Here is a 55,942-nt window from a genome sequence, read left to right on the forward strand (position 1 = left end):
CTAGCCCTCAACCCCACAGCCCTGGCCGCCGCAATCACCCGAGAACTCCCCGCAGCCACCCCAAACCACCAAACCGTAGAACTGCCGACCCCACCCGCTCCCCAACCCCCAGCCCGTCCTCGAACCAAGGCGCAGCAACTCGCCGCTACCCAACAACCCACCGCCGAGCCAGCGCAACCGCGGTCGCGCCCTCGGACGAAGGCGCAGCACCGCGCCGCGACTCAACAGCCTGCGGCCGAGCCGGCTCCGCCTCAGCCCGTCGCTCGTCCTCGGACGAAGGCGCAGCAACTCGCCGCCACCCAACAACCCGCCGCCACCCAACCCACGACCGAGTCGACGCAACCGCAGTCGCGGCCTCGGACGAAGGCGCAGCGGGTGGCGGCGGCGGATGAGTTTCAGGCTCGGTTGCGGCGGGCTCGGGAGAGGGCTCGTGAGCAGGCGGAGCGGGATCGGCGGGACGGAACGGGTGTCGGTTAGTCGACGGCTGGTTGTGTGACGGGGATGAGTTCGCCGCGGAGCCAGAGGGGGAGTTGGTCGTGGTGGTGGGGGTGGCCTTGGCGGCCGGAGGTGCCTAGGGGGACTACCCAGGCGCTGGCTGAGCGGTCGGCTAGGTCCCAGGCGTAGCGCGCGGCTGAGGCTCGGAGGGTGATGTCGGTGAAGCCGGGGAGGCTGGAGGTGGACCAGACGCAGTGGTGGTCGCCGGAGAGGGCCAGGTCGATGGGGGCTTCGCTGGGGGTGAAGAGCGGGGTGCGGAGGGGGTGCAGGGGGGATAGTTGATGGGTTTCGCCCCAGGGTGGGCGGGGTTTGGCGGCGGCTACGTCTTCCAGGGCGGCTTGGATGATCGGGGTGATGTCGAGGTCCGCGGACTCTAGGAGGTTCTCCAGTGCGAAGGAGACGTGGGCGAGGGTGTCCAGGTACGGCGCGAAGATCTCGGGGCAGTCGGGGTTCTCGAGGATGGAGAAGCGGTCGGTGAGGCGGGCGATGACGGCCTTGCGGAGGGCCGCGTACGTCGACGCGGTGGTACTCGTCGCGTCCATCCGACGGTCCCAGCTGAGGAGTTCATTGCGCAGGGCAACGGCTTCGGTGGAGAGGTCGACCGAAGGCAGTCGGTCGAGGATGCCGGCGGCGGAACCGAGGTAGGTGTCGGTGTGGATGGTCGGCATGTCGCCGACCGACCAGTCGGAGCGTGAGAGCAGCAGTTCGTGGATGCGGTGATGTCGATGGGGTGCGGCGAACTCGACGCCTAGTGGGGCTGCGATTTCGCGGGCGTTCGCCATCGCGATCGGGCCGGTGACATCTCGCCGCGGCATCGGGTGCCAGCCGTCCCAGGCGAAGGACGCGTCCCAAGCCGGTACGACGCGCAGGAGGTTGGCGGCGTGGCGTTGCGGGACGACGCCCGCGACGCGGTGCAGCAGACCGCCGGACACGTCGGCAGCCATCACCACGTTGACCGGCTCGACCCAATCTTCCAGCGCAGCGTCTAGTTCGTCGACCGTGGCTGCCTTCAGCAACCTTGGCATCACTTCGAAGCCGAGTCGTTTGAGGACGCGCGGCGGATAGCGGAGGCTGAGTGTCTGGCCGGCGTGGTCGACGATGATCGGGCCGCGCTCGGTCTCGATGACGTCGATGGTCACCGGATCCGCGTCCGCGACCTCGATGACCTCGGTGTGCAGCGACGCCGGCGCCCACCCCGACGGGCCGAGTGCCTCGACCGACGATCCGGTACGGCGGAGTTGTTCGTCGTACAGGTCCTGGTAGTCGGCGGTGGCGTTGGTGATCGCCCAGGCAACCTTGCCGGAGTGGCCGAAGTGCGCGAGCCCGGGGATTCCGGGCACGGCCAGCCCTAGGACGTCGTACTCGGGGCAGGCGAGGCGGATCTGCTGGTAGACGCCGGGGTGCTCGATGTAGCGGTGCGGATCGCCGGCGACGATCGCCTGACCGGTGGTCGTGGACGAGCCCGGGATCAGCCAGCCGTTGCTGCCGGATGAGACTGGGCCTTCGGCCGTGAACAGCTGGAGGTACTCGTCGCCGAGCCGTTGCGCGACATGCGTCCGCCACAGCTTCCCCGGGAACCCGGCGAACAGGATGTGGACCGCGAGCCAGATCCCGAGCGGCGTCCACGGCTCCCACACACCAGGCGTCAGCCCGGTCTCCACGAACTCCGCTGCCTCGGCTGACGGCAGTGCGGAGTTCACACCATCGACGTACGCCGTCACCCACTCGGCAGTCGAGGAGTCGAGCGCGTCGAAGCACTGACGAGCGGTGTCCGCGAGCCTGGATTGGCGGGCGAAGGTGTCCCACGGGACCGCGTCCGGGCCGAGGAAGGCGGCGGTCGTCCCGTTGAACCGGTGCCGGGCGTACTCGAGTTGCCAGGCGCGGTCGTGGGCGGCGTTCGCGCCTTGGAGGTGAACGAGGGTGAGCGGATCACCGGCCTGCAGGTGGGGAACGCCATACGCGTCGCGGGTCACCTGAGGATTCACGCCGTGCCTCGCTTAAGTTAGGGTAGCCTTAGTTATGCAGTTTACTTAGAGAATCGGGTCGCGCAGCAAACCTATGGACCGAACGCGACCGGCCGCAACGACAATTGCAGGAGGTACGGCGTGGGGCACGGCTGGGAAGGTGCGGTCCTCAAGCTCTTCCGCGGGAAGGACTTCGTCTTCACCGTGACGGGTGCCGAGGATGTCACCGAGCGATATCGCCGGGTGCACTTCACCGATGGCGGGTTGCTCGAGGCGATCGGGGTGCATCCGACCATGTGGGTGCGGCTGTGGTTCGACAAGTCCGGCAAGCCGCATCAACGTGCGTACACGCTGGTCGATCCGGATGTCGAGAATGGCACGTTCAGCATGGAGTTCGCGCTGCACGAGGGCTGTGCGAGCGACTGGTCGCTGAAGGCTCAACCTGGCGACACGATCGAGGCGACTGTTCAGGGGACGGGTTTTGAGATCCCGGATCCGCTGCCGGCGCGGATGCTGGTGATCGGCGCGCCGGCGTCGTTGCCCGCGATCAACTCGCTGCTCGCGGTGGCGCCGAAGCTGCCGGCCACGATCTGGTTCGAGACCACGCATGAGGATGATCTCGAGCTGCCGTTCCGAACTGACCCTGAGCGGCACGAGGTGCGCAACCTGTCGAGCCAGGAACTGCTTGCCGGGGTCAAGAGCGAGCTGCCGGAACTCATCGGCGACCCGGCCGGCGCGTATGTGTGGATCGCCTGCGACACCCGGATGGCGCGCGCACTCACGTCGTACGTGGTCAAGGAGCTCGAGGTGCCCAAGCATCGCGTGAAAGCCCTTGGCTATTGGCGTGCCGCCTGAACTACCGTGACCCGGGTGATCACCGCACTCGACCTCACGGACCGTGCCCTTGCTGAGCGGGTGCTGACGATCCAGCATGCCGCGTACGCCGTCGAGGCCGAGCTGATCGGCTTCGACGGGATCCCGCCGTTGCAGGAGGACCTGGCCGGGCTGATGGCGTCCACCGAACACTGGCTCGGCCGGTACGACGAGGAAACCCTGGTCGGCGCGGTCGCCTACGAACTCGAGCCCGGCGTGGTCGAGATCAGCCGCCTGATCATCGACCCGGCCCACGCCCGTCGCGGTCACGGCCGGGCCCTGCTCGACCATCTCGATGAGCTGGAACCACGACCGATCAGCCGGGTGTCGACCGGCAGCCTCAACACCCCGGCCGTCAACCTGTACGTCGGCCGCGGCTACCGCGAGCGGTCCCGCATTGAAGTTGCCCCAGGCATCGAGATCACGCAGTTCGAACGGCCTTAGTAGGACTGGAGCTCGAGGAGCGTTCCGTTCGGTGCGCGCAGGTGGGCGGTCCGGAGGTTCGGTCCCCACTGCGGGCGATCCTGCGGAGCGCTCAGGACGGTCGCGCCGAGCTTCTCGAGAATCCCGGTCGCGTCGTCGACCGACTCCACCTTGAACACCAACATCGAGCCGTCCTGCGCATCGGCCTCGGCCGGAAGCGCCGTCGTACCGATCGTCTCGGCGATCTGGTCGCGACCGAACAGGACGAGCCCGGTCTGGCCGTCCAGATCCCAGTTCGCGTACTGCGCCTCGTGAATGACCTTCACCGGCTCCACGCCGAACAGTTCGCGCAGCGCAGTCGTGTAGAAGTCGGCCGCCGCCGCGAAGTCGCGCACCAGCAACCGAGGGTAGAGCGCATCCATCCCGAATCCTCAATTAGTGGGAACCTACCAACGATTGGTTCGAGCCTACAATAGCTCGATGGAGACACTGGCCGGTACGACGACTTTCGTGCTGCACAAGGTGGCGGTCGCGAGCCGGCGGGCGATCGCGGCCCGGCTGGCCGAGCGTCCGGGGCTGACGCTGTGGGAGTACGCGGCTCTCGCCGAGCTGACTGATCAAGGGGCGGTGGCGCAGCATGTGCTCGCGGCTGGTCTCGGGATCGACGCCAGTGACATGGTTCGGCTGATGGATGAGCTGATCGGCAAGAAGTTGGTGAGCCGGGATCGGGATCCGGAGGACCGGCGGCGGTACCGAATCGACCTGACCGCGAAGGGGCGGCGGGCGATGGCGACCGCGCGGGCGGTGATCCAGGAGGTTGAGCAGGTCACGCTGCAGCCGCTCTCGGCCGTCGAGCGGGTGACCTTGCTGAAATTGGCCGCGAAAATCCGCTCTGTTAATAACTAACCACTGTCTGTATCCTCCTCGGTGAAAACCTTCATTTCCGGTACCGCCCCACTGGAGGATGAGATGGTCAGACGTGTTGTCGTCGGGTTCGTGGCCTTGGCAGTTGCCGGTTTGGTGCTGCTGGCGCCGGCCCGGGAATCGCAAGCGGATGAGTTCGCCGGGCCGACTGCGGCCCAGTTGAAGGCCCGCGCCGGCGGGTGTGAAACGCAGTTGTCGAACGGGAAGTATGCGCACGACTCCGGCGGAACGCGTTCGGTCGCGGTCTGTCGGTCCGGCGATGCCGTGCACTGGACGGCCGACTTCGACATCGACTGCGATGGTCAGCGCACCACGCAGTGCAACGAGAACACCGATCCCTCCTTCCAGCCGAACACCTCGTGGAACCAGTCCGACGGTCGCCCGCTCAATTCGGCCGGGTTGCCGTTCATCGTCGTACCGCTGTCGAGTTCGATCTGGAACTACGCCTCGGCCGGGATCGGCGGTGCGACCGTGGCCGCGGTCGTGTACGGCGACAAGGTCGCGTACGCCGTCGTGGGTGACCAAGGCCCGACCGGGATCATCGGCGAGGGGTCGTACAAGCTGGCCCAGCAACTGGGGATCAACCCGAACCCGTCGTCAGGTGGAGTCTCCGGCGCGGTCGTCACGTACATCCTGTTCCCCGGGGTGTCCGCGGTGCCGATCGAGAACCAGACCGATGCGATCTCGAAGGGTGAGGCGGCCGCATCCGCGTTCGTGAACAGCACCCAGACCTGCGCATCCACCAACCTCGACTTCACGGCGTACCCGGCTCTGCAAGCGGGCTCGACCGGCGGTGCGGTCCGAGCTGCGCAGTGCTTGCTCGGTGGTACGAACGAGCCGAGCGGAACCTTCGACGCCGCGACAACCGATGCTGTGAAGGCCTTCCAGACCCGCGTCGGTCTCCCCGCCGACGGCCTGATCGGCGCCAAGACCTGGACCGCGCTGCTGTCCGCCGGCGACCAGCCGACCATCCGCAACGGCTCCACCGGTACGGCGGTCCGCCGCCTGCAACGGTCCTTGACCGCAGCCCTCGGCCGAACCGTCATCATCGACAGCCAGTTCGGACCAGTCACCGAAACCGCCGCCAAGGACTACCAACGAACCCGAGCCCTGATCGTCGACGGCGTGGTCGGCCCAGTCACCTGGTCAGCGCTGCAGGCGGGTAAGTAGATCTCCCGAAGGACAGGTCGTATACGCCGATCGGGCACCGGATCCGCTCGCGCTGAGCGTGGCGAGGGCGCCTACCAGGCCTATACGTCCTGTCCTTGCGCAGATGGATCAGCGGTCGCCAACCGGGCGGCGGAGGGCGGCTGGGGTTAGGGCGGGGGATTGCCAGGCGCCGTTGGAGTCGTAGATGTCCTTGCCGGGTGGGACGATCTCGTCGATGCGGTCGAGGGTGGCGTCGTCGAGGGTTAGGTCGGCGGCCTTGAGGAGGCCGTCGAGTTGTTCCATCGTGCGTGGGCCGTTGATGACCGCGGTGACGGCTGGGTGGGTGGTGACGAAGGCCAGGGCGAGTTCCGGGAGCGAGAGGCCGGAGTCGGCGGCGACCTCGATCAGTTGCTCGACGGCGTCGTACTTGGCGGCGTTCTCGGGGAGCGACGGGTCGAAGCGGTGTGGGGCCAGGGCAGCGCGGCCGGTGGTCAGGTCGATCGGCTGGTCCTTGCGGAGTTTGCCGGTCAGGAAGCCCCAGGCGAGCGGGCTCCACGTCAGCACGCCCATGCCGAGGCGGAGAGCGGTCGGCAGGACCGAGCGTTCGACTCCGCGGCTCAGCATCGAGTACGGCGGCTGTTCGGTCCGGAACTTCCCGTACCCGCGACGCTCGGACACGTGGTAGGCCTCGACGATCTCCTCGGCCGGGAAGGTCGACGTACCGAAGGCGCGGATCTTGCCCTGGCTGACCAGGTCGGTGAGCGCCCAGAGCGTCTCCTCGATATCGGTCGTGTGGTCCGGCCGGTGGATCTGGTAGACGTCGATCCAGTCGGTACCGAGCCGGCGCAGGCTGTGCTCGACCTCCTGGATGATCCAGCGGCGCGAGTTGCCGCGCCGGTTGCGGGGGTTCTCGTCGTCCAGCGGGAAGTGCACCTTGGTTGCCAGTACGACGTCGTCGCGGCGGCCCTTCAGTGCCTTGCCGACGATCTCCTCGGACTCACCCGCGGAGTACATGTCCGCGGTGTCGACGAAGTTGATGCCCTGGTCCAGGGCAGCGTGGATGATCCGGATGCAGTCCTCGTGGTCGGGGTTCCCGACCGCACCGAACATCATCGTGCCGAGAGCCTGGGTACTGACCTCGATACCGGTCTTGCCAAGTGGTCGATAGCGCATGGGAGCGAGGCTAGAAGCTAGAGCGTTGTCTAGGTCAAGTCCTCCGTAAGGTGGAAGCGTGGACTACAAAGAGCTGTGGAACCCCGAGCCCGGCTGGCTGAATACCGCTTCGTACGGACTGCCGCCGCGGCCGGCGTGGGAGGCCTTGCAGGCCGCGCTGTCGGACTGGAGGGTGGGTGCGACCAGTTGGGAGCCGTGGGACGAATCGACCAGCCGATCCCGCGAGTCGTTCGCTCGGCTGGTCGGTGCTGACGCGGCCGACGTGTTCGTCGGGAGCACGGTGTCGGCAGCGCTCGCGCCGGTCGCGGCTGCACTGCCCGATGGTGCGAAGGTGCTGACTGATGACGTCGAGTTCACCTCGAATGTCTTTCCCTGGAAGGTGCACGAGGATCGCGGTGTCGAGGTGATCGGCGTACCGGGATCGGAGCTGGTCGCCGCGATCCGGCCGGGGATCGACGTGGTCGCGGTCAGCGCGGTGCAGTCGTCGACCGGCGTCGTACTGGACCTTCCCGCAGTGGTTGCCGCCAGCAAGGAGATCGACGCGCTGGTGGTGATCGACGCCAGCCAGGGCATGGGTTGGCTGCCGCTCACTGTCGACGGCATCGACGCACTTGTGGTGCACACCTACAAGTGGCTGATGTCGCCGCGCGGGGCCACGCTCGGTTACCTGTCGCGAAGGTTGCAGGAGCGCTGCCGCCCGTCGGCCGCCGGTTGGTACGCCGCCGCTGACATGCACGGGTCGTATTACGGCGACCGGATGGTGCTGGCCGAGGGTGCCCGCCGATTCGACCAGTCGCCGGCGTGGTTCTGCTTCGTCGGGGCGGCTCCGGCGCTCGAGTTGGTCGAGCAGATCGGTGTCGAGACGATCTACCGGCACAACCTCGAGCTGGCCAACGAGTTCCGCGACGGTCTCGGGCTGCCGCCGTCGAACTCGGCGATCGTCAGCACGAGTCTCCCGGGCGCGGACGCGGCCTTCAAGGCGGCCGGCATCCGGGCAGCGGTCCGCGACGGGAAGCTGCGCGCGTCATTCCACATCTACTCGACACGGGACGACGTACATCAGGCTTTGGACGCTCTGAAGCCGTTGACCTAGAGCGCGATCTAGGATTGGCGGTATGGGGTTGAGCATCGGGCAGGTGGCGGAGCGGACCGGGTTGAGCGTGCACGCGCTGCGGTTCTACGAGCGCGAAGGGCTGCTGGCCGACCCGGTACGCCGGGAGTCGAACGGGCGACGGGTTTACAGCGAGGACGACGTCGACTGGTTGGCGATGTGCATCAAGTTCCGCTCGTCGGGGATGCCGCTGGACACGATTCGCCGGTACACCGAACTCGTTCGCCAAGGCTCGGGCAACGAGCAGGACCGCCTGGACCTGCTCCGCAGCCACCAGGACTCCATCACCGCGCAGCTCGAGGACCTGCAGGAGTCGCTGCGGGTCATCACCCACAAGGTGTCGATCTACGAAGAGCATGTCGCCGCCGGCACGGCCAGCTGCCTGTGGGTGCCCCCAGAAGAGACCGCCGCCTCCTAGCCCGCGCGGAGCACGCGGAGGAGCGTCGACGGCGTCAGCAGGGACGGCGGCGTCGCGAGCAGATTGGCCACCTCCAGGAAGCGGCGGCCGACGACGGGGTCCGTCTGGGCTGCCTTGTTCAGTCGGCTCAGGTAGCGGACGAGCAGGCGGGAGGCCAGCGGCTGCTTGCCTACCGTGGCGTCGAAGCGCAGGTCGTTGGAGACCGACATGACCCAGGCGGTGTCGACGATCTTCGCCATGCCGGTGAAGTAGCGGCGGGTGAGCTGGTCGTCGCCGCTCTCAAGAATCTCGGCCAGGTGCTCGGCGGCGAGTGCCGCGATCGTCATGCCTTGGCCGTAGGCTGGGTTGAAGCAGACAAGCGAATCACCGGCCGCGACGAAGCCCTCGGGCAGGCGACTGGCCTTCTCGTACCGGCGCCGGACGCTCGGGCCGATCCGGTAGCGAACCGGCTCGGTGAGCGGTTCGGCGCGAGTGATCAGCCGATGCAGTTCGGGACCGTCGAGCTGGGCCGCGAAGTCCTCGAAGGCACCGGGCTGGTCCGGCGGTGGGTTGTCCGCCATCCCGACCAGCGTCACGAGCCAGCGGTCGCCGTCGTTCGCGCCGACTCCGCAGCCGATCGGGTTGTCCGGGTAGTGCCCGGAGATCACGCCGGTGAAGTCGACATCGCCCGGCACCCGGCGGTACTCGCGGGTCGTGTAGACGATGCCGGCGCGGACCTCGTCCTCCGGCGCGGCGTCGTACCCGAGCTCGCGCAACCAGGTCGGACCGCGGTTGCTCCGGCCGGTGGCGTCGACCACGAGCTCCGCATCGAGACGCTCACCATTGACCCGTACGCCGGTCACTCGGCCGTTCTCGGCGGTCAGTCCGTCAACCGTCGTACCGGGTTTGGTGATGATGTTCGGGACCTCGGTCACCTTCGCCCGCAGTACCGACTCGATCAGCGGTCGGCCGGCGAGGAGGCCGGTCAGGTTGGAGGGGGCGCGTTTGAGCAGGCGGCCCTCGTTGTACCAGAGGACGTCGTTGTGCAGGTCGTTCTGCACCGCACCCCGGCGGACCATCTCGTCGCGGAACCCGGGCACGAGTCGCTCGATCGTCTGGTGCCCGCGGGCGAGCAGCCCGTGCGCGTGCCGGCTCTGCGGAACTCCCTTGCGGTGCACCGCGTCCAGCGGCAGCTGATCTCGGTCCAGGACGACAACTTCGTCGTACCAGCGGCTGAGCACCTTCGCCGCCAGTAGCCCAGCCATACTCCCGCCCGCGATCACAGCCCTCGTACCCATGCTCCCAGCTTCGGTTGTGCGCGTGCGGATCACCCGCGCCATCGGGCAGACCTCGGGGCAGGCGGGTGCGCGTTGATAGACGGCGTCTATCAGGTGATAGGCAGCATTGCTTTGACCCCGCTCCCGGAGCACGGGATGTTGTATACATGACGAGTGAGGTAGTGGCCGCTTCCTCCGTTCCGGTCCCTGGACGTGCTCAGCGCGTGCGGGAGATAGCGACTGAGCTGCGCGGGCTTCGAGGTGCGCTGATACCGATCCTCCATGCGGTGCAGGAGGAGCTCGGGTACGTCGACCAACCGGACGTGCCGGTGATCGCCGACGTACTGAATCTGTCGGTGGCCGAGGTGCATGGGGTGGTCACCTTCTACAAGGACTTCCGCCGTACGCCGGCTGGGCGGACTGTCGTGGCGATCTGCCAAGCGGAGGCGTGCCGATCCGTTGGTGCGGTCGAGTTGGCTGAGCATGCGAAGCGGAGTGTCGGGTGCGGGTTCGGTGAGACGACGTACGACGGGCGGATCACGCTCGACGAGGTGTTCTGCTTCGGCAACTGTGCGCTGGGGCCGGCGGTTCAAGTCGGCGAGCGATTGCACGGCCGAGTGACGCCCACTCGCCTGGACGCACTGCTGGGAGAAGCCCGATGAGCGGGGCGCCGGTCCGCGTGTTCGTGTCGCGCGACTCGGCTGCGCGTTCGGTGGGCGCGGATGACGTGGCCGAGCGGATCCTGGCTGCCGCGAGTGGTCGAGCCGAGGGTGCGCGCGCCGAGGGTGGTCGCGCCGGGGATGCGCGCGCGGCGGGCGGAGCGCCGGCGGTTGAGGTCGTGCGGAATGGGTCGCGGGGGATGTTGTGGCTGGAGCCGTTGGTTGAGGTGGAGACGGCTGAGGGGCGGATTGGGTATGGGCCGGTTGCTCCTGAGGACGTTGACGGGCTGGTGGCTGGCGGGATGCTTGCGGGCGCTCGGAATCTGGGCGCCTGTCTTGGGGATGTCGAGCAACTGCCGTGGATGCGGAAGCAGCAGCGGCTGACGTTTGCCCGGGTCGGGGTGACTGATCCCCTCTCCGTCGACGACTACACGTCGTACGGCGGTCTCCGGGGGCTGCGCCAGGCGTTGGCGATGACCCCGGCCGAGGTCGTGGAGACCGTGGTCGAGTCCGGTCTCCGCGGCCGCGGGGGTGCCGGGTTCCCGACCGGCATCAAGTGGCGGACGGTGCTGGGTGCTCAATCTGAGCTCAAGTTCGTTTGCTGCAACGCGGACGAGGGTGACTCGGGGACCTTCGCGGACCGGATGCTGATCGAGGGCGATCCGTTCACGCTGATCGAGGGAATGACGATCGCGGCGTACGCCGTGGGGGCGTCGGAAGGGTATGTCTACCTGCGCTCCGAATACCCGGATGCGGTGGCGACGCTCAGGGCCGCGATCGAACTCGCCCGGACCGAGGGGTGGCTGGGGGCCGATGTCCTCGGCTCCGGGTTCGAGTTCGATCTGCACGTCCGGGTCGGCGCCGGTGCGTACATCTGCGGTGAAGAAACCTCGATGCTGGAGAGTCTTGAGGGGAAGCGCGGGATGGTTCGCGCCAAGCCCCCGATCCCAGCCCTGGAAGGACTTTTCGGGCTGCCGACAGTGGTCAACAACGTGTTGTCGTTGGCAACGGTTCCGACGATTCTGGCCGACGGCGCGGCGACGTATGCGGCGTACGGGGTCGGGCGATCACTCGGTACCAGCGTCTTCCAGCTCGGCGGCAACGTGGCTCGCGGCGGGATCGTCGAGACCGCGTTCGGGATCACACTCGGCGAGCTGGTGAACGAATTCGGTGGCGGTACGTCGTCCGGTCGGCCGATCCGCGCCGTACAGGTCGGTGGGCCGTTGGGTGCGTATCTACCGGTCGAGCAGTTCGATCTGCCGATGGACTACGAGGCGTTCGCGGCGGCCGGCGCGATGGTCGGGCACGGCGGGATCGTGGTCTTCGACGAGACCGTGGACATGGCCGCGATGGCTCGCTTCGCCTTCGAGTTCTGCGCGGCCGAGTCGTGCGGCAAGTGCACGCCATGCCGGGTTGGCGCGGTGCGTGGCGTCGAGACGATCGACCGGATCGTTGCCGGTGACAACCGTGAGAAGAACCTCGTCGTACTGGGTGATCTGTGCGACCTGATGACCGACGGCTCGCTCTGTGCGATGGGTGGGCTCACGCCGCTGCCGGTGCGCAGCGCCGTCCGCCACTTCGGAAAGGACTTCGGGGAATGAGCCTGTTGAAAGAACCGGACTTCGGTACGCCGGCCCGGCCGGGTGAGGCGACGGTCGAGGTGCTCGTGGACGGGGTCGCCGTACAGGTCCCGCCCGGTACGTCGGTGATGCGCGCGGCCAAGGAAGCGGGGATCGACGTACCGAAGCTGTGCGCGACGGACAACCTGGAGGCCTTCGGGTCGTGCCGGTTGTGTGTGGTCGAGATCGACGGCATGCGTGGTACGCCGGCCTCGTGTACGACGCCGGTCGCGCCGGGCATGGTGGTTCGCACGCAGAACGAGAAGCTCGGCAAGCTGCGGCGCGGGGTGATGGAGCTCTACATCTCCGACCACCCGCTCGACTGTTTGACCTGCTCGGCCAACGGTGACTGCGAACTGCAGGACATGGCCGGAGTCACCGGTCTGCGTGAAGTCCGCTACGGATCTGGGGTCGAAGCGGGCGCGAACCACATGTCGGAGCCGACGGATTCCTCCAACCCGTACTTCGATTTCGAGGCGTCCAAGTGCATTGCGTGCTCGCGGTGTGTGCGGGCGTGTGACGAAGTCCAAGGCACGCTGGCGTTGACGATCGAGGGTCGTGGGTTCGACTCGAAGGTCGCGGCCGGGGCCGGCGGATCGTTCTTCGAATCCGACTGTGTGTCGTGCGGTGCGTGTGTGCAGGCGTGTCCGACGGCGACGCTGCAGGAGAAGTCGGTGATCGAACTGGGGATGCCGACCCGGTCCGTGATCACCACGTGCGCGTACTGCGGGGTCGGATGTTCGTTCAAGGCCGAGTTGCGTGGCGACGAGCTGGTCCGGATGGTGCCGTACAAGAACGGTGGTGCCAACGAAGGGCACTCGTGTGTGAAGGGGCGGTTCGCGTCTGGGTATGCGAGTCACCCGGATCGCGTGCTGGAGCCGATGGTCCGCGACTCGATCGCGGACGAGTGGCGGAAGGTCTCGTGGGACGAGGCGATCGGGTTCACCGCACGGCGGTTGCGCGAGATCCAGGCGCAGTACGGGCAGGGCTCGATTGGTGCGATCACCTCGTCGCGGACGACGAACGAAGAGGTGTACACGGTCCAGAAGATGGTCCGTGCGGTCTTCGGGAACAACAACGTGGACACGTGTGCTCGCGTTTGTCACTCGCCGACGGGGTATGGCCTGAAGCAGACCTTTGGTGAGTCGGCCGGCACGCAGGACTTCAAGTCGGTCGACGAGGCCGACGTGATCCTGGTGATCGGGGCGAACCCGACGGACGCGCACCCGGTGTTCGGGTCGCGGATGAAGAAGCGGATCCGGCAGGGTGCTCGGTTGATCGTCATCGATCCGCGGAAGACGGATCTCGTCCGGTCGCCGCACATCGAGGCCGCGCATCACCTTTCGCTTGCCCCGGGCACCAATGTGGCGATGATCAACGCGATCGCGCATGTGGTGGTGACCGAGGGGTTGGTCGACCGGGCGTTCGTTGCGGATCGGTGTGAGGACTTCGCTACGTGGGAAACGTTCATCTCTGATCCGTTGCATAGTCCGGAAGCGGTCGAGGAGATCACCGGCGTACCGGCGTCCGAGGTGCGGGCGGCGGCTCGGTTGTATGCGACTGGTGGGAATGGCGCGATCTATTACGGTCTCGGCGTTACGGAGCACAGCCAGGGCTCCACGATGGTGATGGGGATGGCCAACCTTGCGATGGCGACCGGGAACATTGGTCGTCGTGGTGTGGGGGTGAATCCCCTGCGTGGGCAGAACAACGTGCAGGGTTCTTGTGACATGGGGTCGTTCCCGCACGAGTTGCCGGGATACCGGCATGTGTCGGATGACGGCGTACGGGAGGTGTACGAGAAGCTTTGGGGTACGCCGTTGCTGAACGAGCCGGGACTGCGGATCCCGAATATGTTCGACTCGGCGATCGACGGATCGTTCAAGGCGTTGTTCGTGCAGGGCGAGGATATTGCGCAGTCCGACCCGAATACGCAGCACGTGTTTGCGGCTTTGGGTGCGTTGGATTTGTTGGTGGTGCAGGACCTGTTCGTCAACGAGACGGCGAAGTTCGCGCACGTTTTGTTGCCGGGGACATCGTTCCTGGAGAAGGACGGGACGTTCACGAACGCCGAGCGGCGGATCAACCGGGTGCGTCCGGTGATGGCGCCGCAGACCGGGAAGCAGGAATGGGAGATCGTCTGCGAGATCGCGCAGGCGATGGGCTACCCGATGCACTACAACTCGGCCGCCGAGATCATGGCCGAGATCGCGCTCACGACTCCGACGTTCATGGGGGTCTCGTTCGAGCGGCTGGACCAGGTCGGGTCGATCCAGTGGCCGTGCAATGTGGAGCACCCGGACGGTACGCCGATCATGCATGAAGAATCCTTTACCCGCGGTAAAGGGCGGTTCATGGAGACCGTCTACGTGCCGACGTCGGAGCGGTCGACGCGGAAGTACCCGTTGATTCTGACGACCGGGCGGATCTTGTCGCAATACAACGTGGGTGCGCAGACCCGCCGTACGGCGAACGTCGCGTGGCACCCCGAGGACATCCTCGAACTGCATCCGCACGACGCCGAGGTCCGCGGAATCGAGGACGGCGACACGGTCGCTTTGTCGAGCCGAGTCGGCCGAACCACCTTACGTGCAAGACTTTCCGACCGCATGCCGGTAGGTGTCTGCTACACCACCTTCCACCACCCAGTCACCGGCGCCAACGTCATCACCACCGACAACTCCGACTGGGCCACCAACTGCCCCGAGTACAAGGTCACCGCGGTCCAGGTAGATCTCCTGCCCACCTCTGTCGTCTCCGAGGAAGCCCGAGAGCCAGTCGTCGCCGGTGATCCCCGATGACCCGCGCGATGAAGTCGTCGTGCGTGGGTGGTGGCTGGATGAGCCGCCCGACGGAGCCGCCGTACGTGGGTGATGCCCGGATGAACCGCGCCACGAAGCCGGTGTACGGGGGTGATGGTCGATGAGCCGCGCTACCGTGCCGCCGTACGTGCGACTGGCGAACGAGATTGCGGCCCAGTTCGCTCACCGGGCGCCGGCCGACGCTGCTACGGCGATCGCGAACCACATGCGGATCACCTGGGATCCCCGGATGAAGCAGGCCCTGATCGCCCACGTCGAAGCCGGCGCCGAAGACCTCGACCCAGCAGCCGCCCTCGCCGCCCAGCAACTCCAAGCAGCCGCCAAGTGACCCAGCCGAACGACCTCCCACGACGCGACCACGTGTCGTGGGACGCAGCCCGCCGGGTCGCCCACCTAGTCGGCCGCCCCCAACCGGCAGTCTCCCGCGCCCTCGCCGACGCCGCCGGCTGCGTACTCGCAAGCCCCCTGGTCTCACCCGCCGCAGTCCCACCAGTAGACCGCTCAGCCATGGACGGGTACGCCGTCCGCGGTCCCGGCCCCTGGCGCGTCATCGCCCACGTAGCCGCCGACTCCGCCGCCTCGGTCGAGCTAGCCGACGGACAAGCCTGCAGCATCACCACCGGCGCCGCCGTACCAGCAGGCGCCACCAGCGTCATCCGAGACGAAGACATCGAGCTAGACGGCCCCTGGGTCCATGGCCCATCCGACCCAGGCAAACACATCCGCCGAGCCGGCGAGGAATGCCAAGCAGGCGAGGTAGTCCTCCCCGCAGGCGTCGTCGTAGACGGCCCAGTCCTAGGCCTAGCCGCCTCCCTAGGCCTGAACCGCCTAACCGTCATCCCCCAACCAGTAGTAGCCGCCCTAATAACCGGCGACGAACTAGTCCACCAAGGCCCCTCCACCCCAGGCCGCGTCCGCGACGCCATCGGCCCCATGCTCCCCACCCTCATCACCCAAGCAGGTGCCCAGCTAGGCCCCATCCGCCACCTCCCCGACACCCGAACAGCCCTCCTAGAAGCCCTCCGCACCCCCCGAGACCAGCACCCCACCCCTCCCCATCCCACCGCGGGCTCCGTCGCCGACAGCCTTGGTGGCGCCGAGCAGTACGCCCAGGCGGCTGACACCGGCCTGCGCGGCGAGCGTGGCACCCCTCCCCACCCCAGCCCGAGCTTCGGAGACCAGTCGGGTGTCCCTCCCCACCCCAATCCCGGGTCTGTTGCCAGTGGCGTTGGTGGCGCAACTCCGGGGGCGGCCGGGTGGGGTGAAGGTGGGCTGGCAGGGGCTGACCTGATCCTGGTGTCTGGGTCTTCGGCTTCGGGGCCGGCTGATCATTTGCGGGCGGTGTTATCCGAGCTGGGGGCTGAGTTGGTGGTGGATGGGGTGGATTGCCGGCCGGGGCATCCGCAGGCGGTGGCTCGGTTGGGGGATGGGCGGTTGGTGGTTGGGTTGCCGGGGAACCCGTTGGCGGCTTTGAGTGCGTTTCTGACGGTGGGGGTGGCGGCGATCTCGCGGTTGCGGGGGTTGCCGTTGCCGGCGTTGGCTGTTGCGGCTATTCCGGGTGGGGTGGCTTGCCATCCGCACAGCACGCGGTTGGTACCAGTGCGCGTTACCGGGCAAGGCGCCGTACCGGTGGGGCATGGGGGATCAGCGATGTTGCGGGGTGCTGCTGAGGCGGACGCCCTGGCAGTCGTGGAACCCGGGCCGGCTGAGGCGATTGCGGCGCGGTTGTTGCCGCTGGATCCGGGAGCGCGGCCATGGGGCGGCTGATTGCGCGGCGTCCGGTCGTCCGAATAGGACCGGACGGCGAGCGCAGCCGACCCGACTCACTCGCCGTCGAGGAACCGCTCGAACTGCGCGTCGACGGCAAACCTCTCGCCGTCACGATGCGCACGCCCGGCCACGATGTCGAGCTGGCGCACGGGTTCCTGCACACCGAAGGCGTGATCGGGAGCGTCGACGACATCCGCGATGCGCGCTACTGCGATTCGCGTGATGACGAAGGCCGCAACACCTACAACGTCCTCGACCTCGGCCTGGCCCCCGGCGTACCGCCGCCGGTCACGGGAGTCGAGCGCAACTTCTACACCACCTCATCCTGCGGCGTCTGCGGCAAAGCGTCACTCGACGCAGTTCGCTTGAAAACAAGGTATTCCCCGGCCGACGACGAGACCCAGATCCGGTACGACGTACTGGCGAAACTGCCCGACGTACTCCGCACCCGTCAGCAGGTCTTCGACCGCACCGGCGGCCTACACGCGGCCGGCCTGTTCACGCCCACCGGCGAACTCCTCGTCGTACGCGAGGACGTAGGCCGCCACAACGCCGTTGACAAAGTCATCGGCTGGGCCATCCTCGACAACCGAATCCCAGCCCGCGGCCTCATCCTCATAGTCTCCGGCCGAGCCAGCTTCGAACTAGCCCAAAAAGCCGTCATGGCCGGCATCCCAGTCCTAGGCGCAGTCTCCGCCCCCAGCTCCCTGGCAGCCGACCTAGCCGAAGAATCCGGCCTCACCCTAGCCGCCTTCATCCGCAACGGCTCCCTCAACGCCTACACCCACCCCACCCGCATCACGAGCTAGCGGCGCCCCTCTTCACCCCGTCTGGTGGGTATGCCAACCAGACGGTGGGTTGGCCAACCGCCCTACGATTGGCCAACCCACCATCGGATGGGTCTACCCACCAGATGGGTCACGAACTGGGGGCTAGGGAGCCGCCCCAGTTGTCGGTGGCTTGGCGGGCTTCGGCGTCTACGAAGTAGCGGTGTTCGAGGGTGCCGTTGGCTATGCGGTAGAAGACGTGGTGGGCGTCGGCGGTGGAGAGGCCGATCGGGTCGTCGGTGACTACGCCTACGGCTCCCCAGTTGTCGGATTCCGGCGGGTCGATGGTGGGGGACCAGTAGAAGTGGACGAGGTCGCCGTTCTCCTTGCGGGCAACGACGTGCTGCTGGTTCTTGTGGGCGAACGCATGTGGGTTCCCGACGAACGGGCCGCCGGTCCAGATGTCGCCGAGCACCGTCGTACCGTCGAGGAAGCGGTGCTGCAGTTGCCCGTCGGCGTTCCGGAAGAAGACATGCGCCTGTACGCCGGTGCTGAACCCAGTCACGTCCGACGTGACACCGCTGGCGACACCCCAGTTGTCGTACGTCGGATTCCCGCCCGGAGCCCACGACCAGTGCTTCAGCTCGCCGTTCGGTCCGCGACCGAAGATGTGCTGCTGATCCTTGTGTACAAAGGCAAACGGGTTACCGACGAAGGGTCCGTTGGCCCAGACACCCGTGGTGATCTGGTCGGTACCCTGGTCCCAGAACTTGTGTTCCAGGTTCCCGTCCGGGTTGCGGTAGAACAGGTGCTGCTGGTTCTTGTACGCGAACCCGGTCGGGTTCGACAGCACGCGTCCTTCGGTGCCCCAGGTGTCGAGCACCGGCGCGCCGGTTCCCGCCTGCCACCAGTGCCGCACGGTGTTGTCCTTGCCGCGGGCAAATACATGCTGCTGACCGTTGTGTACATACCCGATCGGCTTCCCGGCGAGGTTGCTCGATCCCCAGTCCTGGATGACCTTGTCGGTCGCCGGCGACCACATCAGGTTCACCAGCGTGCCACCAGTGCCGACTGCCGCCACGTGCTGCTGGTCGAGGTACCGGTACGCCTGACCGCCCGCTCCTCCACCACCGGCGAGCTGCTGGGCGATCTCCGCCCGCAACGCGTCCAGGTCGATGAACGACGGGTCGATCTTGCCGGTCGTCGACGTCTCCCGGTGACCGCGGACGTAACTCGCGTCGCGACCCAACTGCCGCAGTACGGCGACTGTCGCCTTCACGGAGGCGTCGTACTGTGCCGGTGTCATCTGCTGATTGACGCCGTTGTAGTCGATCTCCCAGCCGATCAGCATGGTGTTGCCGTCACCAGCCGGGATCGGACCGCTGGCCCGGGCCGCGCCCGCGTGGTTCGCGCGATTGGCGGAGATAACGTGGAACACGCCGTTGTAGTCGACCAACGCCTGGCACAGCGGGCCTTGCAGGTCGGAGCGGCCGTTGATGCAGATGCCGAGCGCGGGATGCGGGTTGCTCGGGCTCGACGTGGCGGCGGTGTGGTGCCAGAGCACGCCGATCGGGTTGAACGACCCGGACACTCCACGGGCCTTCCAGTTGCCCTCCTCGACGACCTGTACGCCGGCCGCCCGGAGCACGTCGGCGAGCCAGGTGATGCTGGCCATCAGCGGAGCACCGTCGGGTCGGCCGCGATCAGGTCGGCCAGGCACTCAGGCTTCTTCTTCAACGCCTGAGCGGGAACGGCCGAGAGCCCGGCCTGCGCGGCCAGCGCCACGGCCGGAATACTCAGCAGAACTCTGCGGCGGGACAACCTGGGCGGGGTCATAAGTCCTCCAACGATGAAGATCGGTGGAGATATAGGACCAGTCGGCCCAGCACCTGAGCAATCAATCAAATACAGGTGGAATGGCCCAGCCGCCTTGTGGGGTCAGCTCGGCCAGGGGTGCGGGCCGTAGATGGCGTGCGGCTGGTTCTCGATGTAGGCCCAGTAGCGGTCGCCGTAGGACCAGTGCCACCACTCGGTCGGGTAGTTGACGAAGCCGGCCGAGGTGAGCACGTCGGCGAGCAGCTCGCGGTTGGTGCGGGCCTCGCGGCTGATGTTCGGGGCGGCGAAGAAGCACGCTCCGTCACTCTGCTCGGGGGTCGCGTCGATCGGCGTACCGAGATCGAGTGGACCACTCGCGCCGACCAGCGTCAGGTCGACGGCAGCGCCGGCCACGTGCGGTGCGACCTCGATCGGGGAGACGAACCGGCTCGCCAGGACGCGGATCTCGGTCTCGTCCAGGTCGGGATGCAGCGTGCGGAGCTCGGCGCAGTAGCCGTCGTAGATCTCCCGCTGGGACTCGAGCGGCCGCAGCCCCTCGACAACGTGCAGCTGGATCCCCGACGGCAGGAACGCGTTCGCGATCGCGAGCCGGTCCGCAACACCTTCACGGGAGTACGCCGTACCGGGGGTCTGGATGCCGCGGGTGGCCAGCTCGACCACCGGTTCGCCGTTCTCGATCGCGTCGATCCGGGTGATCCGGTCGTCGCTGAGCAGTACCGTCACGACTGGGCGACCGCCGTCTTGATCAGTACGTCGACCACGTCGGCGTAGGTGTATCCGGCCGCGGCCCACATCCGCGGGAACTGTGAGGCCGGCGTGAATCCGGGCAGCGTGTTGATCTCGTTCACGACCGGCTTGCCGTCCGCGGGGACGAAGAAGTCGACCCGGGCCAGGCCCTTGCAGCCGAGCACCTCGAAGACCTCGAGCGCGGTCCGGTTCAGCAGCTCGGCCAGCTCCGGGGTCAACGGCGCCGGTACGACGAATTCGGTCGCGCTGGAGGCGTCGTACTTGGCGGTCGCGTTGAAGAACGGCTGAGCCGGGTCGCTGTGGATCTCCAGCGGCGGGCCGACCTCGACCCGGCCGTCGGGGAACTGCAGGACGGCGAGGTCGATCTCGCGGCCGACCATCTCCTTCTCGACCAGGACCTGCGGGTCGAGCTCGGCCGCCGCCGCGACCGCGTCGGCCAGCGAGGCCAGGTCGGTGGCGCGGCCGACACCGAAGCTGGAACCGCCGTTCGCGGGCTTCACGAAGACCGGGAACTCGACATCGGCCTCCTTCAACTTCTGTACGGCGGCCTCGGCGTCCTGGGTCTCCGCGCCGAACAACCGGACACCCGGAGTGACCGGAATGCCGTGCGCGCGCAGAACCGCCTTCGTCAGGTGCTTGTCCAGGCCGACCGCGCTCGCGGTGACGCCACTACCGACGTACGGGACCTTCAGCTGGTCGAGGAAGCCCTGCAGACGGCCGTCCTCGCCGTACTCGCCGTGCAAGCCGATCAGTACGACGTCGACCGCGCGAAGCAGGTCGATCGCCTCGTGCAGGCCGTTGGCCCAGTCGCCCTGCTGGTCGATGACGAGCGGAACCGCGGTGTGACCGAGCGAGGCGACCGCGTCGGCGATCCCCTTGCCACTGGCCAGGGACACGTGGTGTTCGGGGCTGGCGCCGCCCATCACGACCGCGACCTTCATCGAGTTGCCTCCTCATAGCGACGCGGCACCCTGGTTCCGATGCCACAGTAGATTTCGTGCGGGATGGTTCCGGCCCAGTCCGCCCAGTCCTTGGCGGTCGGCTCGCCGTGCGAACCGTCTCCGAAGATCGTCACCGGCTCGCCCGGATCGACCGCCAGATCACCGGCGTCGACGACGAACTGGTCCATCGCGATCCGGCCGACTACCGGCATCCGGACCCCGCGGCACAGCACACTAGCCTGCTCGACCGCGACCCGCGGAATCCCGTCGGCGTACCCGAGCGGGACCAGCAGCACGGTGGTGTCGCGCTCGGCGACGAAATCATGTCCGTACGAAACGCCCTCGCCGGCGCTGATCCGGCGTACCTGGAAGGCCTTGCTCATCAACCGCATTGCCGGGCGCAGGCCGATTCCGGTCTCGTCGATGCCGTAGAGACCGGCGCCGATCCGGATGACGTCACAGTCGGGCGCGTCGAGGTTGATCGCCCCGGCCGAATTGGCCAGGTGGATCGTGCTCGGGCGCAGCCCTGCGCGCCGGGCCAGCACCACCCCGGTCCGGAGCAGCTGCAACTGCTTCCGGCTCTGGACGGCGTGCGGATCGTCGCCGTGCGACAGATGCGACCAGATTCCCCGGACGACGAGCGCACCGAGCGCCTCGTGGTGCGCCGCGGCCCGGGTCAGTTCAATCCACTGGTCGGGGGTGCTGCCGGCCCGGTGCAGACCGGTATCGAGTTTCAAATGCACGTTTTTGACGGCCGGAACCGAGGCAACTCGCTGCAGCTCGGCGACCGTGGAGACGCTGACATCGACGTCCATGTCACCCAGCAGCATCAGCTCGGCGGCGTCGTACAGCCAGGTCAGGAGCGGGGCGGTCAGACCAGCGGCCCGCAACTGCAGGGCCTCATCGGCCCGCGCGACCCCAAGCCAGGTCGCCCCGGCATCGATGGCAGCCCGAGCCACCGGTACGGCGCCGTGCCCGAACGCGTCGGCCTTGACCACGGCCATCACGTCGTGCGGAGTCAGCCGCCGGAATGTCCGGACGTTGTCCCGCACTGCCGACAGGTCGACTACGGCCTCGGACAGACCGGCGATACCCGTGGGCGCCGGGCGCTGCCGGGCCTGGACCAAGTTCATGTTCCTCATTGTTGTAGCTGGCAACCATCAGTTCATCGGATCACGGAAGGATGTTGCGCAGATCTGACGTACGACTCTGGTCTGACGCTCTGCTCCCTACCAAAGGTTCACCCGAAGGCCTGAATACCTTCTCGGAGGTCCGTATCCGCTGCGTTTCACCATAGCCGCGCTACGCAGCGTGAGATTGGGTGGCTGTGTGCAGCTGCCGGATACTGGGCGTCGTGGAGCCCACCGAACACCTGCAAGCGTCGCTCACCGCGGCCATCGCGCTGGCGAACGTCTTCGGTGCACCCACGCGGCAGGGCCGGCCGGCCGCGCCGCCGGACGACGAGGCCATCCGCGGCGTGCTGCGGCTCACCACCAATCGAACCGTCCCGATCGAGCTCCATGAATATGAGACGGGCGCGCGGCAGTTGTATGACGCGCTGAGCCTGTTACCGGATGTCGACGGCGCGGTGGCGCTCGTCAACGACTTGCTGCGGCGTACTCAGGCGACCCCGCAGCTGACCCGGGAGCCGGGGCAGCTGTGGCACCTGCATTTCGCGGCGCCGGGGGTTTCCGCGGCGACCGGGTGGCTGGCCGAGTTCGCGACCGCGGTGGCGATGCTGCTCGGCAGTCACGACTCGGAGCGGCTGCGGCGGTGTGCGGCCTCGCGGTGTGATGACCTGTTCTTGGATTCGACTCGGAACCGCACTCAGCGGTTCTGCTCAACGGCTTGTCAGAACCGCACCAAGGTCGCTGCGCACCGCGCTCGCACTGCCTGACGCCGTCACCATGGTTGCTTCCGGCAACCAACCGAGTGAGCGGTAGAGCTGGACGCCGACTTCGGTCGCCATCAGGAGGGCGCTGTCCGCGCCGCGCTCGAGCGCTCGTTGACTGAGCGCGCCCATCACTACGCTGCCGAGGCCGCGGCGGCGATGGTCGGGGTCGGTGTGGATGTCGTGCATGACCGCGTCTGTGCCGACGGTTGCCATCATTCCGCGGGCGGCGACTGTGCCGTCCGCGGCCTGGAGTTGCACGCGATCCAGTGGTCCGTCGCTCTGCATGGACAGCTGGTACGGCGGGGGCGTCGCGGGCTGGGGGTGGTTGCGTAGCGCGATCGACATCAGCACCTTCTGTTCCGCGAACGGCTGCAGTCCGGCGGCGCTCATTCGTGCGGCCGCGGCGTTGCCGTACTGCGTGGTGACGGTCAGCCAGGTGGTCTCGGTGACGGCCGCGGCCAGGCGGTCGATGAGGGCCGGGTCGTCGGTCAGCGTGAACATCTCCCGCTCACGCCCGGGCAGGCCGAGGTGCGCGAGCAGGACGTCGTCGTACTCGAGCGGTTGTTCCAGGCCGCGGCACAGCCGCCAGCCCGCCATCCATCGCCTCACGGTATCCATTCCGTGAGTGTAACTGTTTATTTTGAGTTAGTCAGTTACCGAGGACGAAGGTCTGGATGGCGATCACCGCGCCGCCGCGGGCCCATTCGGTGAAGTCGGCGGGCTGCAGGACCATCGGCAGCTCGGCGCCGGACGGGTGCCGGTCGGCGTGCAGGGCGGCCAGCAGTTCGGTCCGGGCGACTTCTGCGAGTCGGACACCCTCGCCGCCGAGGACGACCCGCTGGGGCATGGTGAAGTTCGCGGCGGCGGCGATGAGCTTCCCGAGCGCGAACCCGGCCTGACTGATCACCGGCTCGGCCGCGGGGTCGCCCTTGGCCGCGAGATCCAGGCACTCCTCGTAGTCGACCGCCCGCCCGAGCGCGGCGCCGACCCGGGAGGTGATCGAGCCCACGGTGAGCAGACTGAGCGCGCAACCGCGGTGCCCACGGTCGCAGAGCGGGCCGTCGGGGATCAGCGGGTGATGACCGATCAGCCCGATGCTGGTGTCCGGGCTCTCAATCGTCCGGTTGTGGACGACGAGGCCGTACCCGACGCCGGCGCCGATCGTGATCAGCACGAACCGGTCCGCACCCCGCCCGGCCCCGAACCAGTGGGTCGCCTCGGTCAGCGCGTCAAGATCGTTCGCCACCACGATCGGCGTACTGGTCCCGGCGGCCAGCAGCTCGCCGAGCGGCACGTCCACCCAGTCCAGGTACGGTCCCCACCGCACCTCGGTCCCGTTAGCAACCCGCCCACCAAGCGTCACCCCGATCCCCGTGATCGCCCGCGGCGACTGGGCCGCGAGATCGTCAGTCAGCTCCATAATGAGGTCAACCACCGCGGACGGTGTGTGATCAGTCAATGGCCGCTCCAGGCTCGCGATCACCTCGGCCCGCAGGGTCGTCAGTACGCCGATCGCCCGGTCGCCGGTGAGTTTGATCCCCACGAAGTGATGAGCTGCCGGATCGAGATCCAACGGCTGCGATGGCCGTCCAACTCGGGCATCCGTAGGCCCGGCCGACACCTCGACCAGCAACCCCGACTCCACCATCGGCTTCGTCAACCGCGTCAAACTCCCCGGCGACAACCCCACCCGCCGAGACAACTCGGCACGCGACAGCGGCCCATCCAGCAGGATCTCCAACGCCACCTGCCGAGAGGGCCCCACCAACGGCTGCCAACTCCCCATCCCAACAGCCTAGTTGCCTAGTTGTCGTTCCAGGCGGCGTAGACGGGTGGAGCGGCTGCTTGCGGCGGCGAGGGTGAAGGTGGCGCACAGCATCACGAGCAGGCCGGGCATGGGGTGTGAGATGGCGAAGAGGAGTACGACGCCGGTTGCGAGCAGGAGGCCGGTGGCGATGCGCAGGCGGATGATGTCAGTCCGCAGCCGCCGGGCCGCCCACACCTGCTCAACCGTCACCCCGCCACCCTCCCAGATCCGCGAGCCTCAGTGCGGGAGCTTGCGGGTGTCGATCAACTGCTGGGCGACGTCGCGGAGTTTGGTGTTGGTGTCTTGGGAGTAGCGCTTGAGGATGGCGAAGGCTCGCTCGCCGTCGACGTCGAAGCGTTCCATCAGGATGCCCATGGCCTGGCCGACGAGTTTGCGGGCGTCGACGGCCTGGGCCATCGTCTCCTCGTGCCGGGCCGAGGCGACGGCGACTGAGGCGTGCCGGGCGAGGATGTGGGCGATTGCCTCGTCGTCCTCGGTGAAGGCATCGGGGGTCGGGCTGTAGAGGCCCAGTACGCCGACCGTCTGGCCGGCCGCGTCACCGGTTGCCAGCGGGACGTCCAGCGAACTGCGGACCCCGAGCGCCGCGACCTTGCTGGTCCATTCCGGCCAGCGGCCGTCGGTTTCGGTGTCGCGGATCAGGATCGTGGTCCGGTCCCGCAGGGCGGTCACCAGTGGGCCGACGTCAGTGCGGAGCTGCAGTTCGTAGACATCGGCCACGACCGGATCGGTCACCGCCGCGATCTCCGGGCTACCGCCCCGCGTGTACAGCGCGACACCGGCGTACGTGCAGCTCAGTGCCTGCAAAGCGAACTGGACGACGGCATCGATGGTCTCTTCGACGCCAGGCGCATCGTGTAGCTCGATGGCCAGCTGTGCGAACGCATCCGCCGAGGTGGCGGTGAGCTCTTGCTCGGTCAACGGGGCTCCCAATGGTCATTCGTACGCCGGAACGCCCGGGCAGACGGCGTCCGCAGGAGACATCATGCAGCCTCCACCCTGGATTCCCACAGTAGGGTTGCACCATGGCGGACTTCCCGGCCTTGCTGAGCGGCCGGACGAACTGGCGGCGGGAGTTCGCGGCTCCGATGCGCAGCTTCCTGCGCACCGAGGCCGGCAGCTCCGGAGTGCTCGCGGCGGCGATCCTGATCGCCCTGCTCTGGGCGAATCTGGCCCCGGGTTCGTACGACGAATTCTGGCGAACCGACCTCTCTTTCGAGCTCGGCCACCGCGCGTTCGGGCTCGACCTGCGGGAGTGGATCAACAGCGGTCTGATGACGCTGTTCTTCCTGGTCGTCGGCCTCGAAGCGCGGCGCGAGTTCGATCTCGGCGACCTGCGGGACCGGAGCCGGTTCGTGCTGCCGGTGCTCGCGGGCGTTTCCGGGATGGTCGCGCCGATCCTGATCTACCTGGCCTTCAACCTCGGCACCGACACCGCGCATGGCTGGGGCGTCGCGATGTCGACCGACACCGCCCTCGCGCTCGGCCTCCTCGCGCTCGTCGGTCGCGGGGTTCCGGATCGCGTCCGGGTGTTCCTGCTCACCGTCTTCGTCGTCGACGATCTGCTGGCACTGGTCGTGATCGCCGTGGTCTACAGCGAGAACATCGACCTGATGCCGCTGCTGATCGCGGTCGTCGCCTTCGCCGTCGTACTGGGCCTTGCGCTCCTCCGGGTCCGCAAACCCTGGGTGTACGTCGTTCTGGGCGTGATCACGTGGGCCGCCTTGCTCACGAGTGGCGTCGACCCGGTCGTGGCCGGGCTGGCGATCGGTCTGACCGCACCGGCGTACTCGCCTGGTCGTGAGGAGCTCGAGCAGGCGAGCGGGCTGTTCCGGGTCTTCCGCGAGCAGCCCACACCCGAGCTGGCAAGGTCGGCGACCGTCGGGCTGACCGCGGCGATCTCGCCGAACGAGCGGCTCCAGTTCCTTTATCACCCGTGGACGAGCTACCTGATCGTCCCGTTGTTCGGCCTCGCCAACGCCGGTGTAACGATCGACGCGGCCTTCCTCGGCCGGGCGTTTACCTCGCCGGTCACGCTCGGCATCCTGATCGGCTACGTGGTCGGCAAACCGGTCGCGGTCACCCTGGTCTCCTGGATGCTGGACCGCTTCTCCGGTGGCAAATACGGACCGCAGGTCGGCTGGGCGGCGGTCGCCGGCAGTGGCACGATCGCCGGTATCGGCTTCACCGTCTCTTTGCTGATAGCAACGATCGCGTTCGAAGGTCCGGCCCTCGCGGAGGCCAAGCTCGGTCTGCTGTCGGCGGTGGTCGTGTCGTCCGCGGTGACCTGGGCAGTGTTCCGGTCGGTGAAGTTGCTCAGTCCGCCGAAGAAGGCGCTCGCGCTGCTCGGTCGAGCCGAAGAGCTGGTCGATCTCGTCGATCCGGTCGACCCCGACCTCGATCACGTCCGCGGTCCCGAGACCGCCTCGGTGACGCTCGTCGAGTACGGCGATTTCGAGTGCCCGTACTGCGGGATCGCGGAACCCGTCGTACGGGATCTGTTGCAGGACGACGACCTGCGGTACGTGTGGCGGCATCTGCCGTTGTCCGACGTACACCCGCGGGCGCAGATTGCGGCCGAGGTGGCCGAGGCCGCGCATGCGCAGGGTGCGTTCTGGGAGATGCACGACCTGCTGCTGTCCAACCAGGAGAACCTGCAGCCCAAGGACCTGATGTCGTACGCCGAGCAGCTCGGCCTCGACAACCAGCGGATCCACGACGAGGTCAAGCGGCATGTCGCCGCAGCCCGGGTCGCGCGGGATGTCGAGTCGGCCGACCTCAGCGGAGTGTCCGGGACGCCGACGTTCTTCATCAACGGCCAGCGGCACTACGGCGCGTACGACGTCGAGACGTTGAAGACCGCGATCAAGGTGGCCCGGGCCCGCGCTCGGATCAGCCAGCGGTATGGCTGAATCTTGATGTACTAGGTCATTTCTGCCACTATTCTCGCCGACCGCGATCGCCGACGCTGAGGACATGACAGAACAGACCGCAGCCGTCGCCCACTTCGCAGGTCGGCTGGCCTTCGAGACCGATGTTTCCGACGTGGCCGCCGACATCGGCGCCGGTACGACGGGCTGGGTGCTGATCGACAGCCGCAGCCAGGAAAGCTGGGACCAGGGGCACGTCCCCGCCGCGATCCACCTGCCGACCCGCGAAATCGCTGAGCGCGCGGCGACCGTCGTACCGGCTGGCGTGCGCGTAGTGACGTACTGCTGGGGACCCGGCTGCAACGGCGCGACCCGGGCCGCACTGGAGTTCGCGAAGCTCGGTTATCCGGTCAAGGAGATGATCGGCGGCTTCGAGTACTGGACGCGCGAGGGCTTGCCGGTGGAGACCGCCGACGGCATCACCCGCCGGCTGTCCGACCCGCTGACCGCACCCCGCGGCGTCGCCTGCGCCTGCTAGAGCCTGTGCCTGCTAGAGGTTGGCGAGGTACTCCGCGTTGCCGCGGATGGCAGCTTCGTACCGCTTGATCTCCGGCGTCTCCAGCCGGTCTGCGATCACCAGCAGCAAGGTGGCGAGCGCCTTGTCCTTGCGGTCGGCCGCGTGCAGGGTCAGCGCCTTGAAGACCCGCAGTGAGTCCGATTCGGGGAACTCGGCGCACGCCTTCTTGAAGATCTCCAGCGACTCGTCGAACCGGTCCAGGTTGCGCAGCGTGCTGCCGTACTGCAGCAGGCACTTGCGGCGGATCTCGCCGGTCAGGCTCGGCAGCGCCTGCTCGTAGTAGCCGACGGCCTTCTCCTCCTGCCCGTCGGTGTCGTATGCGCCACCAACCTCGTAGAGCACGTACGGATTGTCCGGGTGCTCCACGAGGAGGGCTTCGAAGAAGTCGATCGTCGGCTGCATGTTGTCCCGGTCCCGCTGGGCGAAGGCTGCCTCGATCGTCGCCGCCAACTCAGGCGTCAGTTCAGTTGTCACCCTGCCATCATGCCGCGAGGGCCGCGGGCGCGATGTTCTGGTTCAGGTGGAAGAGGTTGTCCGGGTCGTACTTCGCCTTGAGTTCGGCCAGTCGGGCGAGCTTGGCCGGCGGGAAGGCGCGGTGGATCGCTTCGCCGTTGAGCGTGTTGACATAGGCACCTTCGGCGTACGGCGTCAGTGTCGCCGCGTACTCGCGGATCTCGGCGATCCGTTCCTCGTCGGCGGCGGGGTCCTGCCAGCGGGTCGCGGTGACGAACTCGAACAGGGTGTCGCGGTGACTGAAGGCGGCCGCGTCGTCCGGGGTGTCGCAGATCGCGCCGCCGTAGGCCTGCAGGCTGGCGCTGGGGCCCGGGGTGTTGATCAGCGCCTTGATTGCCTCGTCGGGCAGCGACTTGAAGTAGTGCCCCTTCCAGTAGCGGCGGTAGCGGTGACCCTGCACGCTGTCGTCCCGGCTCTGCAGGGTCAGGTACGGCATCGCCTCGACCTTCTCGTGGAGCACCGGGCCGAGTGCGCGGAACTCGGGCAGCAGGTCGTCCCCACGCGGGCCGACCCAGACGTAGCCGAGGGTGACACCGTCCGGCGTGATCGAGGCGGTGAAGGTCGCCTCCCGCGGCGCGGTGCGGTTGAGCTCGCGCCAGCCACGCAACGCGTCGTACGCCGCCTCGATCGGATAGGTGAACTCGGCAACCAATGCACGCGTCCCGATCTCGTGCAGCTGGAACTCGAACGCGGTCACGACACCGAAGTTGCCGCCGCCACCACGTAGTCCCCAGAACAGATCGGCGTTCTCGTCCGCCGTCGCGCGGATGACGTCGCCGTTCGCGGTCACTACCTCGTACGCCGTGACGTTGTCGCAGGCGAGCCCGAATCGCCGGGCCAGCCAGCCCATCCCGCCGCCGAGGGTGAGCCCGCCGACCCCGGTGTGCGAGACGTTGCCCGCGGTCGTCGCCAGGCCGTATCGCTGCGCCGCGCGATCCAGTTCGCCGAGTAGCGCGCCGCCCTGGACGATCGCGATCCGGCGTTCGAGGTCGATCTCGACCCCGCCCATCGGGGTCAGGTCGATCATCAGGCCGCCGTCGGGGACGGCCAGGCCGGCGATGCTGTGGCCGCCGCAGCGGATGCCGAGTTCGAGGTTCGAGGTCCGGGCCAGCCGGACCGCGTCCACCACGTCGGCGGTCGTCCGGCAGCGCGCAATCACGGCCGGCCGGCGGTCGATCATCGCGTTCCAGATCGAGCGGGCTTCGTCGTACCCGCGGTCTCCCGGGTGCAGAAAGGTCGTCATGGATTCACACTGACGGTCCGGCGGTACTTCGATAAGGTCCAGTTTTGTGAGCCGAATCAGGACCAATTCAGGCGAACTGCTGATCGAGCTGCAGCGAACCGGCGGCGCTCCGCTGCATCAGCAGCTCGAGAGCGGCATCCGCGCGCGGATTCGCGAGGGCCGGCTGCGGGCCGGTGCGGTGATGCCGTCGACCCGCTCGTTCGCCAACGATCTGGGTTTGTCGCGGGGTGTGGTGGTCGAGGCCTATCAGCAGCTCGTGGCCGAGGGGTATCTGGTCAGTCGGGCCGGTGGGTACACCGAGGTCGCCGAGGTGGCCGCGATCGAGTCGCCCGGGGTGACGTTGCTGACGGGCGTCGAGGCGCGGATCGATTTCCGCTACAGCCGGCCCGACGTCTCGCAGTTCCCCCGAGCCGCGTGGTTGCGGTCGATTCGCCGGGTGCTGAACGAGACGCCGTACCGGAGTCTTGCCTATCTGGACGGGCGCGGGACGATCGAGCTGCGGACGGCGCTGGCCGATTACCTCAACCGAGTCCGCGGTACGGCGGCGCTCCCGGAGCACATGATGATCTGCAACGGGTTCGCGCAGGGATCGCGGTTGCTACTGCAAGTCCTTGCTGCGCAGGGATATCGGTGTATCGCGGTCGAGGATCCGTCCGACAACGACCTGCAACGGGTGGCCGCGTCGGCCGGGCTCGTGACGGTCGGCATCCCGGTGCTTGAGGGTGGGGTTGATGTCGAGGCGCTCGAGCGGTCCGAGGCGGATGTCGTACTGGTGACGTCGGCGCATCAGTTCCCGACCGGTGCGGTGATGTCGGCGGAGACGCGCGCCGCGCTGGTCGCGTGGGCTGCGCGGCGGGACGGGTTGGTGATCGAGGACGACTACGACGCGGAGTTCCGGTATGACCGGGAACCGATCGGTGCGATGCAAGGGCTGATGCCAGATCGGGTCGCGTACGCCGGGACCGCGAGCAAGACGTTGGCGCCGGGACTGCGGTTGGGGTGGATGATTCTGCCGCCGCGGTTGGTCGAACCGATGGCGCGCGCGAAGCTGATGGATGATCGCGGGTCGCCGGTGCTGGACCAGTTGGCGTTCGCGGACTTCGTGGCGCGGGGTGAATTCGATCGGCACCTGCGTCGGATGCGGCCGCGGTACCGGTTGCTGCGGGACACGTTGGTGGAGCGGCTGGCGCTGCGGTTGCCCGAGCTGACGCCGACCGGGGTCTCGGCCGGGCTGCACGTGATGGCGCTGCTGCCGGACGACCTGACCGAGTCCGCGATCCAGGCGGCAGCGCTTGAACGTGGGTTGGGTGTCTACGGGTTGGCGCCGTACTGGGTGTCGACGCCGGGACCGGCCGGGCTCGTCTTCGGGTACGGCAGCTTGACGGTGAACTCGGTCATCGAAGGCGTCGATCTCCTGGCCGAGGCGGTCGCGGCTGTGCGCTCATGAATAACTATTCATTTCGTTGCAATTCGATCCGGATGGTTCTACTCTCGGAGGGGTGATCACCGCCGCTGGAATCGACCACCTGATGAACCGGTGCTGGCCTGCCGCGCACAGCACCGAACTCGACGGCTGGCTGGTCCGACGAGCGGCCGGTGTCACCTTGCGGGCGAACTCGGTCCTCCCGGCCGGAGCGCCGTACGATCTCGGAAAAGCCTTGGACTACGTGGAAACGCTGTACCAGGCGCACGGCATCACGCCGTCCTTCCAGATCAGCCCCGCCGCCCAGCCGACCGACCTCGACGACCACCTGGCCGCTCGCGGGTACCAGCTGAAGAACCCGACGCTCGTGCAGTGCGCCGAGGTCGCTGACGTCCTCGCGGCGCTGCCGGCGTCGACGGTCGAGGTGAATATTTCCCCGGTCGCCGACGATGCCTGGATGGAATTCTGGTGGCAGAACGACGGCCGCGGCGGCCCCGATGAACAAGCCGTCGCCCGCCAGATCCTCGATCGCGGCTCGGCCCTCTACGCCACCATCACCATCGGCAACCAGATCGCCGCCATCGGCCGGCTAGCTCTGGTCGACGACTGGTCCGGCCTCTACTGCATCGCCACCGACCCCACCTTCCGCCGCCAAGGCCTCGCCCAAGCCGTCATCCGCGCCCTGTTGCTCAAGGCAACAACCCGAGGAATCAACCACGTCTTCCTCTCGGTCCTCGCCGACAACACTCCTGCGTTGACCCTCTACAACCGCTTCGGCTTCAGCACCATCTCCCGCTACCACTACCGCACTCTGCCCTGAGCAAAAGGATCCGTGGTCTGGACCGGTGGTCGGCGAGACTCGTGGGTGTGCTGACTCTTGATGATCACCGGACCGGCCTGCTCAGTCGCGGAGCGAGCGGTCCGCCGGTCGTGCTCCTGCATTCGCTCGGTTCCGACAAGCGCATGTGGGAGCCCGTGCTGGACCGGCTGGCCGACGGGCGCAGGGTTTTCGCATATGACCTGCGTGGTCACGGCGAGGCAGCTGCTGCGCCGCATCCACGGCGGCTGACCGACCTGGCGCGCGACCTGTTCGGCGTACTGGATGCCTTGGAGTTGGACACCGCGCACATCGTGGGCCTTTCGTACGGCGGTGGGATCGCGCAGACCGCGGCTGTCGAGGCGCCGGAGCGGTTCGCGTCGCTGGCTCTACTCGCGACCACCGACCGTCCGTTCCCGGAGGTCTTCGAGCAGCGCGCGGCCGCGGTCGAGACCGGCGGGATGGAGGCCCAGGTCGAGGAGTCGATCGCGCGCTGGTTCACGCCGGAGGCCGTGGCCGCCGAGGCCGCTGGAGTGCGGTTCGCGCGCGAGGGAGTGCGGGCGATGGACCCCGCGGCCTGGGCGGCGGCGTGGCGGGCGATGAAACAGCTTGACGTGCGAGGGAAGCTCGGGGCGTTCACCGCGCCGGCTCTGGTGGTGGCCGGCGGGGCCGACCTGGCCGGATCGGCCGACGTACTGCGGTCACTGGCGGACGGTATCCCCGGCGGGCAGTTCGTGGAGCTACCCGGCGTACCGCATCTGCAGACCTTGGAACGGCCCGAGCTGGTCGCGGACGCGTTGGACGGGTTTCTCCCTAGAGGGTGAGCTTCTCAAGGTGATCGAGTACGACGAACTTGGCGCCGGACTGTTCTACGGATTTGCGGAGCGGGGTCAGGTCGGTCCACGGGATGCCGGGGTCGGTGAGGGGTTTGTCGAAGTCGTCCCAGTGGGTGGCGAGGACGGTGGTGACCGGCTTGAGGGTTTGGAGGAGGCGGTCGGTGATGCCGGGTTCGCCACCGGGGGCGGCCAGGACGACGTCGACCTGGAGATCGCGGAGTGCGTGCGGGTCGAAGTTCGCCGTACTGAGGCTGAGGATGCGCAGGCCGCCGATCGTGATGACGTAGGCGAGGGTGCCGCCTTCGAGCAGGTCTTCGATGTGGCGGGGGCGCGGCGGTACGGCGTCTTGGTGGTAGCCGGGGTAGGCGTAGGTGTGGCGCTTGCCGCCGCAGGAGTGCAGCGACGGGAAGACCTCGATGGTGAAGCCGTCGAAGACCAGGTATTCGCCACCGCGAACCGCTGACAGCAGGTCGGCCTGGGTGCGCATCGCCTTCAGCAGGTTGACGTGTGTGCGGGTGCCGAACACGGTCGCCTGGGTCTTCTTGGCGACGTACGGGACGTCGGACAGGTGGTCGTAGTGGCCGTGGTGGACCAGGATCGCGTCGGCCTTGGTGAGGTGCTTGTCGATGACCGTCTTGTCGATGACCAGCTTGGTTTTCGGGTCGGCGCCTTCGGGGGTGAAGGTGCCGGTGTGGAAGCGGGTCAGCCACGGGTCGGTGAGCACGATGTGCTCACCGCAGCGGATCTGCCAGGCGTGCGTGCCGAGCCAGGTGAACTCCACCGGGGTACGTCGGGTTTGCGGCTTGCTGGTTGTTTCCGCGATGGCTGGGGTGCCGATCATTCCGGCCGCACCGACCGCCGCCGCCCCTGCGATCATGCCTCGTCGCGTCACCTTCACTGCGTTCTCCTCTCGCCGTTCCGGAGGTCTCATCCAAAGCGAGCGCTTGACCGTGTGTCGAATATGCTTTCAGGCATGAGGCAAGTGTCAGGGGATATCACCGCAGGTCAGCGGCATCATGCTGACTGAACGGCACCTCCAGATCTTTGTCGCACTAGCCGAGGAACAGCACTTCGGAGACGCGGCGCGGGTCGTCGGGATCACCCAGCCGCCGCTGTCGCAGGGGTTGCGCCGGCTGGAGGCGCTGGTCGGGGCGAAGCTGTTCGAGCGCGGTTCGACCGGTGTCGAGCTCACCGCCGCCGGTGCCGCGCTGCTGCCGTTCGCGCGCCGGGCGCTGACATCCATCGAGGAACTCCATCAAGCTGCGGTCGCCCGCGACCCCGAGGGGCCCGAGATCCGCCTCGGCCTCGCGCCCGAGGTTCCACCAGCCGCAGGTGCCGCAGTCGCCGCCGCCTGCGGTGCCGCAGTTCCCGGTAGTCGCGTGACAGTCGTCTCCGCGCCCACCAGCTCCCTCACCAACCAGGTATCCGCCGGCAGGTTGACGCTGGCCGTCGTACTCCATCCGACCGTCCTGGATGGGTTGGAGGCAGGCCCAGTGCAACTCCTGCCGACCTGGGCCTTGGCCCCGGCTGGCCTGGGCGCAGGATCTAGAGCCCGGGCTCTTGCGGCCGAGCAGTCGGCACGGGGCGGCCTGCCTGTGGAGTTGCGACGGTTGGGTGGGTTGCCGGTGGCGGTTCGGCCTCGGGCTGAGGCGCCGGCGGCTCGGGATCTGTTCTTGGACACGTTGGCCTTGCATCGGCCGGATGGTGGGACCGTCGTGGTGACGGATGAGCGCGCGGGCCTGGCGATGGCGGCGGCTGGGCAGGCGATTGTGATGACCGCGGACCCGACGCTGATCGCGCCCGGTGTCGAGCGGTACGAGTTGGCCGGCGATCCGCTGCCCACGCGGTTGCGACTGGTGTGGTCGCGGACTCCGTTCGCCCACCCGATCGACGTGATCGCGCAGCTGACCAACGCGTTGGTGACCCCGTGAGTGCCCGGATCCGCGCGGTTTTCGAGGACGCCGGGGTACGCGGCTGGCTGCATGCGGTCGCGCTCGACGCGCCGGAATCGACAGTCGACATCGACGCGAACGCCGTCGTACCGATGGCATCGGTCTACAAACTGCCTTTGCTGGTTGGATTCTGCCACTTGGTCGACGAAGGCGAGCTCGATCCGCGCGCACAACTCACCCTCGATCCGTCCACGCGAACGCCCGGCCCGACCGGCCTGTCCCTCATGGCAGACCCCGTGACCATGTCCCTCCGCGACCTGGCCGTCTCGATGATGACCGTGTCGGACAACGCCGCAGCCGATGCGCTGCTCACCGAGGTCGGCCTCGAGCGACTCGCCGAGTTGCTGCAATCCTTCGGCCTGCAACAGACCTGGGTACGACGGGGGACCGCGGCCAACCTGCTCGACCTGCAACGGCGTACCGGACTGGACGATCCGGATGCGGCCCTCGCCGTACTGGCGGATAACAACCGCACCACCCCGACCGGCGTCTACGAAGCCGCCAACGCCTCCGCATCGACCCCGTCCGACATGACCCTGCTCCTCCGCCGACTCTGGTCCGGCGAACTGCTCTCCGCGGCCCAGACAGACTTCGCGAAGGCGACCATGCAGCGGCAGATTTTCCAGCACCGCCTGGCCTCCGGCTTCCCGCACGACGCGATCCGCGTCGCCGGCAAGACCGGCACCTTCGGTGCGCTGCGGCACGAGGTCGGCGTCGTCACCCTCCCGGCCGGGGATGCCTACGCAGTCGCGGTCTTCACCCAGACCGCCCGCGTCGACTCCCGCCAGCCGCGCGCCGACTCCACCATCGGCCTCGCCGCGCAGCTGGCGGTCAATCTGCTCAGATAACGGCGTACGCCTCGATCTCGATCAGTGCCTCCGGACGGAACAGCGCCACCACCTGTACGGCGGTACTGGCCGGCGGGTTGGCAGTGTCGACGTACTCGTCGCGAACCGTGCGCAGAGCCGGCAGACCGGCCATGTCAGTCAAGTAGTAGTTCAGCTTCACAACGTTGGCCCACGTAGCGCCCGCGGCCTTCAGAGCCGCGTCCAGGTTGGCGAACACCTGCCGGGTCTGGGCTTCTGCATCACCCTCACCGACGAGGTTGCCGTCAGCGTCGAGGGCGACCTGACCGGCGATCGCGACCCACTGGCCCGGACCGGTCACCACGTGGCTGTAACCGTTGCCCGGTGCAACGCCCTCCGGACGCGGATATTCCAGCGTACTCATGCATCCTCCATCAAACGGTGATCTGTGGTTGCCCTTTCGCAGCCTAGGCTCCGGACGTGAAGATCCGTAGGGCGCTGATCGCGTTGGTAGTGCTGGTGCCATCTCTGGTGACAGCGCCGGCGAGCGCTGAGACATTCCTGCCGGTCGATCCGGGCGCGAGCGGTGCGTACACGGTCGACGTACGGGACTATCACTTAGGTGATCGGGCCGTCGACATTCCGGCGTTCAAGATCAAGAGCGAACTGACCGGACGAGCCTATACACCGGTGGGTGCACCCGGCCGCCGTCCGCTGGTGCTGTTCCTGCACGGAATCCACGTGCCTTGTTACGCCAAGGGCATGGATCCGGACGAGCTGATGGAATGGCCGTGTCCCAAGGGATCCAAGCCGATCCCGAGCTACGCCGGATACGACGCTCCGGCCAAGGCGCTGGCCAGCCAGGGCTACCAAGTGGTCTCGATCAGCGCGAACGCGATCAACCTCGCCGACTTCGACACCCAGATGACCGGTTCGCTGGCTCGCGCCCAGCTGGTGCTCGCACATCTCAAGCTCTGGCAGCGCTGGTCGACTCACGGCGACGGGCCCTTCGGCCGCAAGTACGTCGGCAAGGTCGACCTGCAACGGGTCGGCCTGATGGGTCACTCCCGCGGCGGCGAAGGCGTCGCCCGGGCGGTTCAGCTCAACGCCGAACTCGGTGAACCGTTCGGTATCCGCGCAGTCCTGCTCCTCGCACCCGGTGGCTTCCTCCGACCGAACCTGCCCGGAGTCGCGCTGAGCGTGATCCTCCCGTACTGCGACGGCGACGTGAGCGACCTGTCCGGCCAGCGGTACTACGACGACACGCGGTACTCGATGACGCGCGATCCCGCCGCGCGCTCGACCGTGCTGCTGATGGGCGCCAACCACAACTTCTTCAACACCGAGTGGACGCCAGGACGTTCGGTCGCGGACTCGGAGGACGACTGGACTGCCGATGACAAGGCCGAGCCCTGCGGAAAGAAGTCCAAGCAACGCCTGACCGCAGTCGAGCAGGAAGCGGCCGGTCGCGCTTACATGGCTGGATTCTTCCGTCTCGAGCTCGGCCGCGAGACCGCGCTGCTGCCGTTGCTCGACGGTTCGAATGCGCGCGCCCACTCAGCCGGTCGTGCGGTCGTCTCCGTGATGGCGCAGTCGCCTCGCCGGTACGACGTCGCTCGCCTGGACGGAGCTTCCGGCGTACTGACTGGGTCTGCTCGGACGCGAGTGTGCGCTTCGGATTGCGTGCGCAACCCCTATGGGCGATACCCGCATTGGGTCACCGATCCGCCGGTCGAGCACCTTCCGGCCGGGCGGGTGACGGAGTTGAGCTGGACCGCGTCGGATGGGCGACTCCGCTTCGACTTGCCGGTCGGCCGCCGCGATGTTCGACAGTACGACGTACTGTCGTTGCGGGCAACTGAAAGGGCGACCGATCTGTCGGTGCGGTTGACGGACGGCCGCGGGCGGTCGGCCAGTGTGCTGGTATCCACCGTCAGCAAGGCGTTGCAGCCGTTGCCGGGGAAGATCGCCGATCTGCTGCCGAAGGTGATGTTGCAGACGGTCCGGATTCCGTTGGCCGGTCTGCCGCTCGACCTGCGGGACGTGCGGTCGGTGGAGATCCGGACCGACCGGGTCGCCCGAGGTACGGCGTACCTGGCTGATCTGTCGTTCTCGACGCCGTCACTTAGTCACTGGCGACCGCGGATGCTGCCGGTGCTTTCGGTCGCGGATGTGGACATGGTGGAAGGCGATTCCGGACCGCGGACGGCCGACTTCAAGGTGCGGCTGTCGCGGGTCAGCCCGCGGCCGGTGACGTTCTGGGCGGAGGCGTCCGGGGACTTCATCAGCGATGTGGTGGAGCCGTTCCATGCCCGCGTGACGATCCCGGCCGGGCATCGGTCGGCAACGATCAAGGTGCCGCTGCGGCCGAACAAGCGAGATGGTGACGACGTCACGTTCATCATGGTGCTGTCCGGGTCGACGGACGCGATGATCGGCCGCTCGCTTGCCGACGGGATCGTCCGCGACGACGACCCGACTCCCTCGATAACCATCTCGCCGGGTGTGGGAACCGAAGGGCGTGGTGGTGTGGTGTTCCAGATGAAGTTGTCCGCTCCGTCGGACCGTGGTGCTCGCCTGACCGCTGAGCTGCGCAGCGGTACGGCGAAACTCGGCACTGACTTCGTCGATCCCGAGGGAGGTCTCTATCCGCAGGTCGATGCGGGCAAGACGACCGGGCAGTTCGTCGTACCGATCAAGGACGACAAGCTGCGGGAGAAGGCCGAGACGTTCACGGTCGTGATCACGGCCGCAGACGGCGCCGTACTGAAGGTCCCCTACCGGGTGCAGGGGACCATCCGCGACAACGACTAGAAGGTTGGCAGGCCGGTCGTCGGCGAGGACGCCTGGCCGGAGTGCCAGCGGCGGGGGACCCGGCCGGCCAGACGGGCGTTGCGGCCGGCGCTGACGGCGTCGCGCATGGCGGCGGCCATCAGGGCCGGCTTCTCCGCGCGGGTGACCGGAGTCGCCAGCATGACCGCGGCGCAGCCGAGCTCCATCGCGAGGGCGGCATCGCTCGCCGTACCGATGCCGGCGTCGACGATGACCGGGACGTTGGCCGCCTCGGCGATCAGTGCGATGTTGTGCGGGTTGCGGATCCCGAGGGCCGAACCGATCGGTGCCGCCAACGGCATCACGGCCGCACACCCGGCCTGCTCCAGCCGGCGAGCCAGGATCGGGTCGTCGTTGGTGTAGGGGAGCACGGTGAAGCCGTCGGCGATCAGGATGTCCACGGCGTCGAGCAGCTCGACCGGATCAGGCAGCAGCAGGTGGTCGTCGGCGACCACCTCGACCTTGACCAGATCGGTCCCCAGCGCCTCGCGGGCCAGTCGGGCGGTCAGCACAGCCTCGGCCGCGGTGTGACAGCCGGCAGTGTTCGGCAGGATCTCGATCCCGTGCCGCTTCAGCACGTCGAGCACCGAGCCCTCGTGCCCGGTCCCCAGCCGGCGCATCGCGACCGTGGTCAACTGGGTGCCGGAGGCAATCAACGCCTCTTCCATCACTTCCAGGTTCGCCGAACCGCCGGTGCCCATGATGAGCCGCGAGGAGTACGTCCGGCCGCCCAGCTCGAAGGGGTCGTCCATGTCAGCCTCCCTGGACCGCGCCGACGATCTCGACCCGGTCACCCGCCGTCAGGATCGTGGCCGACCACTCGTCGCGGGTCAACACACTCTGATTCACCGCGACCGCGATCCCGGTCTGCCGATCCGACATCTCCGCGACCAGCTGAGCGACCGACATCCCCGGTCCGCTGCTGGTCGCCGTACCGTTCACCCACACCGCGTGCTCAAGCGGTGACTCGTCGTACTGCGTCATGCGTCCTCCCTACGCCGGAATTACCCGATTCAGGTTCAGCGGTCGGCGACGCCTGCTCTGTCGCCCTCTCAGCCCACTCCGGTGCGAGCTCCCGCGGTCTGTTTCGACTTTAGTTCCCCGTCAGCAAACTCGCCAATTCTGTTGGCCTGTAGAGCACTTGCTTGCCGGCTCGCTGGGGTTCGACCAGACCGGTACGGCGGAGCAGTTGCAGGTGCTGGCTGACTGCGGACGGGGTGACCCCGAGTTCGGCGGCCACGTCGGTCGTGGTGCGCGGGTGGGTGAGCAACTGCAGGATGCGGGCGCGCGCCGTACCGATGAGTTTGGCGAGGTCTTGTGGTGTGGGTGGGTCGACGACTGTCCACAGGTTGGCCTGGCCGCGGGGTGGATAGCCGAGGAACGGTTCGGCGCCGGGGTCGTAGGGGATCACTGCGTGCGGGCCGAAGAGGGTGGGCTGCAGGACTAGGCCGCGGCCGTCGACCTTCTCTGTGCGGCTGATTGCACTCACCTTGGCGACCTTCAAGAGGCCTTGGCTATAAGAGATCGCGGGGCCGAGCTCGTTGAGCATCGCGCCGGTGCCCTGTTGCGTGAGCACGTGACCGCGGTACGTGATGTCGGCGGTGAGGATGGTGCGCATGCGATTCCAGTACGGCGCGATGACCGTCTGCCAGTAGTCGTCGAGTGCTGCGGTGACCCGGGCTGGTGTGAGGCCTTCGGGCAGCTCGCCGTTGACTGCTGTGTGCTGTCTAGTGAAGGTTTCTTGATCGACTGCGGCTATGAGCTGGAGTTCGTCGGTGAACTGGGTAAGTGGGGAAGTCGGCCGCGGCGTGAGGTAGTCGGGGCTGCCCATGGTGTCGTTGACCAGGTGGCTGAGTACGGTCCAGTCGAGGTCTTCGAGTAGCGGCTGGACTGTGCGGATCCAGGGGAGTTGGAGCGGGAACCGGCCGGGGTCGCGGAGGGCGCGGAGGGACAGGACGGTCTCCGAGGCGGGTGACAGGGCGAAGCGGACCTCCTCCAGATCCCGGGATGTCAGTTCGTAGGTCAGCACCCGTTCATTACATCCCGCGGTAGCCGGGACCGCCTCGTGGGGTTACTTCTGGCCTATGGAGCTGGGTGGATGGGCCGGTGTCGTCGTCGAGGACCTTGCCGGTGGCCCAGGCGTCGTCGGTGATCGCGTTGCGCGGTACCGCCAGCGCGAGCTTGAAGTCCTGGTCGGGCTGGGCGGTCGTATTGCCGTGGATCTGTACGGCGACGGTCTTGCGGGTCTCGCCGGGCGCGAAGGTGATCGTGGTCGACAGCGGCCGGACGATCTCGGGGTCCGCGGTGAAGCCGGCTGTCTCGGCGTGGACTGTGATGGGCTGATGGCTTGATCTGCTGAGGGTGACTGTGAAGTCGACCTTGGTCGTGCTGTTGCCCTCGGCAATCGGTGCGGCGTCGGCGACCGAAATCCGGGGGAGCTGGTTGATCGTGGTCCGGCCTCTTGAGGGCGTGCTCAGGGCGAGGTCAGAGATGAAGATCCGGCCTGTGCTGGTGCGATCGGTGCGGAGTTCTACTGCCTTGAGAGCCCTTGTTTTCAAGGGGATTCGGACTGTTCGGAGCAGGGTCTTGGGTTGGCTGTCCTCGTGCTTTCCGGGGAGCTGGGTGAGGGCGTCGCCGACCTGCGAGACGGCGACATCGCGGTACTTGCCGTGGTTGTCGATCAGTCGGACGGTGAGGTCCTGGGTGGGCCGGTCCGGGTCCGCGGCGGCGCGGAACGTCAGTACGTCGTACTGCTTGCTGGTCTTGACCGGGATGCGGAGGACGCCGTTCCGGCTGGTCCATTGGAGGGCGGTGATCGCGGGGGTCGGGACGGCGGGGAGGAAGAAGCTGGGGACCCAGTGTGGGAAGCGATCGGGCTGCTCGTTCTCGGTGCAGAATGGTTCGGGGTTGGGGTCGGGTAGCCAGGACGGGCTGCCGGTGCAGACAGTCGCGGTCAGATCGCCGCTCGTGCTCACGGGTTTGTCGAACCTTGCGAGTTCGTGGCGGTCGGGGGAGTGCGAGGTGACCTTGGGGTTGGAGCCGTCGAACAGCTTTCCTTGGGTTTCGTCGCCGCCGAGAATCCAGCGGAAGAAGCCCGAGATGTACACCCGCCCGGCCGCCTGCTGCTCAACCGCGGTCAGTCTGGTGGCGGTCGCCGTACCGCAGGGCTCGTCGTCGGGATTGAAACCCCAGTCGTCCGTTGCCGGCGCCTCCGCCTGACCGGGCGTCCACTCACTGTTGAAGAAGTTATGGTTGGCCCCCATCAGGAGCACCGAGGATTTGGGTGCGTCGTCGTCCGTGGCGCGCGCGTCGTCGTACAGGTGCTGGCCTTGCAGGTCGTAGACATCGCCGTCGCAGTAGCCCGACAACAGGTTGAGCGCGACACCTGGGAGAGCTTGTCTCGTGGCTGACGTGGATGCGAGTGGGAGGACCGCCTTGATGCCGTACGGGTGCGGGCGAGCCGCATTCGCAAGCGTCGCGGCCACCACACCCTCGCCACCACGCGAGTGACCCATCAGACCGACGTTGTCGAGGTCAACCCGGTTCGAGTGCTTCCACAGGTCGAGGTGGGCGAGGACGAGTTCACCGCGCAACCTGGTGCCGGCGTCAAGCGTCTTGCCGACATTGCGGTTGACGGCATTCGAGCTGATGGAGATGACGACGTACCCATGTCTGGCGAGCTCGATGCCCGGGGCGTCGTACCCACGAAAGCTCGGCACCGGCCGCTGATCCGGGGCACAAGGCCACCGCTGCACCCCGTCACCGCCATAACAGGCTTCATGAAATCCGTGCAGAAACAGGATGAGCGGCCGCTTCCCCGGTGCCCGCTTGGGCTCATAAACCTTGGCCCGTAACTCGGACATCACCCCGCCCAGCAGGGTGATCGCCTCGTCCCCGAGGTTGTACTCCGACGTCACTACGCCGTACGTCGGCTCCCCGGCATACGCAACCCCAGCAGTAGCCGACAACACTACCGCCAGGACCAACCCCAGCCAAGCCCTCAATGGCCCCCACCCAAACAAGCCCGTCACGAGCCCCACCCCTCTCAGGCCCTCACCATCGCCCCCTCCCACCCCCACGAACCAGACATCTGCCCCGCAACCCCGCACACCCTGCCCAGACGTGCCGACCCAGGCCCGCCTCCTGCGCTCAGGCGCGGACCCCAGGCCCATCACAACTGCATGCTGCGCCCGACCCCCACGCTCAGCGGGCGGCGGTTCGCCCAGTTGTGATGGCCGTGGGGTTCGCCTCAGTCCTCGCAGCCGATCCCGTCGTGGTCGGAGTCGAGGCGGTAGATGTCGGACCCGGTCACCGTCACCGGACCATCGACGTACTCGGGCCCGTTCCCGCTCCCGCCCGAGCAGTCGACATCACTCGCGACCGGTACGCACCCGCTGTAGTTCGGATCGCACCCCGACTCCACGTCCTCCTCGACCTTGGTCCCCACCACCGTCACCTGCGACCGCGGCTGCTTCGCGACCTCCTGGCGAATGAGCTTCTTCGCCGTCGACTTCCCACCGACGTACGTGACCTCGTACGTCAACTTCCGCGACCCGTTCACCCCCACCGTCCGAATGGCCCGCTCACCCTTCGGCAGCTCGCTATCCGTCACCGTCTTCGTCTTGAACGGAATCACCCGATACTCGACAACCGTCTTCGTCGTCGTCTCCGGTACGACGGACGTCGGTACGACGGGCTTCGGCGTCGGCCTGGCCTTCGGCGTCGGCGGTTGACTGGTCGGCGCGGTCACCGTCCGTGTGATCACCCGCCCACCGGCAACCGCAGCCGGTTCGGTCGATTCCGCCGTACCGCACCCGACCCCGAACCCGAGCACAGCAACCACCATCAACGCAGCACGAATACGCAACACACTTCCCCCCAAACCCGCCGTCGGTTCCCCCCCGCGGCGGGATTGCCAGCGCCCGGACCACCCAGGCGAAGACAACTGCATAGCACCCCGATCGATCCCTCGACCAGACCTCAGCGCCGTACATCTCACCGAGCGGCTACGCCAACCCCGATCAAAGCTGCGAAAATGATCCCGACCAGCAACCCCGCGGCTCCGAGCGCAATCAACGGCCCCGCACTGATCGGCGGCTCCGGCACCCGCTTCTGGAACACGGCGAACAACCGCTCCTCAGCCGGCCGAACCTCCCGCAACAACACCGCCGACGGATGCGACCGCGCACTGAAACTCTCCAGCGCCTCCATAGCAGCCCGAGCAGCCTCCACCGCCGCCCGAATCACCGCCACGATCACCCCGCCAGAAGCAAGCGTCAAGAACCCGATCAACGCCGCCTCGGTCTGCGCCATCCCCGCCTCAGCCGCCTCCGCAGCCGGCGCCCAAGCCTTCCGCAGCGCCTGGAACGACCACAACCCGAAGAACCCCAGCACCCCACCCGCGAACCCCACCACGGCAAGCACCGTCGTCAACGGATTCTGCGCCTTCACCGCCGCCGCAAAAGCCCGGGCATCCGTCGCCAGATCCCCCGCATCCCGAGCCAGCCCCTCCCAATTGGCCAGCGCCTCCGCCCGAGCCCGCAACTTCACCCCGATCACGATCCGATCGGCCAGCCCCATCGAAGAGGCCTGCCAAACGATCTCCTTCCAGGCAGACACCACCTCGTCATGCCCCTCCACGATCGCAGCCCGCTCCACAACCCCCATACCGCCCCCTTGCCCCAGCCCCCCGGCGCGCGAGTAGTACTCCCCAGACCCCGACAGTACGCCTCAGACCACCCCCCGAACACCCCTTCACCCACCCCACCGCCCCCACCCCACCCCCAAACCTGCAACACTTGTCCCCAACCCCTCACCACCGGGGCCTCTAGCTCAATTGGCAGAGCAGCGGACTTTTAATCCGCGGGTTGTGGGTTCGAGTCCCACGGGGCCTACCAGCGGCTGACCTGCAGGGAAACCTGCAGGTCAGCGGCACCCTAGCAACGGTCTGTCAATGGCGCTGTCAATGAGTAGACTGTTTTCATGCCTCCGAAGCCCCGTCCCCGCGGTCATGTGAGGCGTCGCGGCCGGTCGATCCAGGTGATGGTCTACGAGGGCGTTGACCCGGTGACGGGCAAGGATTCGTACGCTGTCGAGTCGACGACCGACGAGCGCGCCGTCCAGGAGATCCAGACCAGGTTGCAGGCGCAGGTCGACCGGCAGCGCAGCGCGAAGACCAAGGCTGAGCTCGGGTACGTGATTGAGACCTGGCTCGACCAACACGACGGTGAAGACACGACGCTCGACGGCTATCGGGGGTACCTGCGTCGCACGATCCAGCCGCATCTGGGCACCGTGCCCGCAGGCAAGGTCACAGCGAAGGTTCTCGAGACGTTCTACGCCCAGCTCCGCAAGTGCTCGGTGATCTGCAAAGGGCAACCGCTCGTGGATCATCGGACGACGCAGCCTCACGAGTGCAAGACCGTCAAGCACCGTCGGAAGCCTGGCCGGCCGGCACGGAATGCACCGCCGCATGACTGCGCGCAGTCTGGTTGCACCGTGATCGAGTGTCCGCCGCACGCTTGCAAGCCGATGGCTCGTTCGAGTGTCAGGCAAATCCACGCCATCATCAGCGGCGCGCTCGACCTGGCTGTGCGGTGGGAGTGGATCGACACGAATCCCGCCGATGTTGCAAAGAAGCCTCGGCAAGAGAAGCCAAAGCCCAATCCGCCGTCCGCGCAGGAAGCGGCGAGGATGGTCGAAGCGGCTTTTGAGGAGGACTACGCGTGGGGCATGTTGGTTTGGCTCAAGCTGACCACCGGGCCGCGCCGCGGCGAGATACTCGCCCGGCGATTCGAGGAGATCGATTTCGATGAGCTAAACCCCGAGCCCGATGATCGCGAGGGGATGTTGCGACTCGGTGATAGCTACGTAGTGCGGTCCGGCAGGAAGTTCTTTAAAGACACAAAGGATCATCAGCAGCGACAAAACTCTATCGACGCCTTTACGCTGGCGGGCCTCTGGCAGCTATGGCTTATGTACGTCGAGCGGATGGAGAAGCTCGGTCGCGAGCCAGTACGTAGCGCGTTCATCTTCTCGTACGCCGCCGACAATAGTCGTCCGTGCAACCCTGATGGCATCACGCACCGATTTGGTCGCCTCATGGTTCGGCTTGGAATGGCCTACCACCTACATTCGCTTCGACACTATTCTGCGACCGAGTTGATTGCCGCCGGAGTGGATATTCGCACCGTAGCAGGACGCCTTGGTCATGGCGGTGGCGGAACGACGACCCTGCGCATCTATACGGCGTTCGTGCCAGAAGCAGACAAGCGCGCGGCAAAACTCCTGGCTGGGCGACTCGGCCGGCCGCCGCAGCGTACCGACTAGATGTGGATGCCGGGGGCTGTGGCCCCCTTACAGCAGTGAGTTCAGTTCACTCATTGTCCCGATGATGACATCCGCGCCTGCTGAGGCCAGTCTTTCTCGCTTGCCAGGCTTGTTCGCGTAGCCGATCGCCCGGACGCCAGCGGCGCGCCCGGCCTCCATATCGCTCGTGCTGTCCCCGACAAATCCAGTACCAGCGGCCATTGCCGCTAAGGCAGTCATTGCTTCAAGCAACAAGTACGGATCGGGCTTCATGAGCGCCACATTGTCCGGGTTCCTGCCGGAGACGTGTGCGACATGGGCCGAAAGGTCGTGCTCGGCGAGGTACTTCTCCACGGCCGGACCGTGATTGTTGCTGACGATCGCGGTGCTTATCCCCCTCGCCGAGCATCGTCTCAGGAGCTCCGCCGCGCCGGCCGTGGGTGTTGCGGACTCGACTGCAACCAGCTCGGCCGCCTGCAGGGCGAGTTCGACCTGGTGAGCCGCCGCGGGGGACTGGGCATGGACGGTGCGAAGGACCTCATGAGGATCGGTGGTACCGGCGGCCAGAATGACGCCCGCGCCGGCAGCGACAGTGACGAGTTCACCAGCAATCACTGGAGCCGGGTAGCCGGCGAAGGCGGAGCAGATTGGGCCGTCGAAGTCGAGCAGCAGCCAATGCGTGCTCGCGATGGAGTCGCTCACGGCGTGTACTCCCGGGAGATGGTGTTCCACACGCTGTCGAACCACTTCCGCGCTTCGCGGACGTGCAGACTCTCCGTCGACTCTGGGTCGTCGGTCATGGCGTGATGGAACAAGGCTGTGTCCTTGCCAAGCAGGTCGAAAGATTCGATCGGCTCGCCATCGATCGTGATGGTGTGTTCGTAGACCGGGTAGAACCCGAAGAAGACCTCAGATTCATTGATGATGTACAGCTTGAACATCGGTGTCACGCTGTGGCGGCGAATCTCGGTCGTTGCGCTTTGTACCAGGCCGACGTCGGCGAGCTCCTGGACCGAGTCCACGAGCGCACCGGCGTGTCGATCCACGATTCTCTGCATGCGGGCGCGGAGTCGGGGGTCGTCCGCGAGCCCAGCGATCCGAGTCGGGATAGCCATCGGAACGGACATGTCCGGGACAAGAATTCTGACCCGCAGTGAGTTTGGTGTCAGTCGGCCAGTCCGGATCTTGTCGAGCTGCTCCTGCAGCATTCCGTGCAGGGTCTCACTGGAGAAGCCAGCGAAGTCGACCGCGACATCGAGTGCCTCGAACGCCCGTTCCACGTGAGGTCTCAGGCCGACGGGTCGCTCGGTTCGTGCCTTGACGTAGACACCACTGCCCTGGCGTGAATACACGAGACCTTCGTCCTTCAGGACTCGAACTGCCTGCTGGGCAGTCATCCGTGCCACACCGAACTGCTTCGCCAGCTCCGCGCCCGATGGCAGCCGTTCTGCAGGCTTCAGCTTCCCCGTCAGGATCGCAGCGCGCAGAGCGTTCGCGACCTTGATGTAAGGCGGTCTGGGGTCCGTTGGGTCGATCTCCATGGCGGAAGCCTACGCGTATCAGCCTAGGCGGCCAAGAACATGCCTAGCCAACACTTGATTAGCCTAGGCCACCTGTGCCACTATGAACATGCCTAGGCAGGCTAGGCAGCTTGTGCAAGTGGAGGACTCATGGAACAGCAGAGCAGCTCAGACCACGAGGACAGCTCAGATGTGAGGGCAGCACGCCACGATGGCGCCGCCCGTCTGCGTGCCGCAACCATCGCTTCTGCCCTCGAAAGTGCACTACGCAAGCGGAGCGCTGGCGTGCCGACGTACACGGTTCCGGAAACGGCCGCGGTCCTGAGCGTCTCGCACGAGCACCTCTACCGCCAGGTGCGGCTCGGCCTCTTTCCAGCGCTGAAGTTCAACGGCAGGTATGTCATTCCGGCTCAGGCCGTCGAGGACCTGCTTGCTACCGCGGCCTCGGCCGCTGGCGGTCTGGACCTCGCTGAGTGGGCCGCCAGCTGGCAAGCGGGTGGAGCCGCATGAGCGCCACTCACCACACAGACCGGCCCCGCAGAGGCGCCAACCAGGGCGGGGCCGGTTCTCCCATCACCCAGGTACGAGTTCGAGAGGTCTACAGCATGACTGACACGCAGCAGGTCGGCACGGAGTGGGTGCCGCCTTTGGGGATGTTGGAGGAGTTGCCGTCGGAGCATGCGGCGGTGATTCGGGGGCTGTTCGAGCTGGCCGCGTTCGTGGCCGTTCACCCGGAGTTCCGCGCGCCGGTCGTTCAGGCGCGCTTCTATCTGCCGTGGGACACCCGGCCGTCTGACGCCCAGGCGGAGTACGCCGCCGAGCGCGAGCTGGTGGATGGATTGGCTGTGGCGCTGGGTGTGGGGCCAATCGATGACGAGGCCAGCGGTCACTACACCGTGAGGCGGGCGCTGGGTGGGGTTGAGGCGTGCAGCGTCGCGATCACGCCGGCGCGCATGGCGCGGTATGACGCGGAGCGTTCGTACACGGGTTCGGTTCAGCCTGACGAGCCGGAGCGCGCGAAGGTCTTCACAGACGATGCGGCCACGGTGGGTGGTATGCGATGAGCGGCTTCGTGAACACCGACGAGCAGCTGTTGTGGCGCAGTTACGACGCCCAGGTCGCCGAGATCGAGAAAGCCGACACGAAGGCTAACTTCGCGGTGGCGGCCGAGACCGCGCTGGCCGTGATCGTGCTGAACCTGCTGTCGACCTCGCACAGCCCGGTGTTGGCCGGTCGGGTGATGCTCGGTGTTTCGCTGGCCGCGTTGGCGGTCGCGCTGGGCGCTGCGCTGCTGGTTGTCATGCCGCGTCTGCACCGGCCGGGCGGGATGGTGCAGCCGGGGGAGTTCTTGTATTTCGGCGCGGTCCGGGTCCGGTCGCTGGACGAGTTGCTGCGCCAGATTGCTGAAGCCGACACCGTCTATGCGCTGCGGGTGCAGCAGCGGGCAATCGTGCAGCACACCAAGGTGCTGGCGCAGATCGCGTGGTCGAAGTACGCGTGCTTGTGGGTGTCGTTCGTCGCGGCCGGTGCCGCGATGGTGTTCGGGATGCTCGGAGTGCTGCTGGGCGGTGGTCGGTGATGCACAGGCGACCGAGTGCGCGCGAAGGCGTGATGGTTCCGCACGAGCTGGTCGGCGTGATGGTGCTGGCCGTGGTGGCCGGTGTGGCCGCTGTCGGGTTCGGTGAGCGGCTCAATGGGTTCGGACCGTTCGGTCCGGCGTTCGGCACACAGTTGGTCGAGGTCGGCTACTGGGTGACCGCCGGTGCAGGCCTGGCGCTGCTGTCGGCAGGGCTGATGTTCTGGCAGGTCGGCAAGGGCCTGCTGGTCTCGGTGATCGGGTGGCTGGGCTTCGCCGGCGCGGTCGCCCTCAGGGTCTCGCTGCCGGGAGGTGCGGGTGGCTGGCTGATCGCTGCCGGTGCTCTGACGGCGTTGTGTGCGGGGCTGGTGTCGCTGAACCGCACTATCGGTTCCGGGATCGCGGCCGGTGCGTGGCTGGTGTTCGCCGGTCTGCTGATGCGCAAGCTGCCCGCCTCGGTGTCCGTAGCGAGTTGGTGGGTGCTGGTGCTGATCGTCGGTGTGCTGCTCGTGGTCGCGATGGCTGCCCGGGTGGTGTTCTCCCGGTCGTCGTCGCGCGGGTTGCTGCGGCGGTTGGGTCGGGCGGGCCGTGAGACTGACGGGTTGGCGTCGTGGCTGGATGTGTCGCGGACCTCTTCGGCGCGGGTGATGCGCAAGAAGATGACCAGGCTGCGCCCGTCCCTGGCTGGGTTGTCGCGCTGGGCGCGCCGCAAGGTGGCCAACGTCGAGCTGGGGGTGCGGATCGCGCGGGTCGGGTTCGTGTCGGTGTGGTCGTCGTGCCAGGACCACACGATCACGTTCGGCGGGCCGCGTAAGGGCAAGACCCAGCAGGTCATGAACTACATCCTTGACGCCCCGGGCGCGGTCATCACGACCTCGACCAAGCAGGACGTGATGATGGCCACCGCGACCGCGCGGGCCGTGAGCGGGCCGGTGTGGCTGTTCGACCCGTCCGGTGTCGTCAACGAGACCGATGGCCGGGGTGGTCCGACCGACGGCGCGAAGCTCATTGCGTCGGTCGGTGTGCAGCGGGTCCGGTTCGATCCGCTGGCCGGCTGCGAGGTGGCAGCTGTCGCGATGGATCGCGCCGCCGACCTGATCGACGGGGTTGGCCGGGACAGCAACGACGGCCGCGGCGAGCGGTGGGACGGGTTCGCCAAGCAGACCTTGCAGGCGTTGCTGCACGCCGCCGCTCTCGGTCCCTACACGATGAACAACGTCCAGGAGTGGGTCGCGCACCCGAACAAGGACGCCGAGCTGGCCGTCACCTACGAGCTGCGCGCGGCGGGGGCGTCCGCGACGGGCATGTTGCAGGAGGCAACGCAGTTCTTCCGCAACAACCCCGACACCCAGTCGTCGATCTCGACCACGATCATGCCCGCACTGTCGTGGCTGTCGGTGGCCACTGCCGCAGCGTCCGCGGCCCCGGGTGGCCAGCAGTTCGACGTGGCCGAGCTGATCGCGTCCGGCGGGACGGTGTACCTGATCGGCAAGGACGACAAGAAGACCGCTCCGCTGGTCACCGCTCTGACCGCCTACATCGCACGCCAGGCCCAGCAGATCGCCGCAGGCATGCCGGGCGAGCGGCTCGACCCACAGCTAACGATGGTGCTCGACGAGGCCGCACTGATCTGCCTGATCCCGCTCGACCAGTGGTCGGGTGACTTCGGGTCCCGAGGCATCACCCTTCACATCGCGGCCCAGTCCCGCGCGCAGATGCGCCAGCGGTTCGGCGACGAGGCCACCGGGTCACTGCTGACCAACTGCGCCACGAAAGTCCTGTACGGCGGGTGCGGCGACGACGACGACCTGAACTACTGGTCAACCCTGGCAGGCGAACGCGAGGAGCCCGCAGTCACCCGCGACCAGGCCACCGGCAACCGCTCGGTCAGCACACGCAAATCGTCTGTGCTTACCCCGGCCCAGGTCGGGCAGCTACGCGCCGGGCAGATCCTCATCATCAGCGACGGCATGCCGCCGGCCATCACCAAGGGCCGGATGACCTACAAACGTCGCGACGTCCGACTCGCCCGCTTCCGCGCCCGCCGCGACGTCCAAGCACTGGTGCGATTCACCACCGAGCAGGTTCTGCCGCACGTCGCGCGCGCCAGCCACGCCATGGCCACCACCGTCAGGGTCACGGCCCGGCGAGTGTTCGGCCCCGTCATCCGCCGCGGCGACGCCGCCCTGACCTGGCTCGACCGCAACGACCCGGTCCGCGAGTTCCGCGCCCGGATCGTCCTGCGCCGTTCCGGACGCAAGGCCAGCGCCGCACTCGACACCCGCAGCACCACGCCTCGCGAGCTGACCGACGCGCCCACCGGCACCGACCACAGCGACCAGAAGGACAACTGACATGGCCACCACCAACTGGATCACCCGCCTCACCAACAAGCTCACCGGCGCACAGAACTCACCGGCGGCCACACAGAACTCAGCAGCCAGCGCGGAGTTCGTTGCCGCGCCGACCGGCCGGAACGGGTCGGCCGACTCCAAGGCCACTGCCCTCGCGCCGCAGTCACTGCGCGAGCAGGACAAGGAGAGGAGACGAGAGCAGCGTGCCCGCGAGGAAGCCACGATGCCGATCGAGAGCAAGCTCCTCCAGCTTCGCGAGCTGGCCGAAGCCCAGTGGTCTTTGGCCGACCACGAGCAAGCGATGGACCTACACCGCACCATGACCGCCGAAGCGGCCCGCGTCTACGACGAGCTGAAGACCGGCCTGCACTCACTCGACGAGGTACACGCCGCCGTGCGGCGCTGGGCTACGAGCGGCCTGAGCCACGTCCCGGTGTTTCGCGGGACAGAAGCTGCCGAAAGCATTCTTGCCTACGCCGTCGACCACGGACCGGTGCAAGACCACGCGATCCACGCCTACATTCCTGACCTCGGCTCGCCGGAAATCCTGGACTACCTGGAACGCCGCATGATCGCCGCGGCCGACTCCGGCGAACGCAAAACCGCCAACACGCTCAAGGACATGATCGACAACGTGGCGGCGCGGTCTGACGAGCAGCTCACCGCGGCCCGCTGGAACCATTACCCGTTCATCGACTGGGAGCGGCGCGCCCGGACAGACCGTCTCAAGTTTCAGCAGGCCGTCCGCGAGTTTGCCGTTCGCTGCGGTGTCGAGCTCCCAGCCGATCTTCTCGACGCTGAAACGCAGACGGACGAGACGACCGTCGCGCAGGACAGCTCCGATGTCTTCGGTGTAGCGCCGATCAGGGCCCACCTGACCCGGCTGCACGACGACGCGATCGCTCGCCGCGAACTCGACAGAGCCAGCGAGGTCCGTGACACCTACGACCAGATCGACGCCAACCTCGACACGTTCGCCTGGGAAGACAGCACAGACGCTGCCGACGCCTCCGTGGACCGCACAGCCGCGCGACGGGCCCAGGTCCACAGCAGCCTGCGGGAATACACCGACAACCTCGGAATCGCCGTCCCGGACGGCCTGCTCGACGTCGCCGTCACCGGCCAGGCCTCCCGTGAGGCCACCACCGACGGCGGCGACGATGACCTCGCCACTATGAGGACCGAGCTGACCAGAGAGCACGACGACGCGCTCTCCGCGCACGACCTGGAAAGAGCCACAGACATCCGAGTGACTCTCGGCCAGATCGACGAGGCCGAAGCCATCGACCGCCGCATCCACGCCACCCTGCACGGGCAGGCTGATGCGCAGCGCGCGCCGGCCGCGACCGAACAGCAGGCAACGGACACTGTGCCTGCGCAGGAATCCGAGCCGTCGGTCCTCGCCGGCGAGCAAGCACGGATGTCCCAAGCGCAGTACCAGGCCATGACGCACGAGCTCGTGGTCGGTGAGGACGATGCCGTCTTCGCCGGCGTGGTGATGAGCCGCGAAGAGTACGACAAGGAGATCGCGGACTGCTGGGTGGATCCCACTGACGATCACTGGGATCAGCATTCCGAGGACGACGTCTCCGACACCGTCGCGTGGGACAAGGCCCGGAACGAGAAACCCGTCGAAAACGACGCCACGCAGCAGGACGAGCCAGCAGACGCTGAGCAGCTTCGCGCTGCAGCCGCTGACACTGCGCCCGAGGCCGCGGGCGAGGCTGCGGCCGAGAACCCAGTCACGGGCGAATCTGTCGCGGACGACACGGCTTGTGCGGAGCCGCTGGAACGGGCGGCCGAGGCCGTGACCCAGGCGCGCGCCGCACTGGACCACGCCCAGGCTGCGATCGCCCAAGCCCGCCAGCAGGCGGCCGACGCCGAGCGCGATACGGAACTCGAGCGGTGGCACGCCGACGACGAGACCGCACGGCGCGACGCCGCCCGCGACACCCACCGCGACACCGGCAACGGCGCCCAGACGAACGGATACCTGCGATGACGAAGCCTCCCGTGATGGCCCCGTCCATCGTCACCATCTGCGGCTCGACCCGGTTTCGGGCCGAGATCACCGACGCCAACCGTGCGCTCACCCTGGCCGGGTACATCGTGCTCGCACCCGGCGTGTTCCAGCACGCCGGCGACGACCTCACGACGAACGACAAGCTGCGGCTGGACTCGCTGCACATGGTCAAGATCGACCTGGCGCACTGGGTCTACGTGGTCAACCCCGGCGGGTACGTCGGCGAGTCCACGACCCGCGAGATCGAGTGGGCAACCCTGACCGGCAAGCCGGTCTGCTCCACCGATCCCACGACAGGCGTGATCTGCGCCCCGTTGAGCGAGCTGGACGCCCCGAGCTGGGGTGAGTGGTGATGATCCGCGTTCAGCAGTGCACCTGCCCGTGCCATGTCCTGATGCATCACCACGTGCCCGCGCCGCGGGCGGTGCTGTCGCCGGAGGTATCGGCCGGCGAGGTTCGCGCCCGGTGGGGCTGTGGCGAGCTCGCGGTCAAGTTCGGCATCGACGCCGTACCGGCCCACGACGAGCACGGCGCTGCGACCGGACGGGTCGCCATCGAGCCCGACGAACTCCAGGAAGCGATCCACAACTACCACGCCGACACCGACAAGGAGGGCAGCTGACATGAAGCACACAGACCACGAGCCGCCGGCCGACCGGAACGCGCGAGCGATCGCCGCGCTAGCTGGCGAGCTGGACAGGGCGCGCCGCGAGCACACGAACACGCTGCTCGCAGTGGGAGCGAAGGCGAACCAGGAAGACCTCACCCGGCTGGCTCAGGTGGTCCACGAGCTGAGCGAGCTGGTAATGACCAGCCGTGCCAAGAAGACCGGCGGTGACGCGCCGGCTGTCCGGTCGTGGCTGATGCTTGCCGAGGACGAGACCGCCGTCCAGGCTGTGCTGGCGGAGCTCCTGCCGTGGATGAGGGATGTGTTCCTGCGCTATCGCGACGGCCGCGAGGCGCTGTGCGTGTGCTGGTTGTGGCACCCCGAGATCGTCGAGGAACTCGTCGTTCTCATGGACGCGTGGACTGTCGCGTTCAGCGGCGACGAAGCGTCGGTGAAGGCCGCGAGCGACTGGCACGACCGCCAGCGGCCCGGGGTCGCGCGCCGGGTGGCTGTGTACGGGGAGAGCTGCGACGTCCTGAAGCACCGCGACGACGCGGGCAAGGACGCCCCGGACGTGCCGCTGGTCAACGACTGCGACCCGTTCGTCGGCTGGTGGGCCACCGACCGCGCTCACACCGGCCCGGTCCCGACGCCCGCGCACGTCGACGCCGGTCGACGCCACCTGTCGCCCGTTCCTGGAGCCGGCCAGGCCGCGGGGGGTACCCGATGACAAGACACGCGAGCGCCCTCGCGGCCGTTGCTACAGGCAACGTGCCTGACTGGTTGGCCCAGCTCGGCGGCTACCTGTCGACGCCGAGCGGTGCCGCACTCGTTGCGGTGACTGTTGCCGTGTCGGTCGGAGTTGTCGTGCTGCTGGGAGTCGCAGCTCGCAGGACACGTCGCCCGGTACGGCGTCCCGGACGGCCGAGTGGTGCGGGCGCGCTGATCACCACCGCAATCGTCATGTCGGCTGTGGTCGCCGGGGTCGGCGGCGCCCGGTCGTTCAACGCCGTGTCCGACAAGTTCGACAGCGTGCTCGTGCCGCTGGTGGTCGACGGGATGATCATCGCCTGTACCGCGCTGCGGCTGGCCGCGCTGACCCGTGGCTGGCGTATCCCGGGAGCGTTGGTGACGACGTGGGTGTTCATCGGCGGCACGGTGTGGCTGAACGTCGACACCGCCGTCGGGGTCGCTGACGCTGTCGCGCACGCGCTGGCCCCGATCGCCTACGCCGTACTGGTCGAGATGCTGGCGCATCTGCTGCGTCTGCACCTGAAGCTGGCCCAGCCGGCGCGGGCGAAGCTGTCAGCGCTGACCTGGATCACCTCGCCGGTCATCACGACACGGGTATGGCTGCACCTGGCCCGGACTGGCACCGACGACCCCGTGGTCGCCCGCGCCCTGGTCCAACAGGTCGTGCGGATGGCATCGCGCCTGTCCACGGTGTGCCCGAGCCCGCTGCTACGGCCATTCGGTGCTGCCCGCGCCGCGAGGTCGGCGGCGTTGCAGACGATCCGCGACGGACTGCTCACCGCGGGCGACCTGGCCGCGAAGCTGCCCACCACGGGCCAGATGACGGCCGGGCAACTCCTGGCTCTCGTCGACGGCGCCGCGCTCGGCATCATCCCCACCGTCCAGGACACCGGCACGGCCAGTGATTCCAGCGAGGCCGTTGACTCGCTAGTGGGCACGGGCCGGGTCACGGTGCCGCTGGCGACGCTGACCTATCTGCTCGGTCGCGCCACTGAACGCCCCACTCCGGTCCCTGCCGCACCGGCTCCCTCACCGAGCGGTGCACCGGTTGGCGAGTCCACGCCTGCACCGGAGCGCACCGGTTCGGACCGCACCGCTGACGACCGCACCGGTGCACCGGTGCACCATGAGGACCGCACCGGTGAGACGGCACCGACGCAGACGCGATCTGGACGGCGCCGCCGCCGTCACGACCGGGACGCCGCCGACCTGGCCGAGCTGCACCGGGTTTCGGTCGAGCAGTACAACGGTGCACCGCTGTCGCAG

General features: G+C 67.5%; 57 protein-coding genes, 1 tRNA gene and 1 riboswitch (2 of these 59 running past the window's edge). Of the genes, 33 read left to right on the forward strand and 25 right to left on the reverse strand.

The genetic code is table 11. The features are described 5' to 3' along the window. On the forward strand, positions 1-477 hold the 3' portion of the coding sequence (locus ACFTSF_RS04245) for a DNA/RNA non-specific endonuclease (RefSeq protein ID WP_380152419.1). 7,362 nt of this gene lie to the left of the window's left edge; only the last 477 of its 7,839 coding nucleotides appear in the window; its start codon lies beyond the left edge, outside the window; its stop codon occupies positions 475-477. Here ACFTSF_RS04245 and ACFTSF_RS04250 read toward each other — a convergent pair. After that, a complete protein-coding gene (locus ACFTSF_RS04250) occupies positions 474-2,480 on the reverse strand; it encodes a penicillin acylase family protein (RefSeq protein ID WP_380152420.1) in 2,007 nt (668 codons plus the stop codon). The genes ACFTSF_RS04245 and ACFTSF_RS04250 overlap by 4 nt on opposite strands. Positions 2,481-2,600: 120 nt before the next feature. On the opposite strand from ACFTSF_RS04250, the gene ACFTSF_RS04255 reads away from it, so the two are divergent. Both ACFTSF_RS04255 and ACFTSF_RS04260 read left to right on the forward strand, forming a co-directional pair. Then, the gene (locus ACFTSF_RS04255; protein WP_380152421.1) at positions 2,601-3,314 is read left to right on the forward strand and encodes a siderophore-interacting protein; all 714 of its coding nucleotides are present in this window, start codon (positions 2,601-2,603) and stop codon (positions 3,312-3,314) included. 15 nt (positions 3,315-3,329) lie between these two features. After that, complete coding sequence (locus ACFTSF_RS04260; RefSeq protein WP_380152422.1) at positions 3,330-3,776, forward strand: GNAT family N-acetyltransferase; 447 nt, start codon at positions 3,330-3,332, stop codon at positions 3,774-3,776. On the opposite strand, the gene ACFTSF_RS04265 is transcribed toward ACFTSF_RS04260, so the two are convergent. Then, positions 3,773-4,177, reverse strand: coding sequence for a VOC family protein (locus tag ACFTSF_RS04265; RefSeq protein ID WP_380152423.1), 405 nt, complete (start codon positions 4,175-4,177; stop codon positions 3,773-3,775). The two genes, ACFTSF_RS04260 and ACFTSF_RS04265, sit on opposite strands and share 4 nt — an antisense overlap. 58 nt (positions 4,178-4,235) lie before the next feature. Here ACFTSF_RS04265 and ACFTSF_RS04270 point away from each other — a divergent pair, with 58 nt between their 5' ends. Beyond that, the gene (locus ACFTSF_RS04270; RefSeq protein WP_380152424.1) at positions 4,236-4,661 is read left to right on the forward strand and encodes a MarR family winged helix-turn-helix transcriptional regulator; all 426 of its coding nucleotides are present in this window, start codon (positions 4,236-4,238) and stop codon (positions 4,659-4,661) included. Positions 4,662-4,724: 63 nt separating this feature from the next. Next, complete coding sequence (locus ACFTSF_RS04275) at positions 4,725-5,849, forward strand: peptidoglycan-binding protein (protein ID WP_380152425.1); 1,125 nt, start codon at positions 4,725-4,727, stop codon at positions 5,847-5,849. Positions 5,850-5,957: 108 nt separating this feature from the next. Here ACFTSF_RS04275 and ACFTSF_RS04280 read toward each other — a convergent pair whose 3' ends face one another. Next, positions 5,958-7,001: an aldo/keto reductase gene (locus ACFTSF_RS04280; RefSeq protein ID WP_380152426.1), complete on the reverse strand. Its 1,044-nt coding sequence runs from the start codon at positions 6,999-7,001 to the stop codon at positions 5,958-5,960. 58 nt (positions 7,002-7,059) lie between these two features. Between ACFTSF_RS04280 and ACFTSF_RS04285 the strand changes: the two genes are divergently transcribed. Beyond that, a complete protein-coding gene (locus tag ACFTSF_RS04285) occupies positions 7,060-8,094 on the forward strand; it encodes an aminotransferase class V-fold PLP-dependent enzyme (RefSeq protein ID WP_380152427.1) in 1,035 nt (344 codons plus the stop codon). Between the two features lie 22 nt (positions 8,095-8,116). Then, complete coding sequence (locus ACFTSF_RS04290) at positions 8,117-8,530, forward strand: MerR family transcriptional regulator (protein ID WP_380152428.1); 414 nt, start codon at positions 8,117-8,119, stop codon at positions 8,528-8,530. On the opposite strand, the gene ACFTSF_RS04295 is transcribed toward ACFTSF_RS04290, so the two are convergent. Continuing rightward, a complete protein-coding gene (locus ACFTSF_RS04295; protein ID WP_380152429.1) occupies positions 8,527-9,807 on the reverse strand; it encodes an FAD-dependent oxidoreductase in 1,281 nt (426 codons plus the stop codon). The genes ACFTSF_RS04290 and ACFTSF_RS04295 overlap by 4 nt on opposite strands. Positions 9,808-10,010: 203 nt before the next feature. On the opposite strand from ACFTSF_RS04295, the gene ACFTSF_RS04300 reads away from it, so the two are divergent. The 6 genes from ACFTSF_RS04300 (at position 10,011) to fdhD (ending at position 17,465) form a co-directional block, all read left to right on the forward strand. Continuing rightward, positions 10,011-10,448, forward strand: a complete 438-nt coding sequence (locus ACFTSF_RS04300; protein WP_380152430.1) for an NAD(P)H-dependent oxidoreductase subunit E — start codon at positions 10,011-10,013, stop codon at positions 10,446-10,448. After that, positions 10,445-12,046, forward strand: coding sequence for a formate dehydrogenase beta subunit (locus tag ACFTSF_RS04305; RefSeq protein WP_380152431.1), 1,602 nt, complete (start codon positions 10,445-10,447; stop codon positions 12,044-12,046). Before ACFTSF_RS04300 ends, ACFTSF_RS04305 begins: the two co-directional genes overlap by 4 nt. Next, on the forward strand, positions 12,043-14,865 hold the full coding sequence (gene fdhF / locus ACFTSF_RS04310; protein ID WP_380152432.1) for a formate dehydrogenase subunit alpha: 2,823 nt from the start codon (positions 12,043-12,045) through the stop codon (positions 14,863-14,865). The genes ACFTSF_RS04305 and fdhF overlap by 4 nt, the downstream gene beginning before the upstream one ends. 121 nt (positions 14,866-14,986) lie before the next feature. After that, the gene (locus ACFTSF_RS04315) at positions 14,987-15,214 is read left to right on the forward strand and encodes a formate dehydrogenase subunit delta (protein ID WP_380152433.1); all 228 of its coding nucleotides are present in this window, start codon (positions 14,987-14,989) and stop codon (positions 15,212-15,214) included. Then, positions 15,211-16,653: a molybdopterin molybdotransferase MoeA gene (locus tag ACFTSF_RS04320; protein WP_380152434.1), complete on the forward strand. Its 1,443-nt coding sequence runs from the start codon at positions 15,211-15,213 to the stop codon at positions 16,651-16,653. The genes ACFTSF_RS04315 and ACFTSF_RS04320 overlap by 4 nt, the downstream gene beginning before the upstream one ends. Then, the gene (gene fdhD, locus ACFTSF_RS04325; RefSeq protein WP_380152435.1) at positions 16,641-17,465 is read left to right on the forward strand and encodes a formate dehydrogenase accessory sulfurtransferase FdhD; all 825 of its coding nucleotides are present in this window, start codon (positions 16,641-16,643) and stop codon (positions 17,463-17,465) included. Before ACFTSF_RS04320 ends, fdhD begins: the two co-directional genes overlap by 13 nt. A gap of 109 nt (positions 17,466-17,574) precedes the next feature. Here the strand turns inward: fdhD and ACFTSF_RS04330 are convergent, their stop codons facing one another. The 5 genes from ACFTSF_RS04330 to alr form a co-directional block, all read right to left on the reverse strand. Next, positions 17,575-19,098: an N-acetylmuramoyl-L-alanine amidase gene (locus tag ACFTSF_RS04330; protein ID WP_380152436.1), complete on the reverse strand. Its 1,524-nt coding sequence runs from the start codon at positions 19,096-19,098 to the stop codon at positions 17,575-17,577. Next, on the reverse strand, positions 19,098-19,259 hold the full coding sequence (locus ACFTSF_RS04335; RefSeq protein ID WP_380152437.1) for a hypothetical protein: 162 nt from the start codon (positions 19,257-19,259) through the stop codon (positions 19,098-19,100). Before ACFTSF_RS04335 ends, ACFTSF_RS04330 begins: the two co-directional genes overlap by 1 nt. Before the next feature lie 102 nt (positions 19,260-19,361). Next, positions 19,362-19,982: a M15 family metallopeptidase gene (locus tag ACFTSF_RS04340; protein WP_380152438.1), complete on the reverse strand. Its 621-nt coding sequence runs from the start codon at positions 19,980-19,982 to the stop codon at positions 19,362-19,364. Continuing rightward, positions 19,979-20,947: a D-alanine--D-alanine ligase gene (locus ACFTSF_RS04345; RefSeq protein WP_380152439.1), complete on the reverse strand. Its 969-nt coding sequence runs from the start codon at positions 20,945-20,947 to the stop codon at positions 19,979-19,981. Before ACFTSF_RS04345 ends, ACFTSF_RS04340 begins: the two co-directional genes overlap by 4 nt. Next, a complete protein-coding gene (alr, locus tag ACFTSF_RS04350) occupies positions 20,944-22,080 on the reverse strand; it encodes an alanine racemase (RefSeq protein ID WP_380152440.1) in 1,137 nt (378 codons plus the stop codon). The genes ACFTSF_RS04345 and alr overlap by 4 nt, the downstream gene beginning before the upstream one ends. 221 nt (positions 22,081-22,301) lie before the next feature. Between alr and ACFTSF_RS04355 the strand changes: the two genes are divergently transcribed. Continuing rightward, positions 22,302-22,844, forward strand: a complete 543-nt coding sequence (locus tag ACFTSF_RS04355) for a CGNR zinc finger domain-containing protein (RefSeq protein ID WP_380152442.1) — start codon at positions 22,302-22,304, stop codon at positions 22,842-22,844. On the opposite strand, the gene ACFTSF_RS04360 is transcribed toward ACFTSF_RS04355, so the two are convergent. From ACFTSF_RS04360 to ACFTSF_RS04375, 4 genes are read right to left on the reverse strand one after another with little or no spacing between them, the layout of a single operon-like run. Continuing rightward, positions 22,788-23,459: a GNAT family N-acetyltransferase gene (locus ACFTSF_RS04360; protein WP_380152443.1), complete on the reverse strand. Its 672-nt coding sequence runs from the start codon at positions 23,457-23,459 to the stop codon at positions 22,788-22,790. The genes ACFTSF_RS04355 and ACFTSF_RS04360 overlap by 57 nt on opposite strands. 31 nt (positions 23,460-23,490) lie before the next feature. Next, positions 23,491-24,627: an ROK family protein gene (locus ACFTSF_RS04365; RefSeq protein ID WP_380152444.1), complete on the reverse strand. Its 1,137-nt coding sequence runs from the start codon at positions 24,625-24,627 to the stop codon at positions 23,491-23,493. 9 nt (positions 24,628-24,636) lie between these two features. Continuing rightward, positions 24,637-24,858 carry a hypothetical protein gene (locus tag ACFTSF_RS04370; RefSeq protein ID WP_380152445.1) on the reverse strand — a complete coding sequence of 74 codons (222 nt, stop codon included), beginning with the start codon at positions 24,856-24,858 and terminating at the stop codon, positions 24,637-24,639. Between the two features lie 27 nt (positions 24,859-24,885). Next, positions 24,886-25,587 carry a GAF and ANTAR domain-containing protein gene (locus ACFTSF_RS04375; RefSeq protein ID WP_380152446.1) on the reverse strand — a complete coding sequence of 234 codons (702 nt, stop codon included), beginning with the start codon at positions 25,585-25,587 and terminating at the stop codon, positions 24,886-24,888. Positions 25,588-25,691: 104 nt separating this feature from the next. On the opposite strand from ACFTSF_RS04375, the gene nhaA reads away from it, so the two are divergent. After that, entirely contained in the window at positions 25,692-27,578 is a 1,887-nt protein-coding gene (nhaA, locus tag ACFTSF_RS04380) for a Na+/H+ antiporter NhaA (protein ID WP_380152447.1), read from the forward strand. Between the two features lie 64 nt (positions 27,579-27,642). Further along, on the forward strand, positions 27,643-28,074 hold the full coding sequence (locus tag ACFTSF_RS04385) for a rhodanese-like domain-containing protein (protein ID WP_344153499.1): 432 nt from the start codon (positions 27,643-27,645) through the stop codon (positions 28,072-28,074). A gap of 12 nt (positions 28,075-28,086) precedes the next feature. Here the strand turns inward: ACFTSF_RS04385 and ACFTSF_RS04390 are convergent, their stop codons facing one another. After that, the gene (locus tag ACFTSF_RS04390) at positions 28,087-28,587 is read right to left on the reverse strand and encodes a tetratricopeptide repeat protein (protein WP_380152448.1); all 501 of its coding nucleotides are present in this window, start codon (positions 28,585-28,587) and stop codon (positions 28,087-28,089) included. Between the two features lie 7 nt (positions 28,588-28,594). Continuing rightward, the gene (locus ACFTSF_RS04395; RefSeq protein WP_380152449.1) at positions 28,595-29,869 is read right to left on the reverse strand and encodes an FAD-binding oxidoreductase; all 1,275 of its coding nucleotides are present in this window, start codon (positions 29,867-29,869) and stop codon (positions 28,595-28,597) included. Between the two features lie 46 nt (positions 29,870-29,915). On the opposite strand from ACFTSF_RS04395, the gene ACFTSF_RS04400 reads away from it, so the two are divergent. The 3 genes from ACFTSF_RS04400 to ACFTSF_RS04410 are packed head-to-tail and all read left to right on the forward strand — an operon-like array spanning position 29,916 to position 32,933. Beyond that, on the forward strand, positions 29,916-31,316 hold the full coding sequence (locus ACFTSF_RS04400; RefSeq protein ID WP_380152450.1) for a PLP-dependent aminotransferase family protein: 1,401 nt from the start codon (positions 29,916-29,918) through the stop codon (positions 31,314-31,316). A gap of 52 nt (positions 31,317-31,368) precedes the next feature. After that, entirely contained in the window at positions 31,369-32,112 is a 744-nt protein-coding gene (locus tag ACFTSF_RS04405) for a GNAT family N-acetyltransferase (RefSeq protein WP_380152451.1), read from the forward strand. Positions 32,113-32,159: 47 nt separating this feature from the next. Then, positions 32,160-32,933 carry an alpha/beta fold hydrolase gene (locus ACFTSF_RS04410; protein WP_380152452.1) on the forward strand — a complete coding sequence of 258 codons (774 nt, stop codon included), beginning with the start codon at positions 32,160-32,162 and terminating at the stop codon, positions 32,931-32,933. Here the strand turns inward: ACFTSF_RS04410 and ACFTSF_RS04415 are convergent. Further along, positions 32,923-33,843 carry an MBL fold metallo-hydrolase gene (locus tag ACFTSF_RS04415; protein WP_380152454.1) on the reverse strand — a complete coding sequence of 307 codons (921 nt, stop codon included), beginning with the start codon at positions 33,841-33,843 and terminating at the stop codon, positions 32,923-32,925. The two genes, ACFTSF_RS04410 and ACFTSF_RS04415, sit on opposite strands and share 11 nt — an antisense overlap. A gap of 118 nt (positions 33,844-33,961) precedes the next feature. Between ACFTSF_RS04415 and ACFTSF_RS04420 the strand changes: the two genes are divergently transcribed. Further along, positions 33,962-34,876, forward strand: a complete 915-nt coding sequence (locus ACFTSF_RS04420) for a LysR family transcriptional regulator (protein ID WP_380152455.1) — start codon at positions 33,962-33,964, stop codon at positions 34,874-34,876. Then, the gene (locus ACFTSF_RS04425; RefSeq protein ID WP_380152456.1) at positions 34,873-35,745 is read left to right on the forward strand and encodes a serine hydrolase; all 873 of its coding nucleotides are present in this window, start codon (positions 34,873-34,875) and stop codon (positions 35,743-35,745) included. Before ACFTSF_RS04420 ends, ACFTSF_RS04425 begins: the two co-directional genes overlap by 4 nt. Here the strand turns inward: ACFTSF_RS04425 and ACFTSF_RS04430 are convergent. Then, a complete protein-coding gene (locus ACFTSF_RS04430) occupies positions 35,738-36,127 on the reverse strand; it encodes a RidA family protein (protein ID WP_380152457.1) in 390 nt (129 codons plus the stop codon). The two genes, ACFTSF_RS04425 and ACFTSF_RS04430, sit on opposite strands and share 8 nt — an antisense overlap. A 56-nt stretch (positions 36,128-36,183) precedes the next feature. On the opposite strand from ACFTSF_RS04430, the gene ACFTSF_RS04435 reads away from it, so the two are divergent. Beyond that, a complete protein-coding gene (locus ACFTSF_RS04435; protein WP_380152459.1) occupies positions 36,184-38,517 on the forward strand; it encodes a hypothetical protein in 2,334 nt (777 codons plus the stop codon). Here ACFTSF_RS04435 and ACFTSF_RS04440 read toward each other — a convergent pair. From ACFTSF_RS04440 to ACFTSF_RS04465, 6 genes are all read right to left on the reverse strand, one after another. Further along, the gene (locus ACFTSF_RS04440) at positions 38,514-39,287 is read right to left on the reverse strand and encodes a thiazole synthase (RefSeq protein ID WP_380152460.1); all 774 of its coding nucleotides are present in this window, start codon (positions 39,285-39,287) and stop codon (positions 38,514-38,516) included. The genes ACFTSF_RS04435 and ACFTSF_RS04440 overlap by 4 nt on opposite strands. A 1-nt stretch (position 39,288) precedes the next feature. Further along, positions 39,289-39,519: a sulfur carrier protein ThiS gene (gene thiS / locus ACFTSF_RS04445; protein WP_380152461.1), complete on the reverse strand. Its 231-nt coding sequence runs from the start codon at positions 39,517-39,519 to the stop codon at positions 39,289-39,291. Further along, positions 39,509-39,624, reverse strand: a riboswitch (TPP riboswitch). Its footprint overlaps the gene before it by 11 nt. A 4-nt stretch (positions 39,625-39,628) precedes the next feature. Continuing rightward, positions 39,629-40,564: a DUF5937 family protein gene (locus ACFTSF_RS04450; RefSeq protein ID WP_380152462.1), complete on the reverse strand. Its 936-nt coding sequence runs from the start codon at positions 40,562-40,564 to the stop codon at positions 39,629-39,631. A gap of 7 nt (positions 40,565-40,571) precedes the next feature. Continuing rightward, positions 40,572-42,539: a hypothetical protein gene (locus tag ACFTSF_RS04455; RefSeq protein ID WP_380152463.1), complete on the reverse strand. Its 1,968-nt coding sequence runs from the start codon at positions 42,537-42,539 to the stop codon at positions 40,572-40,574. A gap of 245 nt (positions 42,540-42,784) precedes the next feature. Continuing rightward, entirely contained in the window at positions 42,785-43,402 is a 618-nt protein-coding gene (locus ACFTSF_RS04460) for a G5 domain-containing protein (RefSeq protein WP_380152464.1), read from the reverse strand. Between the two features lie 128 nt (positions 43,403-43,530). After that, a complete protein-coding gene (locus ACFTSF_RS04465; protein WP_344153546.1) occupies positions 43,531-44,202 on the reverse strand; it encodes a hypothetical protein in 672 nt (223 codons plus the stop codon). 154 nt (positions 44,203-44,356) lie between these two features. On the opposite strand from ACFTSF_RS04465, the gene ACFTSF_RS04470 reads away from it, so the two are divergent. Further along, positions 44,357-44,432: transfer RNA gene (locus tag ACFTSF_RS04470), tRNA-Lys, on the forward strand. A 145-nt stretch (positions 44,433-44,577) separates the two neighbouring features. Beyond that, complete coding sequence (locus ACFTSF_RS04475; RefSeq protein ID WP_380153080.1) at positions 44,578-45,864, forward strand: tyrosine-type recombinase/integrase; 1,287 nt, start codon at positions 44,578-44,580, stop codon at positions 45,862-45,864. 27 nt (positions 45,865-45,891) lie between these two features. Here the strand turns inward: ACFTSF_RS04475 and ACFTSF_RS04480 are convergent, their stop codons facing one another. Continuing rightward, the gene (locus ACFTSF_RS04480; RefSeq protein WP_380152465.1) at positions 45,892-46,545 is read right to left on the reverse strand and encodes an HAD family hydrolase; all 654 of its coding nucleotides are present in this window, start codon (positions 46,543-46,545) and stop codon (positions 45,892-45,894) included. Continuing rightward, positions 46,542-47,384, reverse strand: a complete 843-nt coding sequence (locus tag ACFTSF_RS04485; protein WP_380152466.1) for a GntR family transcriptional regulator — start codon at positions 47,382-47,384, stop codon at positions 46,542-46,544. The genes ACFTSF_RS04480 and ACFTSF_RS04485 overlap by 4 nt, the downstream gene beginning before the upstream one ends. 264 nt (positions 47,385-47,648) lie before the next feature. Between ACFTSF_RS04485 and ACFTSF_RS04490 the strand changes: the two genes are divergently transcribed. From ACFTSF_RS04490 to ACFTSF_RS04530, 9 genes are all read left to right on the forward strand, one after another. Then, entirely contained in the window at positions 47,649-47,873 is a 225-nt protein-coding gene (locus tag ACFTSF_RS04490; RefSeq protein ID WP_380152467.1) for a helix-turn-helix domain-containing protein, read from the forward strand. A 95-nt stretch (positions 47,874-47,968) separates the two neighbouring features. Continuing rightward, positions 47,969-48,427 carry a hypothetical protein gene (locus ACFTSF_RS04495; protein WP_380152468.1) on the forward strand — a complete coding sequence of 153 codons (459 nt, stop codon included), beginning with the start codon at positions 47,969-47,971 and terminating at the stop codon, positions 48,425-48,427. Then, entirely contained in the window at positions 48,424-48,942 is a 519-nt protein-coding gene (locus ACFTSF_RS04500; RefSeq protein WP_380152469.1) for a Pycsar system effector family protein, read from the forward strand. Before ACFTSF_RS04495 ends, ACFTSF_RS04500 begins: the two co-directional genes overlap by 4 nt. Next, the gene (locus ACFTSF_RS04505; RefSeq protein WP_380152470.1) at positions 48,942-51,293 is read left to right on the forward strand and encodes a type IV secretory system conjugative DNA transfer family protein; all 2,352 of its coding nucleotides are present in this window, start codon (positions 48,942-48,944) and stop codon (positions 51,291-51,293) included. Before ACFTSF_RS04500 ends, ACFTSF_RS04505 begins: the two co-directional genes overlap by 1 nt. 1 nt (position 51,294) lies before the next feature. Continuing rightward, positions 51,295-53,295: a hypothetical protein gene (locus ACFTSF_RS04510; RefSeq protein ID WP_380152471.1), complete on the forward strand. Its 2,001-nt coding sequence runs from the start codon at positions 51,295-51,297 to the stop codon at positions 53,293-53,295. After that, positions 53,292-53,669, forward strand: coding sequence for a hypothetical protein (locus ACFTSF_RS04515; protein ID WP_380152472.1), 378 nt, complete (start codon positions 53,292-53,294; stop codon positions 53,667-53,669). Before ACFTSF_RS04510 ends, ACFTSF_RS04515 begins: the two co-directional genes overlap by 4 nt. 41 nt (positions 53,670-53,710) lie before the next feature. Beyond that, positions 53,711-53,938, forward strand: coding sequence for a hypothetical protein (locus ACFTSF_RS04520; protein WP_380152473.1), 228 nt, complete (start codon positions 53,711-53,713; stop codon positions 53,936-53,938). Position 53,939: 1 nt separating this feature from the next. Then, a complete protein-coding gene (locus ACFTSF_RS04525) occupies positions 53,940-54,653 on the forward strand; it encodes a hypothetical protein (RefSeq protein ID WP_380152474.1) in 714 nt (237 codons plus the stop codon). After that, positions 54,650-55,942, forward strand: the 5' portion of a protein-coding gene (locus ACFTSF_RS04530; protein ID WP_380152475.1) for a DUF2637 domain-containing protein. It continues 318 nt past the right edge of the window; the window shows 1,293 of its 1,611 coding nt (coding positions 1-1,293); its start codon is at positions 54,650-54,652; the stop codon falls past the right edge of the window. The genes ACFTSF_RS04525 and ACFTSF_RS04530 overlap by 4 nt, the downstream gene beginning before the upstream one ends.

It is taken from the genome of Kribbella sp. NPDC056951, from assembly GCF_042674205.1.
In the GTDB taxonomy this organism is placed as follows: Bacteria; Actinomycetota; Actinomycetes; order Propionibacteriales; family Kribbellaceae; genus Kribbella; species Kribbella yunnanensis.

Coding starts and splice junctions, on each gene's coding strand:
- ACFTSF_RS04430 (WP_380152457.1), bottom strand. CDS start 36,127: ATGAGTACGCTGGAATATCCGCGTCCGGAGGGCGTTGCACCGGGCAAC.
- ACFTSF_RS04495 (WP_380152468.1), top strand. CDS start 47,969: ATGACTGACACGCAGCAGGTCGGCACGGAGTGGGTGCCGCCTTTGGGG.
- ACFTSF_RS04525 (WP_380152474.1), top strand. CDS start 53,940: ATGAAGCACACAGACCACGAGCCGCCGGCCGACCGGAACGCGCGAGCG.
- ACFTSF_RS04275 (WP_380152425.1), top strand. CDS start 4,725: ATGGTCAGACGTGTTGTCGTCGGGTTCGTGGCCTTGGCAGTTGCCGGT.
- ACFTSF_RS04305 (WP_380152431.1), top strand. CDS start 10,445: ATGAGCGGGGCGCCGGTCCGCGTGTTCGTGTCGCGCGACTCGGCTGCG.
- fdhD (WP_380152435.1), top strand. CDS start 16,641: ATGGGGCGGCTGATTGCGCGGCGTCCGGTCGTCCGAATAGGACCGGAC.
- ACFTSF_RS04500 (WP_380152469.1), top strand. CDS start 48,424: ATGAGCGGCTTCGTGAACACCGACGAGCAGCTGTTGTGGCGCAGTTAC.
- ACFTSF_RS04360 (WP_380152443.1), bottom strand. CDS start 23,459: ATGGATACCGTGAGGCGATGGATGGCGGGCTGGCGGCTGTGCCGCGGC.
- ACFTSF_RS04295 (WP_380152429.1), bottom strand. CDS start 9,807: ATGGGTACGAGGGCTGTGATCGCGGGCGGGAGTATGGCTGGGCTACTG.
- ACFTSF_RS04505 (WP_380152470.1), top strand. CDS start 48,942: ATGCACAGGCGACCGAGTGCGCGCGAAGGCGTGATGGTTCCGCACGAG.
- ACFTSF_RS04520 (WP_380152473.1), top strand. CDS start 53,711: ATGCATCACCACGTGCCCGCGCCGCGGGCGGTGCTGTCGCCGGAGGTA.
- ACFTSF_RS04385 (WP_344153499.1), top strand. CDS start 27,643: ATGACAGAACAGACCGCAGCCGTCGCCCACTTCGCAGGTCGGCTGGCC.
- ACFTSF_RS04475 (WP_380153080.1), top strand. CDS start 44,578: ATGGTCTACGAGGGCGTTGACCCGGTGACGGGCAAGGATTCGTACGCT.
- ACFTSF_RS04395 (WP_380152449.1), bottom strand. CDS start 29,869: ATGACGACCTTTCTGCACCCGGGAGACCGCGGGTACGACGAAGCCCGC.
- ACFTSF_RS04510 (WP_380152471.1), top strand. CDS start 51,295: ATGGCCACCACCAACTGGATCACCCGCCTCACCAACAAGCTCACCGGC.
- nhaA (WP_380152447.1), top strand. CDS start 25,692: ATGGCGGACTTCCCGGCCTTGCTGAGCGGCCGGACGAACTGGCGGCGG.
- ACFTSF_RS04515 (WP_380152472.1), top strand. CDS start 53,292: ATGACGAAGCCTCCCGTGATGGCCCCGTCCATCGTCACCATCTGCGGC.
- ACFTSF_RS04365 (WP_380152444.1), bottom strand. CDS start 24,627: ATGGGGAGTTGGCAGCCGTTGGTGGGGCCCTCTCGGCAGGTGGCGTTG.
- ACFTSF_RS04265 (WP_380152423.1), bottom strand. CDS start 4,177: ATGGATGCGCTCTACCCTCGGTTGCTGGTGCGCGACTTCGCGGCGGCG.
- ACFTSF_RS04485 (WP_380152466.1), bottom strand. CDS start 47,384: ATGGAGATCGACCCAACGGACCCCAGACCGCCTTACATCAAGGTCGCG.
- ACFTSF_RS04440 (WP_380152460.1), bottom strand. CDS start 39,287: ATGGACGACCCCTTCGAGCTGGGCGGCCGGACGTACTCCTCGCGGCTC.
- ACFTSF_RS04345 (WP_380152439.1), bottom strand. CDS start 20,947: ATGAAGGTCGCGGTCGTGATGGGCGGCGCCAGCCCCGAACACCACGTG.
- ACFTSF_RS04420 (WP_380152455.1), top strand. CDS start 33,962: ATGCTGACTGAACGGCACCTCCAGATCTTTGTCGCACTAGCCGAGGAA.
- ACFTSF_RS04330 (WP_380152436.1), bottom strand. CDS start 19,098: ATGGCCAGCATCACCTGGCTCGCCGACGTGCTCCGGGCGGCCGGCGTA.
- ACFTSF_RS04290 (WP_380152428.1), top strand. CDS start 8,117: ATGGGGTTGAGCATCGGGCAGGTGGCGGAGCGGACCGGGTTGAGCGTG.
- ACFTSF_RS04280 (WP_380152426.1), bottom strand. CDS start 7,001: ATGCGCTATCGACCACTTGGCAAGACCGGTATCGAGGTCAGTACCCAG.
- ACFTSF_RS04465 (WP_344153546.1), bottom strand. CDS start 44,202: ATGGGGGTTGTGGAGCGGGCTGCGATCGTGGAGGGGCATGACGAGGTG.
- alr (WP_380152440.1), bottom strand. CDS start 22,080: ATGAACTTGGTCCAGGCCCGGCAGCGCCCGGCGCCCACGGGTATCGCC.
- ACFTSF_RS04270 (WP_380152424.1), top strand. CDS start 4,236: ATGGAGACACTGGCCGGTACGACGACTTTCGTGCTGCACAAGGTGGCG.
- fdhF (WP_380152432.1), top strand. CDS start 12,043: ATGAGCCTGTTGAAAGAACCGGACTTCGGTACGCCGGCCCGGCCGGGT.
- thiS (WP_380152461.1), bottom strand. CDS start 39,519: ATGACGCAGTACGACGAGTCACCGCTTGAGCACGCGGTGTGGGTGAAC.
- ACFTSF_RS04315 (WP_380152433.1), top strand. CDS start 14,987: ATGAGCCGCGCTACCGTGCCGCCGTACGTGCGACTGGCGAACGAGATT.
- ACFTSF_RS04335 (WP_380152437.1), bottom strand. CDS start 19,259: ATGACCCCGCCCAGGTTGTCCCGCCGCAGAGTTCTGCTGAGTATTCCG.